This window comes from Rhizobium sp. A37_96 (assembly GCF_053521765.1).
This window is the reverse complement of record NZ_JBNWDS010000010.1, coordinates 1-57,671: the sequence shown is the minus strand read 5'-3', so window position 1 is coordinate 57,671 and position 57,671 is coordinate 1. Positions and strand designations below refer to the sequence as shown.

General features: G+C 62.6%; 47 protein-coding genes (1 of these 47 running past the window's edge). 22 read left to right on the top strand and 25 right to left on the bottom strand.

Annotation, left to right across the window (positions count from 1 at the left end):
* Positions 1–2,288, top strand: the 3' portion of a protein-coding gene (gyrB, locus tag ACQZ6J_RS22450) for a DNA topoisomerase (ATP-hydrolyzing) subunit B (protein ID WP_449085675.1). 148 nt of this gene lie to the left of the window's left edge; the window shows 2,288 of its 2,436 coding nt (coding positions 149–2,436); the start codon falls outside the window, past its left edge; the stop codon is at positions 2,286–2,288.
* 106 nt (positions 2,289–2,394) lie between these two features.
* Here the strand turns inward: gyrB and ACQZ6J_RS22445 are convergent, their stop codons facing one another.
* Together ACQZ6J_RS22445 and ACQZ6J_RS22440 are read right to left on the bottom strand one after the other, a co-directional pair.
* Positions 2,395–2,994, bottom strand: coding sequence for a nitroreductase family protein (locus tag ACQZ6J_RS22445; RefSeq protein ID WP_449085674.1), 600 nt, complete (start codon positions 2,992–2,994; stop codon positions 2,395–2,397).
* A gap of 81 nt (positions 2,995–3,075) precedes the next feature.
* Positions 3,076–3,375 (bottom strand): DUF2218 domain-containing protein, encoded by a 300-nt coding sequence (locus ACQZ6J_RS22440; RefSeq protein ID WP_163993294.1) that lies wholly within the window; start codon positions 3,373–3,375, stop codon positions 3,076–3,078.
* Positions 3,376–3,536: 161 nt separating this feature from the next.
* Here ACQZ6J_RS22440 and ACQZ6J_RS22435 point away from each other — a divergent pair, with 161 nt between their 5' ends.
* The 11 genes from ACQZ6J_RS22435 (at position 3,537) to ACQZ6J_RS22385 (ending at position 15,626) form a co-directional block, all read left to right on the top strand.
* The gene (locus ACQZ6J_RS22435; protein WP_449085673.1) at positions 3,537–4,490 is read left to right on the top strand and encodes a glutathione S-transferase family protein; all 954 of its coding nucleotides are present in this window, start codon (positions 3,537–3,539) and stop codon (positions 4,488–4,490) included.
* A 64-nt stretch (positions 4,491–4,554) separates the two neighbouring features.
* On the top strand, positions 4,555–5,973 hold the full coding sequence (locus tag ACQZ6J_RS22430) for a pyridoxal phosphate-dependent decarboxylase family protein (protein WP_449085672.1): 1,419 nt from the start codon (positions 4,555–4,557) through the stop codon (positions 5,971–5,973).
* A gap of 149 nt (positions 5,974–6,122) precedes the next feature.
* Entirely contained in the window at positions 6,123–6,965 is an 843-nt protein-coding gene (locus ACQZ6J_RS22425; RefSeq protein WP_449085671.1) for a fumarylacetoacetate hydrolase family protein, read from the top strand.
* Between the two features lie 298 nt (positions 6,966–7,263).
* A complete protein-coding gene (locus tag ACQZ6J_RS22420) occupies positions 7,264–8,541 on the top strand; it encodes a polyhydroxyalkanoate depolymerase (protein WP_163993286.1) in 1,278 nt (425 codons plus the stop codon).
* A 354-nt stretch (positions 8,542–8,895) separates the two neighbouring features.
* Entirely contained in the window at positions 8,896–9,336 is a 441-nt protein-coding gene (locus ACQZ6J_RS22415; RefSeq protein WP_163993284.1) for a DUF2852 domain-containing protein, read from the top strand.
* A gap of 90 nt (positions 9,337–9,426) precedes the next feature.
* Positions 9,427–10,188, top strand: coding sequence for a M48 family metallopeptidase (locus tag ACQZ6J_RS22410; protein WP_449085670.1), 762 nt, complete (start codon positions 9,427–9,429; stop codon positions 10,186–10,188).
* Positions 10,189–10,485: 297 nt separating this feature from the next.
* Positions 10,486–11,160, top strand: coding sequence for a phosphoribosylanthranilate isomerase (locus tag ACQZ6J_RS22405; RefSeq protein WP_449085769.1), 675 nt, complete (start codon positions 10,486–10,488; stop codon positions 11,158–11,160).
* A complete protein-coding gene (gene trpB, locus ACQZ6J_RS22400) occupies positions 11,157–12,371 on the top strand; it encodes a tryptophan synthase subunit beta (RefSeq protein WP_163993279.1) in 1,215 nt (404 codons plus the stop codon). Before ACQZ6J_RS22405 ends, trpB begins: the two co-directional genes overlap by 4 nt.
* A 10-nt stretch (positions 12,372–12,381) precedes the next feature.
* Entirely contained in the window at positions 12,382–13,221 is an 840-nt protein-coding gene (trpA, locus tag ACQZ6J_RS22395) for a tryptophan synthase subunit alpha (RefSeq protein ID WP_163993277.1), read from the top strand.
* Between the two features lie 108 nt (positions 13,222–13,329).
* Positions 13,330–14,241, top strand: a complete 912-nt coding sequence (gene accD, locus ACQZ6J_RS22390) for an acetyl-CoA carboxylase, carboxyltransferase subunit beta (RefSeq protein ID WP_449085669.1) — start codon at positions 13,330–13,332, stop codon at positions 14,239–14,241.
* A gap of 56 nt (positions 14,242–14,297) precedes the next feature.
* Positions 14,298–15,626: a bifunctional folylpolyglutamate synthase/dihydrofolate synthase gene (locus ACQZ6J_RS22385; RefSeq protein WP_449085768.1), complete on the top strand. Its 1,329-nt coding sequence runs from the start codon at positions 14,298–14,300 to the stop codon at positions 15,624–15,626.
* Between the two features lie 112 nt (positions 15,627–15,738).
* On the opposite strand, the gene trxA is transcribed toward ACQZ6J_RS22385, so the two are convergent.
* The 12 genes from trxA to ACQZ6J_RS22325 all read right to left on the bottom strand — a co-directional run bounded on the left by trxA (position 15,739) and on the right by ACQZ6J_RS22325 (position 33,723).
* Positions 15,739–16,059 carry a thioredoxin gene (trxA, locus tag ACQZ6J_RS22380; protein WP_004127513.1) on the bottom strand — a complete coding sequence of 107 codons (321 nt, stop codon included), beginning with the start codon at positions 16,057–16,059 and terminating at the stop codon, positions 15,739–15,741.
* A gap of 74 nt (positions 16,060–16,133) precedes the next feature.
* Complete coding sequence (gene addA / locus ACQZ6J_RS22375; RefSeq protein ID WP_449085668.1) at positions 16,134–19,700, bottom strand: double-strand break repair helicase AddA; 3,567 nt, start codon at positions 19,698–19,700, stop codon at positions 16,134–16,136.
* Positions 19,693–22,884 (bottom strand): double-strand break repair protein AddB, encoded by a 3,192-nt coding sequence (gene addB / locus ACQZ6J_RS22370; protein ID WP_449085667.1) that lies wholly within the window; start codon positions 22,882–22,884, stop codon positions 19,693–19,695. The genes addA and addB overlap by 8 nt, the downstream gene beginning before the upstream one ends.
* A gap of 4 nt (positions 22,885–22,888) precedes the next feature.
* A complete protein-coding gene (locus ACQZ6J_RS22365) occupies positions 22,889–23,620 on the bottom strand; it encodes a nucleotidyltransferase family protein (protein ID WP_449085666.1) in 732 nt (243 codons plus the stop codon).
* A 74-nt stretch (positions 23,621–23,694) separates the two neighbouring features.
* A complete protein-coding gene (gene tsaE / locus ACQZ6J_RS22360; protein ID WP_449085665.1) occupies positions 23,695–25,206 on the bottom strand; it encodes a tRNA (adenosine(37)-N6)-threonylcarbamoyltransferase complex ATPase subunit type 1 TsaE in 1,512 nt (503 codons plus the stop codon).
* Entirely contained in the window at positions 25,203–27,788 is a 2,586-nt protein-coding gene (locus ACQZ6J_RS22355) for an ATP-binding protein (RefSeq protein ID WP_449085664.1), read from the bottom strand. Before ACQZ6J_RS22355 ends, tsaE begins: the two co-directional genes overlap by 4 nt.
* A 317-nt stretch (positions 27,789–28,105) precedes the next feature.
* Positions 28,106–29,506 (bottom strand): adenosylhomocysteinase, encoded by a 1,401-nt coding sequence (ahcY, locus tag ACQZ6J_RS22350; RefSeq protein ID WP_163993264.1) that lies wholly within the window; start codon positions 29,504–29,506, stop codon positions 28,106–28,108.
* 181 nt (positions 29,507–29,687) lie between these two features.
* On the bottom strand, positions 29,688–29,963 hold the full coding sequence (locus ACQZ6J_RS22345) for an HPr family phosphocarrier protein (protein ID WP_112795712.1): 276 nt from the start codon (positions 29,961–29,963) through the stop codon (positions 29,688–29,690).
* A gap of 25 nt (positions 29,964–29,988) precedes the next feature.
* The gene (locus tag ACQZ6J_RS22340) at positions 29,989–30,390 is read right to left on the bottom strand and encodes a PTS sugar transporter subunit IIA (RefSeq protein ID WP_015338202.1); all 402 of its coding nucleotides are present in this window, start codon (positions 30,388–30,390) and stop codon (positions 29,989–29,991) included.
* Between the two features lie 151 nt (positions 30,391–30,541).
* A complete protein-coding gene (locus ACQZ6J_RS22335) occupies positions 30,542–30,994 on the bottom strand; it encodes an HPr kinase/phosphorylase (RefSeq protein ID WP_449085767.1) in 453 nt (150 codons plus the stop codon).
* A gap of 8 nt (positions 30,995–31,002) precedes the next feature.
* Positions 31,003–32,796 (bottom strand): stimulus-sensing domain-containing protein, encoded by a 1,794-nt coding sequence (locus ACQZ6J_RS22330; protein WP_449085766.1) that lies wholly within the window; start codon positions 32,794–32,796, stop codon positions 31,003–31,005.
* 195 nt (positions 32,797–32,991) lie between these two features.
* Positions 32,992–33,723, bottom strand: a complete 732-nt coding sequence (locus ACQZ6J_RS22325) for a response regulator transcription factor (RefSeq protein WP_449085765.1) — start codon at positions 33,721–33,723, stop codon at positions 32,992–32,994.
* A 350-nt stretch (positions 33,724–34,073) separates the two neighbouring features.
* Here ACQZ6J_RS22325 and ACQZ6J_RS22320 point away from each other — a divergent pair, with 350 nt between their 5' ends.
* The 3 genes from ACQZ6J_RS22320 (at position 34,074) to ACQZ6J_RS22310 (ending at position 37,264) form a co-directional block, all read left to right on the top strand.
* Entirely contained in the window at positions 34,074–35,684 is a 1,611-nt protein-coding gene (locus ACQZ6J_RS22320) for a phosphoenolpyruvate carboxykinase (RefSeq protein WP_449085663.1), read from the top strand.
* Positions 35,685–35,929: 245 nt separating this feature from the next.
* A complete protein-coding gene (gene arfB / locus ACQZ6J_RS22315) occupies positions 35,930–36,364 on the top strand; it encodes an alternative ribosome rescue aminoacyl-tRNA hydrolase ArfB (RefSeq protein WP_163993255.1) in 435 nt (144 codons plus the stop codon).
* Positions 36,365–36,655: 291 nt separating this feature from the next.
* A complete protein-coding gene (locus tag ACQZ6J_RS22310; protein ID WP_449085662.1) occupies positions 36,656–37,264 on the top strand; it encodes an alpha-ketoglutarate-dependent dioxygenase AlkB family protein in 609 nt (202 codons plus the stop codon).
* Between the two features lie 3 nt (positions 37,265–37,267).
* Here the strand turns inward: ACQZ6J_RS22310 and coaA are convergent, their stop codons facing one another.
* Genes coaA through hisB form a run of 7 tightly spaced genes read right to left on the bottom strand, consistent with a single transcriptional unit; the run spans position 37,268 to position 41,937 of the window.
* Entirely contained in the window at positions 37,268–38,263 is a 996-nt protein-coding gene (gene coaA / locus ACQZ6J_RS22305) for a type I pantothenate kinase (RefSeq protein WP_163993251.1), read from the bottom strand.
* Between the two features lie 7 nt (positions 38,264–38,270).
* Positions 38,271–38,585, bottom strand: coding sequence for a phosphoribosyl-ATP diphosphatase (locus ACQZ6J_RS22300; protein WP_113372150.1), 315 nt, complete (start codon positions 38,583–38,585; stop codon positions 38,271–38,273).
* 14 nt (positions 38,586–38,599) lie between these two features.
* The gene (gene hisF, locus ACQZ6J_RS22295; RefSeq protein ID WP_449085661.1) at positions 38,600–39,388 is read right to left on the bottom strand and encodes an imidazole glycerol phosphate synthase subunit HisF; all 789 of its coding nucleotides are present in this window, start codon (positions 39,386–39,388) and stop codon (positions 38,600–38,602) included.
* Positions 39,385–40,128, bottom strand: coding sequence for a 1-(5-phosphoribosyl)-5-[(5-phosphoribosylamino)methylideneamino]imidazole-4-carboxamide isomerase (gene hisA, locus ACQZ6J_RS22290; protein WP_449085660.1), 744 nt, complete (start codon positions 40,126–40,128; stop codon positions 39,385–39,387). Before hisA ends, hisF begins: the two co-directional genes overlap by 4 nt.
* 25 nt (positions 40,129–40,153) lie before the next feature.
* Positions 40,154–40,804 (bottom strand): imidazole glycerol phosphate synthase subunit HisH, encoded by a 651-nt coding sequence (gene hisH / locus ACQZ6J_RS22285; protein ID WP_449085659.1) that lies wholly within the window; start codon positions 40,802–40,804, stop codon positions 40,154–40,156.
* Positions 40,805–40,806: 2 nt separating this feature from the next.
* Positions 40,807–41,304, bottom strand: a complete 498-nt coding sequence (locus ACQZ6J_RS22280) for a DUF2628 domain-containing protein (RefSeq protein ID WP_449085658.1) — start codon at positions 41,302–41,304, stop codon at positions 40,807–40,809.
* Between the two features lie 24 nt (positions 41,305–41,328).
* On the bottom strand, positions 41,329–41,937 hold the full coding sequence (gene hisB / locus ACQZ6J_RS22275; protein WP_113393055.1) for an imidazoleglycerol-phosphate dehydratase HisB: 609 nt from the start codon (positions 41,935–41,937) through the stop codon (positions 41,329–41,331).
* A 213-nt stretch (positions 41,938–42,150) separates the two neighbouring features.
* Here hisB and hslV point away from each other — a divergent pair, with 213 nt between their 5' ends.
* From hslV to ACQZ6J_RS22245, 6 genes are all read left to right on the top strand, one after another.
* A complete protein-coding gene (gene hslV, locus ACQZ6J_RS22270; protein WP_163993240.1) occupies positions 42,151–42,678 on the top strand; it encodes an ATP-dependent protease subunit HslV in 528 nt (175 codons plus the stop codon).
* 47 nt (positions 42,679–42,725) lie between these two features.
* Positions 42,726–44,036 (top strand): ATP-dependent protease ATPase subunit HslU, encoded by a 1,311-nt coding sequence (gene hslU / locus ACQZ6J_RS22265; RefSeq protein ID WP_163993238.1) that lies wholly within the window; start codon positions 42,726–42,728, stop codon positions 44,034–44,036.
* Positions 44,037–44,198: 162 nt separating this feature from the next.
* Complete coding sequence (locus ACQZ6J_RS22260; protein WP_163993237.1) at positions 44,199–45,152, top strand: DUF1402 family protein; 954 nt, start codon at positions 44,199–44,201, stop codon at positions 45,150–45,152.
* A gap of 120 nt (positions 45,153–45,272) precedes the next feature.
* Complete coding sequence (locus tag ACQZ6J_RS22255) at positions 45,273–46,667, top strand: cytochrome P450 (RefSeq protein WP_449085657.1); 1,395 nt, start codon at positions 45,273–45,275, stop codon at positions 46,665–46,667.
* 87 nt (positions 46,668–46,754) lie between these two features.
* Positions 46,755–48,758, top strand: a complete 2,004-nt coding sequence (locus ACQZ6J_RS22250) for a hydantoinase/oxoprolinase N-terminal domain-containing protein (RefSeq protein WP_449085656.1) — start codon at positions 46,755–46,757, stop codon at positions 48,756–48,758.
* 119 nt (positions 48,759–48,877) lie between these two features.
* Positions 48,878–51,046, top strand: coding sequence for a malate synthase G (locus tag ACQZ6J_RS22245; RefSeq protein WP_449085655.1), 2,169 nt, complete (start codon positions 48,878–48,880; stop codon positions 51,044–51,046).
* A gap of 270 nt (positions 51,047–51,316) precedes the next feature.
* Here the strand turns inward: ACQZ6J_RS22245 and ACQZ6J_RS22240 are convergent, their stop codons facing one another.
* A complete protein-coding gene (locus ACQZ6J_RS22240) occupies positions 51,317–51,991 on the bottom strand; it encodes a L,D-transpeptidase (protein ID WP_112803917.1) in 675 nt (224 codons plus the stop codon).
* 181 nt (positions 51,992–52,172) lie between these two features.
* On the opposite strand from ACQZ6J_RS22240, the gene ACQZ6J_RS22235 reads away from it, so the two are divergent.
* Positions 52,173–52,661 carry an MmcB family DNA repair protein gene (locus ACQZ6J_RS22235; RefSeq protein ID WP_449085654.1) on the top strand — a complete coding sequence of 163 codons (489 nt, stop codon included), beginning with the start codon at positions 52,173–52,175 and terminating at the stop codon, positions 52,659–52,661.
* Between the two features lie 62 nt (positions 52,662–52,723).
* Here ACQZ6J_RS22235 and ACQZ6J_RS22230 read toward each other — a convergent pair whose 3' ends face one another.
* The 3 genes from ACQZ6J_RS22230 to hrpB form a co-directional block, all read right to left on the bottom strand.
* Complete coding sequence (locus ACQZ6J_RS22230) at positions 52,724–53,311, bottom strand: ActR/PrrA/RegA family redox response regulator transcription factor (protein WP_163993226.1); 588 nt, start codon at positions 53,309–53,311, stop codon at positions 52,724–52,726.
* Positions 53,312–53,387: 76 nt separating this feature from the next.
* Positions 53,388–54,680, bottom strand: a complete 1,293-nt coding sequence (locus tag ACQZ6J_RS22225; RefSeq protein ID WP_449085764.1) for an ActS/PrrB/RegB family redox-sensitive histidine kinase — start codon at positions 54,678–54,680, stop codon at positions 53,388–53,390.
* Between the two features lie 47 nt (positions 54,681–54,727).
* On the bottom strand, positions 54,728–57,193 hold the full coding sequence (hrpB, locus tag ACQZ6J_RS22220) for an ATP-dependent helicase HrpB (protein ID WP_449085763.1): 2,466 nt from the start codon (positions 57,191–57,193) through the stop codon (positions 54,728–54,730).
* Positions 57,194–57,671 lie beyond the last annotated feature (478 nt).

Genomic DNA, 57,671 nt, shown 5'->3' with positions numbered 1-57,671 from the left:
TCTATGAAGTCGTCGACAACGCCATTGACGAAGCCTTGGCCGGCCATGCCGACATCGTGACGGTGACGCTCAATCCCGACGGTTCGGTCACGGTCACGGACAATGGTCGCGGCATTCCGACGGACATTCACAGCGGCGAGGGCATTTCGGCGGCCGAGGTTATCATGACCCAGCTGCATGCCGGCGGCAAGTTCGACCAGAATTCCTACAAGGTTTCGGGCGGATTGCACGGCGTCGGCGTCTCGGTGGTCAATGCGCTCTCCGTTTGGCTGCGCCTGAAGATCCGCCGCCAGGGCAAGATCCATGAGATGAGCTTCACCCATGGCGTGGCCGATGCGCCGTTGAAGCAAACGGGCGACGCGGGCGATGCGACCGGCACCGAGGTCAGCTTCATGCCGAGCTCCGATACCTTCACCATGATTGAGTTCGATTACGGCACGCTGGAACATCGCCTGCGCGAACTCGCTTTCCTGAATTCCGGCGTTCGCATCCTCTTGACCGACAAGCGCCATTCCGACGTCAGGCAGGAAGAGCTGCTGTACGACGGCGGCTTGGAGGCCTTCGTTTCCTATCTCGATCGCGCCAAGAAGCCACTCGTGCAGAAGCCGGTGTCGATTCGCAGCGAGAAGGATGGAATTACGGTCGAAGTGGCGATGTGGTGGAACGACAGCTACCACGAAAACGTGCTCTGCTTCACCAACAACATCCCGCAGCGCGACGGCGGCACGCATATGGCCGGCTTCCGTGCGGCTCTGACGCGCCAGATCACCTCCTATGCCGATACCTCCGGGATCACCAAGAGGGAAAAGGTGACGCTGACCGGCGACGACTGCCGCGAAGGCCTGACGGCCGTGCTGTCGGTCAAGGTGCCCGATCCGAAATTCTCGTCGCAGACCAAGGACAAGCTGGTTTCCTCCGAAGTTCGCCCGGTCGTTGAAAGCCTTGTCAACGAGGCGCTCGGTACATGGCTCGAAGAGCATCCGTCCGATGCCAAGGTGCTGGTCGGCAAGGTGGTCGAGGCCGCCGCTGCCCGCGAGGCTGCCCGCAAGGCGCGCGAACTGACCCGCCGCAAGGGCGCGCTCGACATCGCATCGCTACCCGGCAAGCTCGCCGATTGCTCCGAACGCGATCCCGCCAAGTCGGAAGTCTTCCTCGTCGAGGGTGACTCGGCAGGCGGTTCGGCCAAGCAGGGGCGTTCGCGCGAAAACCAGGCCATCCTGCCGCTGCGCGGCAAGATCCTGAACGTCGAGCGTGCGCGCTTCGACAAGATGCTGTCGAGCCAGGAAATCGGCACGCTGATCACCGCGCTCGGCACGGGTATCGGCAAGGACGAGTTCAACGCCGAAAAGCTGCGGTATCACAAGATCATCATCATGACGGACGCAGACGTCGACGGCGCGCATATTCGTACGCTGCTTCTGACCTTCTTCTTCCGGCAGATGCCTGATCTCATCGAGCGCGGTCATCTCTATATCGCCCAGCCGCCGCTCTATAAGGTGACGCGCGGCAAGTCGGTGCAATACGTCAAGGACGAGAAGGCACTGGAAGAATATCTGATCGGCCAGGGCACCGACGATGCAAGCCTGCGTCTCGGCAACGGCGAAGTGCGCGTCGGCCAGGATCTGCGCGAGGCGATCTACGACGCGCTCCGCCTGCGCACGCTGATCGACAATCTGCATTCCCGCTACAATCGCTCCGTCGTCGAGCAGGCGGCCATCGCCGGTGCGCTCAACGCCGAAATGGTCAGCGATCCCGCACGCGCGGAAACGCTGGTGAACGATGTCGCCAAGCGGCTCGATGTCATCGCCGAGGAAACCGAACGCGGTTGGACCGGTGCCGTAACGGGCGAGGGCGGCCTGCGCTTCGAGCGCACGGTGCGCGGCGTCAAGGAAGTCGTCTTCCTCGACATGGCGCTCATCGGCTCGCAGGATGCCCGCCTCATCGACCAGCTTGGCGCACGGCTGAAAGAAGTTTACGTCACGCCGCCGAAGCTTACTCGCCGCGATGGCGAGACGGAAATTTCCGGTCCTCGCCAGCTGCTGGACACGATCTTTGCCGGCGGCCGCAAGGGCCTGACGCTGCAGCGCTATAAAGGTCTTGGCGAGATGAATGCCGAGCAGCTCTGGGAAACGACGCTCGATCCGAACGTCCGCACCCTGCTGCAGGTGAGGGTGACGGACGCGACCGATGCCGACGGCCTGTTTGCCCGGCTCATGGGCGACGAAGTCGAGCCGCGGCGCGAATTCATTCAGGACAACGCATTGAACGTCGCCAATCTCGATATCTGAGGCTGGTTCGACAAGCAAAAAGGCCCGCGGAGAATATCCGGCGGGCCTTATACATCAAGAGGCCGGAGCATTTGTTATGATGCTCCGGCCTTTTCTTATTTGTTGATTACTTGGCGATGAAGGTGCCGTTGAAGGCGAGTTCCGAAAGCGCCACACGCTGGCTCGGGACTTCACGCTCGCGCAGCTTTTCCGGAAGCTGGTTCTTGTCGCCGACTTTGCCGATCGCGACGGCGGCCTCAACGCGGAAGCCGTCGGGAATGCCGAGAACTTCATAGGATTTTTCGACATGGAACCCGGTCATGCCGTGCGCTTCATAGCCGGCTAGATGTGCCTGGACCGCCAGGAAGCCCCAGGCTGCGCCCGCGTCGAAGGAGTGGCTGTAGCTGGGCTTCTGTTCGGCCGAGCCAAGCTCGCCATTATGGGTGCGCGAGATGACGAAGAGCAGCGCGGAGGCGGACTTCACCCAGCCCTGGTTGAATTCCACCAGAACGCTCAGGAACTTTTCCCAGTGTTCCGAGCCGCGCAGGGCATAGAGGAACCGCCACGGCTGCAGGTTGGAGGCCGAGGGTGCCCAGTGCGCTGCTTCCAGAATGGTCAGCAGGTCCGCTTCCGGAATGCTCTCGTTGGAATAGGCGCGCGGCGACCAGCGGTCGAGAAAGAGCTTGTCGATCGGATATTGGGATTCGCGGCTGTTGCTTGATGTCATTGCGGCTTCTTTCGTTGGAGGGACCAGCCGTGGATCGCAGGAAAATAGACCGTTGGCTGGCTATGAACACAGGATGGGAGCTTACGCTTTGCTTGCGTGGGCGCTCCAGGATACGTCGAGTTCTTCGCGGAAAGCGAAGCGCTTGAGGTGATCGGCGACCACATTCTGCATGCGCTCGAGATCTTCGGGATTTCCGACAGTCAGGGTCATGACCAGGCCGCCGGGCTCGGCTGCGAGATCGAGAGAGTTTTCCGGGCTGAAGGGCACCTTGCCGGCGGCCGGGTCGAACTCCACGCTGAATCGATGGCTCCAGTGCTTGCAGAGCTGCTGGAGATAGCGGCTGGCGTGGTCGGTTTTAACGGTGGAAACGGATGTCGCCATGAGATGCTCCAATAAACCTGAGCGCAAAACGCATTTTTCCATACATAGAAGTATCCGCATTCGCGAGGTAGACAGTCTGTTTCAAGTTTACGTTATTCCCGTGAAATTCTGTTCCGCTATGCTGGACTCTCGGAAAAACGCGCGCGAGTGGAGACATAGCCTTGCTGGTAGACGGGAAATGGACTGAAGATTGGCAGCCGGTCCAGGCCAAGGATGAAAAAGGCGGCTTCGTTCGCCAGACGTCGAGCTTCCGTAACTGGGTAACGCCGGATGGCCGCGCAGGACCGACAGGGAATGCCGGCTTCAAGGCGGATGCCGGCCGCTACCATCTTTACGTCGCACTGATCTGCCCCTGGGCATCGCGCACCCTGATCGGTCGCAAGCTGAAGGGCCTGGAAGACGTCATATCCGTTTCTGTCGTCGAACCGGTGCTGTCCAGGCAGGGCTGGCGGTTTGGTGACTATCCGGGCGCCACGAACGACCCGGTCAACGGCGCAACCTACATGCATGAGATCTATACGAAGGCCGATCCTCATATCACCGGCCGCGCCACCGTTCCGGTTCTATGGGATAAGCAGACCGGCACGATCGTCAACAACGAGTCGGCCGATATCCTGCGCATGCTGAATGATGGTTTCGGCGACGTCGCCCGCAACGATATCGACCTTTACCCTGCCGGCAAGCGGGAAGAGATCGACAGTTTCAATGCCCGGATCTATCCCGCTCTCAACAACGGCGTCTATCGCGCCGGCTTTGCCACGACGCAGATCGCCTATGAAGAAGCTTTCAACGATGTGTTCGATTGCCTCGATCGGGTCGAGACGGAGCTGGAGGGCAGGAACTTTCTCTTCGCCGATCATCCGACCGAAAGCGATATCAGGCTGTTCGTTACCCTCGTCCGCTTTGACGTCGCCTACCACGGCTTGTTCAAGTGCAATCTCCGCCGGCTGTCCGACTATGCCAATCTCCAGTCCTTCTGCCGTCGCATGCTCGATTGGCCAGGGATTGCGGGGACGGTCAACTTCGATCATATCAAGCGCGGCTACTACTCGATAGCGACGCTTAATCCGAACGGCATCGTGCCGCTTGGGCCGGCGCTGGACGAGCTGTTCTGATACTCGACCACATACCAAAACCGGTCTAAGGTCCGCCTCGTTCGATAGAGCAGGGAGGATCGTCATGAATTGGGAAGAGTTCCGGCAGTGGTCGGAGAAAGCGGCAAATTGGGGCGCGGACTATCGCGCGTCGCTTCGCGACAGGCCGGTACGGGCGAAGATGGCGCCGGGCGAGATATCGGCGCATATCGCTGATTCCCCGCCGGTAACAGGCGAAGCGATGGAGGATATCTTCAAGGATTTTGAGGATATCCTCGTGCCCGGCATGACGCATTGGCAACATCCACGCTTCTTCGCCTATTTTCCCGCCAATGCCGCTCCCGTCTCGGTGATTGCCGAATATCTGGTCAGCGCCATCGCCGCCCAATGCATGCTCTGGCAGACATCGCCGTCCGCGACCGAGCTTGAAACGAAGGTGGTCGATTGGCTGCGTCAGGCTCTCGGCTTGCCCGAAACCTTCACCGGCGTCATCCAGGATTCAGCCTCGACCGCAACTCTTGCAGCCGTCCTGGTGATGCGCGAGAGAGCGCTGGAGTGGCAGGGCAACAGCCGAGGGCTGGCAGCCAACAAGGCGGTGCGCATCTATTCCACCGACCAGGTCCACACCTCCATCGACCGCGCCATCTGGATTGCCGGTGTCGGCGATGAAAATCTGGTGCGCATTCCCTCGGGCGGTCCCAGCAAGGCCATGGATCCGAAGGCGCTCGCCGCGGCCATCGAGCGTGACCGGGCGGCCGGATTGCTGCCGGCCGGCGTCATCGCTTGCGTTGGCGGCACCAGCGTCGGCGCCTGCGACGATATTGCCGCCGTTGTGGAGGTTGCCCACGCACACGGCCTCTATGTGCATGTCGATGCCGCCTGGGCGGGTTCGGCGATGATCTGCCCGGAATTCCGCTCGCTTTGGCAAGGCGTCGAGCAGGCCGATTCCATCGTCTTCAACCCGCATAAATGGCTTGGCGCGCAGTTCGATTGCTCCGTCCAGTTCGTTCGCGAGCCGGAGACGCTGGTGCGCACGCTGGCGATCCAGCCTGAATATCTGCGCACCCACGGCCATGACGGCATCATCAACTATTCGGAATGGTCCGTGCCGCTCGGCCGCCGCTTCCGTGCGCTGAAGCTCTGGTTCCTGTTGCGTTATCACGGCTTGGAAGGGTTGCGGACGATGATCCGCAACCATGTGTCCTGGTCGCAGAATCTGGCTAAGCGTCTTGCCGCCGAGCCTGATTTCGATATCGTCACCGAGCCGTTCCTGTCGCTGTTCTCCTTCGATCACAAGGCGCCCGCCGGCATTGACCAGGAAGGCCATACCCAGCGCCTGCTGACCGCCATCAACAATGACGGCCGCATCTACCTGACGCAGACCCGCGTCGGCGGGCGGCTGGTCATTCGCTTCCAGGCCGGCCAGTTCGAGTCGACCGCGGAGGATATCGATACGGCTTTCGACGTCATTGTCGAAATCGCCAGATCGTTGCCCGCGAGCTGAACGGGCTGTTTTTTCGGCGTGCGCAGCCAAGCCATGCTAGGCTCTGCGAAATCGATTGATGACACTGGTGAATAATTCGTTCATATATGGTGTCATCAATCTTGTCGTATAGGCAATCTCGTCTTTGAAAATGCAGGGAAGGAAAATCCATGAAACTGTTGCGCGTTGGCGAAGTCGGCAAGGAAAAGCCGGCACTTCTGGATAGCGACGGCAAGATCCGCGATCTCTCCGCTCACGTCGCCGACATCGGCGGCGAGGCCATCTCGCCGGCAGGTCTTGCAAAGATCGCCGCCCTCGATCCCAAGAGCCTGCCCGAACTGGCGGAAGGCCGTCTCGGCGCCTGCGTTGCCGGTACGGGCAAGTTCATCTGCATCGGTCTCAACTTCTCCGACCACGCCGCCGAAACCGGCGCCACCGTGCCGCCCGAGCCGATCATCTTCATGAAGGCCAGCTCCGCGATCGTCGGCCCGAACGACAACGTGCTGATCCCGCGCGGCTCTGAAAAGACCGATTGGGAAGTCGAGCTCGGCGTCGTCATCGGCAAAACGGCAAAATATGTCAGCGAAGCCGATGCGCTGGATTACGTTGCCGGTTACTGCGTCTCGCACGATGTCTCCGAACGCGCCTTCCAGACGGAGCGCTCGGGACAGTGGACCAAGGGCAAGTCCTGCGACACCTTCGGCCCGATCGGCCCCTGGCTTGTTACCAAGGATGAAGTCGCCGATCCGCAGAATCTCGGCATGTGGCTCAAGGTCAACGGTAAGATGATGCAGAATGGCTCGACCAAGACCATGGTCTATGGCGTTGCCTTCCTCGTCTCCTATCTCAGCCAGTTCATGTCGCTGCACCCGGGCGACGTCATCTCCACCGGCACGCCTCCCGGCGTCGGCATGGGCATGAAGCCGCCGCAGTATCTGAAGCCGGGCGATGTCGTCGAGCTTGGCATGGAAGGCCTCGGCACGCAGCGCCAGACCTTCCTGGCCGACGCGTGAGGCGCTTCAGCTCAGGAACTTTAACTTTTTGAGATCATTGTTGATGCCGGAGAAGCGATTCTCCGGCGTTTTTTATAGAAAGAGCCGTTGTACTTATGTTGCTCTGCAGCAAAAGCTGCTAGCTTCGATAGTAAGAGCTTAAAGGATGAGGATCGCGCCCGCGGAGCCGTGATCATCCTGCTGCACAGCGCGACCGGAGGAGCGCCGCAGTGAAAGCAGCGACACGCAAGGCGCGTGCGTTTCCATGATCCAGGTGATGTGCGGGTTTGCAACCCGCGTCACGAAAGGCAAAGCCCCCATGTTTTATCAGTTTTACGAACTCAACCACGCCGCTCTCGCTCCCTTCCGCGCGGCGGCCGACATGATGCGCCTGGCCTATGCCAACCCGCTCAATCCGCTGTCCCATACGGTGTTCGGCCGCACGTTGACGGCCAGCCTCGAGGTCTTCGAGCGCACGACCCGGCGCTACGGCAAGCCGGAATTCGGGTTGCACGAGACGCAGATCGAAGGCAAGCCGGTCTCTGTTCATGAAAAGATCGTCTGGAAGAAGCCCTTCTGCAATCTTATCCATTTCGAGCGTAGCCTGCCCGCAGGCCATGGCACCGATCCGCGCATCCTCATCGTCGCGCCGATGTCGGGCCACTATGCGACGCTGTTGCGTGGCACCGTCGAAGCCCTGCTGCCGGGCGCCGACGTCTATATCACCGACTGGATCGATGCCCGCATGGTGCCGATGACCGAAGGCACATTCGATCTGGAGGACTATATCGATTACGTCATCGAGATGCTGCATCACCTCGGGCCCGACACCCATGTCGTCGCCGTCTGTCAGCCGTCGGTGCCGGTTCTCGCCGCCGCCGCGGTGATGGAAGCGGCCGGCGATCGCCTGGCGCCCTCGTCGATGACGCTGATGGGCGGCCCGATCGACACCCGCATCAATCCGACGGCCGTCAACCAGCTCGCCAAGGAAAAGCCGCTGGAATGGTTTGCCGACAACGTCGTCATGAACGTGCCCTGGCCGCAGCCGGGCTTCATGCGGCCTGTCTATCCCGGTTTCCTGCAGCTTTCCGGCTTCATGTCGATGAACCTCGACCGCCATATGATCGCCCACAAGGATTTCTTCGTCCATCTCGTCAAGAACGACGGCGAGCCTGCCGAAAAGCACCGTGATTTCTATGACGAATATCTGGCCGTCATGGATCTGACGGCGGAGTTCTACCTGCAGACCGTCGATCAGGTGTTCATCAAGCATGCGCTTCCCAAGGGCGAGCTCATGCATCGCGGCCAGCGCGTCGATCCCTCGGCCATCCGCAACGTCGCGCTGCTGACCGTCGAAGGCGAGAACGACGATATTTCCGGCGTCGGCCAGACGCATGCGGCGCAGACCATCTGCACCAGCATTCCCGAGCACATGCGGATGCACTATCTGCAGCCGGATGTCGGCCACTACGGCGTCTTCAACGGCTCGCGCTTCCGCCGCGAGATTGCACCGCGCATTCTGGCCTTCACGCGCCAGCACGCGCGCGCCGGCCGATCGGTCGTCAAGCGGGTCATCAAGGGCGGCAAATCCGCCTGAGCGCGTGTTTGCACCCAGAATCACCGCCCCTTTTGGGGATCCTGCAAAATAAAACGGCGAGGCGCGCGGATGTTCGAAGAATATCGTCGCGCTCCGCCGGTGCAAAATATTAGCTTTTGTTGAATTGTAGGCGCGAATTCAAGCACTTGTCCGATTCCGTCCGGCGATACTATTGAAGGCTCACGAAGAGGTTACCATCTCGATTCCAGCGGTACCGCAGATGATCGGGCCGTTTGCCGCGCCGCGCGTCCTTGGAACGCGCTGAGATGCAGTAGAGCTTTAAAAACCGCGCAGAAGCCTTACCATTGATCAATATCGGTCGAGGGGCGATGCGCCGTGCGAGGATACCTCACGATGAACCAATCTGCATTGCTTCGCCCGGATTGGACTCCGGCTACTATTGCCCTGATGGTACTTGGCTTCGTGGTCTTTTGGCCGCTGGGCTTTGCCATGCTCGCCTATATTCTCTTCGGGGAACGTTTGCGGGATTTCAAACGGGATGTGAATGAAAGGGCCGATGGCGTGTTTGCCGGCTGTGGCCGTCATCGCGGCCGTCACCGTCACTCCTTCTCCACCGGCAACGTCGCTTTCGACGACTGGCGCAAGGCTGAACTCGAGCGTCTCGAGCAGGAGCGCCGCAAGCTGGACGAGATGCGTGCCGAATTCGACAGCTACGTCCGCGAGCTGCGTCGCGCCAAGGACCAGGACGAGTTCGACCGCTTCATGCGCGAGCGCAACAACGTCAAGCGCAGCGACAACAATGGCGGCCCGGTGACGGAGTTCCAGACGCCGTGATCGCGGTCACGCCGCACAATCGAGACCGGCATCCAATGATGCCGGTTTTTCTTTGCCAGATATCAGCCCGAATCGTATAAAACTGCCTCTATGTTTCCGCTTCTGTCCAGATCCCGAAGATCTCCCGCCAAGCCGCCTGCGCCGGAAACGCGCACCCTCGATGTCGCCGGCCGGCTGATGCCGCTGACGATCCGCCAGCACGAGCGGGCGACCCGCATCACGCTCCGGATCGAGCCCGGCGGGCGGGCGCTGAAGATGACCATACCGCGCGGCCTGGCCGCGCGCGAGGTCAATGCCTTTCTCGACCGGCATCAGGGCTGGCTGCTGACGAAGCTCGCGAAATTCTCCGTCGACACCAGCCTGCGCAGCGGCAGCGAAATCCTCCTGCGCGGTGTGCGTCATCGGATCGAGCACACCGGCAGCCTGCGCGGCCTCACCGAGGCCATTACCGTGGACGGCCTGCCGGTGCTGCGCGTCAGCGGCCTGCCGGAACATGCCGGCCGCCGCATCGCCACCTTCCTGAAGAAGGAAGCCCGCGCCGATCTGGAAAGGCTTGTCGCAGTGCACGCGGGCGCCATCCGCGCCACGGTCACCTCCATCACCATGAAGGATACCCGTAGCCGCTGGGGCTCCTGCTCCTCGCAGGGGAACCTCAGCTTCTCCTGGCGCATCGTCATGGCGCCACCGCTGGTCATCGATTACCTCGCCGCCCACGAGGTCGCGCATCTGAAGGAAATGAACCACGGCCCGCGCTTCTGGGCGCTCTGCCGCAAGCTTTGCCCCGACATGGACGAGGCCAAAGCCTGGCTGAAGCGCCACGGCAGCCAGCTGCACGCGATCGATTTTGATTGATCGCATATGCCGATGGAGGAAGTGGAAAGATGTGTTCGGGGCAATTGCATATGGATAGGCGAGCCCCTCATCCGTCCTCTCACAGTTTCGCTTCGCTCAACTGTTCGCGTCCACCTTCTCCCCGCACGCGGGGCGAAGGAGTTTGGCGCTGTCGCTCCCTCTCCCCGTGAAAACGGGGAGAGGGCTGGGGTGAGGGGCACTTTTATTTCATGCGCGGTGGTCCTGGAACCACGCAAAAATCCCGCCAACGTCGCCTTTAGGCTCGACTCTTTTGAAATTTCGTGTCACTCCGCTGCCATGAGCCCCGATATCAAAATTTGTGGTCTGAAGACGCCGGAAGCGGTGGATCGTGCGCTTGAGCGCGGCGCTACCCACATCGGTTTCATCTTCTTTGAAAAGAGCCCGCGCTATATCGAGCCGGATCTCGCCGGCCAGCTGGCGGAGCGCGCGCGCGGCAAGGCGAAGATCGTTGCTGTCACGGTCAATCCCAGCAATGACGATCTCGATGAGATCATGGCGTTGGTGAAGCCGGATATGCTGCAGCTCCACGGCAATGAAAGCCCGGAGCGCGTGCTGACCATCAAAGCCGTCCATAATGTGCCCGTCATGAAGGCCATGTCGGTGCGCGAGGCCGACGATCTGAAGCGGGTGGAATCCTATATCGGCATCGCCGACCGCTTCCTGTTCGATGCCAAGCCGCCTGTCGGCTCGGAGCTGCCGGGCGGAAACGGCGTATCCTTCGATTGGAGCCTGATGAGCTGGGTCGACGATCGCGTGGACTACATGCTGTCGGGCGGCGTCAACAAGGACAATGTCGCCGAGGCGCTGGCTTCCACCAAGGCCAGCGGCATCGATCTTTCCTCGGCGCTGGAAAGTGCGCCGGGCGTGAAGGATCTAGGCAAGATCGACCAGTTTTTCGACGCTTTTGCAGAAGCATGTCTGCCGGAACCGGCAGCAGGGAGTAGAGAGTGAACCAGACGCCCAAACCCAATTCCTTCCGCGCCGGTCCTGATGAGGACGGTCGTTTCGGCATTTACGGCGGTCGTTTCGTAGCCGAAACACTGATGCCGCTGATCCTGGATCTGCAGGAGGAATGGAACAAGGCGAAGGACGATCCGGCCTTCCAGGCGGAACTGAAGTCTCTCGGCACGCACTATATCGGCCGCCCGAGCCCGCTTTATTTCGCCGAGCGCCTGACGGCCGAGCTTGGCGGCGCGAAGATCTATTTCAAGCGCGAGGAGCTGAACCACACCGGCTCGCACAAGATCAACAATTGCATCGGCCAGATCCTGCTCGCCAAGCGCATGGGCAAGACCCGCATCATCGCCGAAACCGGCGCCGGCCAGCATGGCGTGGCATCGGCGACGGTTGCCGCCCGCTTCGGCCTGCCCTGCGTCGTCTACATGGGCGCGACCGATGTCGAGCGCCAGGCGCCGAACGTCTTCCGCATGAAGCTGCTGGGCGCCGAGGTCATTCCGGTGACGGCCGGCAGCGGCACGCTGAAGGATGCGATGAACGAGGCCCTTCGCGACTGGGTCACCAATGTCGACGATACCTATTATCTGATCGGCACGGCAGCCGGCCCGCATCCCTATCCGGAAATGGTTCGCGATTTCCAGGCCGTGATCGGCACCGAAGCCCGCGCGCAGATCCTGGAGGCCGAAGGCCGCCTGCCGGATCTCGTCATCGCCGCCGTTGGCGGCGGTTCGAACGCCATCGGCATCTTCCATCCCTTCCTCGATGACGAAGGCGTCAAGATCGTCGGCGTCGAAGCCGGCGGCAAGGGGCTGCAGGGCGACGAGCATTGTGCCTCGATCACAGCCGGTTCGCCCGGCGTGCTGCATGGCAACCGCACCTACCTGCTGCAGGACGGTGACGGCCAGATCAAGGAAGGCCATTCGATCTCGGCCGGCCTCGATTATCCCGGCATCGGTCCGGAACATTCCTGGCTGAACGATATGGGCCGCGCCGAATACGTGCCGATCATGGATCATGAGGCGCTGGAAGCCTTCCAGACGCTGACGCGCCTTGAAGGCATCATTCCGGCACTGGAGCCGAGCCATGCGCTGGCCGAGGTCATCAAGCGCGCCCCGAAGATGGGCAAGGACGAGATCATCCTGATGAACCTCTCCGGCCGCGGCGACAAGGACATCTTCACCGTCGGCAAGATTCTGGGAATGTGAGTTAGACGCCATGACCGCACGTATGGACAAACGCTTCGCCGCTCTGAAGGCTGAAGGCCGCCCGGCACTCGTCACCTATTTCATGGGCGGCGATCCCGATTACGAGACCTCGCTCGGCATCATGAAGGCGCTGCCGGAAGCCGGCGCCGACGTCATCGAACTCGGCATGCCCTTTTCCGATCCCATGGCCGATGGCCCGGCGATCCAGCTTGCCGGCCAGCGCGCCTTGAAGGCCGGCCAGACGCTGAAGAAGACGCTGCAGCTCGCAGCCGATTTCCGTAAAGTCGATGCCGACACGCCGATCGTGATGATGGGCTACTACAATCCGATCTATATCTACGGCGTCGAAAAGTTCCTCGATGACGCGCTTGCCGCCGGCATCGACGGCCTGATCGTCGTCGACCTGCCGCCGGAAATGGATGACGAGCTTTGCATTCCCGCCATCCGCAAGGGCATCAACTTCATCCGCCTGGCAACGCCGACCACCGATGACAAGCGCTTGCCGACGGTTCTGCAAAACACGTCGGGCTTCGTCTATTACGTCTCGATGAACGGCATCACCGGTTCGGCGCTGCCCGATCCGTCGCTGGTCTCGGGCGCCGTCAAGCGCATCAAGCAGCATACGGAACTGCCGGTTTGCGTCGGCTTCGGCGTCAAGACGGCCGAGCACGCCAAGCTGATCGGCGCGTCTGCCGATGGCGTCGTCGTCGGCACGGCGATCGTCAACCAGATCGCCACCAGCCTCACCAAGGATGGCAAGGCGACGGCCGACACCATCCAGGCGGTGGCGACCCTGGTGCGCGGCCTTTCGACAGGCACCCGTTCCGCCCGCCTTGTTGCCGCCGAATAGTTTCCCCATATAGGCTTCTCAGCAATCCCCTGCGGATTGAGGAAAAGGCCTATGGGCATTTGGTGACGACAGGGATATCGATTAATTCGGTCGATTAGGAGTTTCGAATTGAACTGGATCACGAACTACGTCCGCCCGCGGATCAATTCCATGCTGGGCCGTCGCGAGGTTCCGGAGAATCTCTGGATCAAGTGCCCGGAAACGGGCGAAATGGTCTTTCACAAGGATCTGGAAGAGAACAAGTGGGTCATCCCCGCTTCCGGTTTCCACATGAAGATGCCGGCAAAGGCCCGCCTTGCCGATCTCTTCGACAACGGCGAATACGAAGCCCTGCCGCAGCCCAAGGTCGCGCAGGACCCGTTGAAGTTCCGCGACTCGAAGAAATATACCGATCGCCTGAAGGACAGCCGCATCAAGACCGAGCAGGAAGATACGATCCTCGCCGGCGTCGGCAGGGTCCGTGGCCTGAAGCTGGTGGCCGTCGTGCATGAATTCAACTTCATCGGCGGTTCGCTCGGCATGGCTGCCGGCGAAGCCATCGTGAAGGCTTTCGAGCGCGCCATTGCCGAAAAATGCCCGCTGGTCATGTTCCCGGCTTCGGGCGGCGCACGCATGCAGGAAGGTATCCTGTCGCTGATGCAGCTGCCGCGCACGACCGTTGCCGTCGACATGCTGAAGGAAGCGGGCCAGCCCTACGTCGTGGTTCTGACCAACCCGACGACCGGCGGCGTTACGGCTTCCTACGCCATGCTGGGCGATATCCATCTTGCCGAACCCGGCGCCGAAATCGGCTTTGCCGGCAAGCGTGTGATCGAGCAGACGCTGCGCGAAAAGCTTCCCGAGGGCTTCCAGACGTCGGAATACCTGCTGGAGCATGGCATGGTGGACATGGTCGTCAAGCGTCACGACATTCCGGACACCCTGGCGACTCTCCTGAAGATCCTGACCAAGGCGCCCGCAAACGACGTGTCGGCCAAGAGCAAGAACGGCGCTGCTCTGCCGGTAGCAGCGAGCGCCTGACATCATCGATTGCCGACAGGCGGAGGTGCGGGATGACGGCGATGGATCAATCCGCAATGAGCGAGGCAGCACGGGAGATCGAGAATCTCATGGGGTTGCACCCCAAGGGCTTCGATCTTTCTCTTGAGAGAATAACCCGGCTGCTCGACGCCCTCGGCAACCCCCACAGGAAATTGCCGCCGGTGATCCATGTCGCCGGCACCAACGGCAAGGGATCGGTGACGGCGTTCTGCCGCGCCCTGCTTGAAGCCGGCGGCTACAGCGTTCACGTCCATACCTCGCCGCATCTCGTCAACTGGCACGAGCGCTATCGCATCGGCGTCAAGGGAGATCACGGCAAGCTCGTCGACGATGCCGTGTTCGCCGATGCGCTGCGCCGCATCGCCAAGGCCAATGACGGACAGAAGATCACCGTCTTCGAAATTCTGACGGCCACGACGTTCCTCCTTTTCGCGGAGCATCCGGCCGATGTTGCGGTCATCGAGGTCGGCCTTGGCGGCCGCTTCGATGCCACCAATGTCATTTCCGATCCGGCCGTTTCCGTCATCATGCCGATTTCGCTCGATCATCAGCCCTATCTCGGCGATCAGGTCGAGCTGATTGCGGCCGAGAAGGCCGGTATCATGAAATCGGGCCATCCGGTCGTCATCGGCCATCAGGAATACGATGCCGCGCTCGACGTGCTGATATCGACGGCCGAGCGGCTGCGTTGCCCGACCGCTGTTTTCGGCCAGGATTTTTCCGCCCACGAGGAATACGGCAAGCTGGTTTATCAGGACGAGTTCGGCCTGGCCGACCTGCCTCTGCCCCGCCTGCCGGGCCGCCACCAATATGGCAATGCCGCCGCCGCCATACGCGCCGTCAAGGCCGCCGGCTTCGCCGTCACGGAGGCGATGATGGAAAAGGCGATGACGTCGGTCGAATGGCCGGGCCGCCTGCAGCGGCTGACGGAAGGCCATCTGATGCCGCATGCGCCGGCACATGCTGAGATCTGGGTCGACGGCGGCCACAATCCCGGCGCCGGCGAAGTCATCGCCGAGGCCATGGCGAATTTCGAGGAACGCCGGCCGCGACCGTTGTTCCTGATCATCGGTATGATCAACACCAAGGATCCGGTCGGCTATTTCAAGGCCTTTGCCGGTCTGGCCGAGAAGGTCTACTGCGTGCCGATCCGCGGCAGCGACGCGATGATCGACCCGGTCATCCTGGCGAACGCCGCCTATGATGCCGGGCTCATCGCCGAGCCCATGTCGAGCGTCATCGAGGCGTTGGATGCGATCACGGCCGTCGAAGCGACGGATTTGGCCGCCCCGCGCATTCTGATCGGCGGCTCGCTCTATCTGGTCGGCGATGTCCTTGCCGAAAACGGCACCCTGCCGCGGTAAATCCGGCCGGAGTTGCTATTCACCACCCACCCTCGTGGTTCGAGACGGCCGCTCTCCGACCAACAAAAAACCCCGCCGAAGCGGGGCTTTTGTTTCATGCGACCGATACCGATCAGGATGCGCTGGAGATCCAGTTCTGCAGGGCCGTCTTGGGAGCGGCGCCGACCTTGATGTCGGCGACTTCGCCGGCCTTGAACATGGCAAGCGTCGGGATCGAGCGAACGCCGAACTGGGCGGCCAGTTCCGGGTTTTCGTCGATGTTGAGCTTGGCAACCTTGACCTTGCCTTCGAACTGTACGGCGAGCTCTTCGAGAGCCGGAGCGATCATCTTGCACGGACCGCACCATTCGGCCCAGAAATCAACGACGACAGGCTCTGCGGACTGCAGCACTTCGGTGGCGAAGTTGGAGGTATCGACTTTAACGGTAGCCATAGGCTGCTCCTTACCAGGATTTGCGGTTGCTAGATATGTGATGGTGCGGTGCCCAGATTTCAATATTTGGTATTTCACTTTGTCTTGAGCTCCGCAAGCGCCAATGCAAGTGCCTTGTCGGACAGCGTGTAGATCGCGGCGTTTTCGGTGTAGACCAGCATGCAGTCGACGCGTTTTCCCGGGTAGAGCGGCGCAAGGATTTCGCGGTAGATCGCGAGCTGGGCCCTGTGCGCGAAGGGAATGGTGCTTTCCTCGCCGGGGGGCACGCGGTTCGTCTTGTAGTCGAGAATGACGACACGATCGTCGAGCACGGCCAGGCGGTCGATACGGCCCGACACGGCGTAGGACCGGTTGTCGAGCGCCAGCGTGCCCATGATCGAGACTTCCGCCTGCGCATGGGCGCTGAGGGTGCCCTGCAGATCCGGATGCGCCAGCAGCGCCATGACGGAGTTGACCAGCGCGTCCCGCTCGGCCTGCGGCCAGAAGCGCGCGGCCCGCTCGGCATAGCGCCGGGCGGCATCGGCGCGGTCGTCAGGCGCGATTTCAGGCAATATCTGCAGCATGCGGTGAATGAAGCGGCCCTTCTGCAGGGCGCGGTCGGACTTGCTCTTTTCGCCGAAGAGCGCCGAGGTCACGAGCAGATCATCGGCTTCCTCATCGATGACGATGCCGACACCGGAGGGGCTCAGCGGCCGCGGCAGGCTTCTTTGTGGTGGCAATGGCCGGCTGAGACCCGCCGGCAACTCCAGCCGTTCCGCATGCCTTTCGTGCTCTCTGGCCGTCTCGAAATCGAGCTGGACCTGGGCGACCCGCCAGCTCAAGCCTTCCCAGTCGCCATCGGGTCCGGAAAACGTCTTCTGCGTGCAGTGCTTCTCGTCCTGCCGCAATGCTGCGGAAATCATGGCATGCCAGGTATCGGCATTTTCCCGGATGCCGCGATAGCCGCAGATGATCAGCCGGTCGGCGGCGCGCGTCATGCCGACATAGAGCAGGCGGCGATACTCCTCCTCGGCCAATGCCTGCAGCCGCGCGGTATCGGCCAGCGTCAGCGAATTGGCGAGCGCCGAGACCGGAACCCAGACCGGCAGCGGAATCTCGTCCCTGCCGGTTTCGATCAGACGCATTTTCGGAAGATGGGTATGGGTAAAGGCCTTGCCGCCACCATCGACGAGGAACACGATCGGCGCTTCCAGCCCCTTCGAGGCGTGCACCGTCATGATCCGCACCTCGTTGCGGCCCTTGTCCTGCTCACGCTTGACGGTCGGCGCTTCCAGCTCCAGCGTCGAGATGAAGGATTGCAGGCCGGGCAGGCCGCTCGTCTCGTGGTCGAGCGTGAAGGTCAGGAATTCGTCGAGAATGTCGCTGACCTCGGTGCCGAGGCGCGCCAGGAACTTCCGCCGGCCGCCGAAGCTGCCGAGCACGCGCGCATAGAAATCATGCACGGCCAGGCTTTTCGACAGGGCAAGGAAGGTTCTCAAGTGTTCGACCGCTTGCACGAAGCGCTCGTGACCGTCGCCGGCAAATCTCTGCAAGTGGCTCCAGACGCTTTCCTCGTCATCGCGATAGGCCGCGATTGCGAAGACATCCTCTTCGCTGAGGTCGAACAGCGGGCTCTTGAGCAGGGCGCAAAGCGAGAGATCGTCTTCCGGCAGCAGCAGGAAGCGGCCGAGTGCGAGGAGATCCTGAATGGCGATATGGCTTGTCAGCACCAGCCGGTCGGCACCCGCGACGGGGATATTGCCGCGTCGTTTCAGGGCGCGGGTTAGCGCGTTGACGAAGCTGTCGCGCTTGCGCACCAGCACGAGAATGTCGCCGGCCTCGATAAAGCGGGCCTTGCTCTTCTCGATGATCTTTTCCCGACCGACAAGATTGCCGATCGCCTGCGCCATCCGCCGGGCCAGGATGGCGGCAGGCGCGCTTTCGGGAGTCGAATCGAAAGGCGCCGTCCAGTCTTCTTCCTTGGCCGCCGATTCGGGTGCGATGATTTCCCAGAGATCGACCGCGCCGGGATGGCCGATGCGGCTGGAACGATGCACCACGGGCTCGTTGACGGCGCTCAGTCCCCGGGCATTGTCCGGGCTGGTGAAGACGTGGTCGACGGCGCCGAGCACGTCCGCTGTCGAGCGGAAGGAGAGGGGCAGGCGGATCGATGAAAATTTCCGGCCGCTGACATCCACCCGCCGCCGGGTGCGGTCGCTCTCCTCGGAAAAGCGTTCCGGCCGGGCGCCCTGGAACGAGTAGATGGATTGCTTCTCGTCACCGACGGCGAAGATCGTCCGCAGCGTCGGGCGGGCGCTGTCGCCGGAGAAGAAATCCTCCGCCAGCGACTGGATGACGCTCCACTGGATCGGGCTGGTATCCTGCGCCTCGTCCACCAGAATGTGATCGATGCCCTGATCCAGCTTGTAGTGGATCCAGGGCCCGACATCCTTCTTGGTCAGAAGATCGGCCGTGCGGGTAATGAGGTCTTCGAAATCGAGCTGGCTCCGCCGCTTTTTCAGCTCCTCGTAGTCGCGGTTCAGCCGGTCGGCGAGAACGAGGGCGGCGCTGGTGGCCCGATACATCCGCATCAGCTTCAGCCGGTCACGGCAGGCAACGACATGGGCGCGTGCTTCAGCCACCGCCTCGGCCAGCGCCGGAGCGTCGGCCAGCATGGCCTTGACGAAGAACTGGCTGTCCGACTTCGGCTCGCCCTTGGCGGTGAGCACGGCCTTTTCGAGAATCTCGGCGCGGGCGAGCGGGTTTGCCTCGCGCTTGGCGAGGCGCAGCGCATAAGCGATTTCTTGCGCCTTGGCGCCGCCTCTCTGGTCGGCGAGCGTGAGATAAAGCTCCAGTGTCGCGCCCGAGAGGCCGGGGAGCGGCCAATACTGCTCCGCAATGCTCGTCTCCGTCTCGCCGGGCGAAAGGCCAAGCCGGGCAAGCAGCGCATTGTCGAGACCGCCCCGGCGTTCGGCCGCCTCGGTGAAGCGGCGGATGGCATTGCGATTGGCGACGATATCGCCGAGCAGCGTCTCGAGGCCCGATTCGTCACCGAGATCGAGCACATAGTCGAAGGCCCGCGCCAGTTCGGCATCCCCCTGCGGCGTCGTCGAGGTCAGCAGCGCACGGCGCGCGTCTTCGAGCAGCGTCTCTGCCGCCCGGTCGTCAAGAACGGAGAAATGCCCGGCGACGTTTGCCTCGAGCGGGAATTGATGCAGCAGGGCTTCGCAAAAGGCATGGATGGTCTGGATCTTCAGGCCACCCGGCGTTTCGAGCGCCTTGGCAAAAAGCCGGCGTGCCTCGGCAAGCTTGAAGAGATCGGGCTCCCTGCCTTCTATATCGGCAATGCGTGTTTTCAACTCTTCGTCGGGCATCGTCGCCCAGGCGGCCAGCCGGTCGAAGACGCGGTTCGACATTTCGGACGCTGCCGCCTTCGTATAGGTCAGGCAGAGAATGGCCGAGGGGCGGGCGCCGGCCAGAAGCAGGCGAATGACACGCTGCGTCAGCACATGCGTCTTGCCGGAGCCGGCATTGGCCGAGACCCAGGCCGAGCGTTCGGGATCGGAGGCGATGGATTGCTGGATCGTCGTCCAGCTGATCCAGACGCCGGGATCGTCGCTTTCCGGCAGGGAGGCGATATCGTCGGCGGAAAACTCACTCATCGCCGCCGCCTTCCTGCTCGGTCTCGGCCGTAGACCATTCCGACACGCGGGCGAGGTGGTCGTAATCGCCACCATATTCGAACTGCTGGGCCGGAATCAGCCGCGACGAAAAGCCCTTTTCGCCAGATTGCAGCAGCGAGACGAATCTGACGAGCTGGTCCATCGACTCCTGCGCCAGATCCATAGCCGATTTCGTTTCCGTCTTGCCGCCGCGGGTGGAATGCTCGTTGTTGACCTGATCGACCTTGAAGCGATCGCCGGGCCGGAGACGAACGTAAAGCAGGTTCTCAGGGACCAGCGCGCCGATATTGCGGAACGCGCCTTCCTTGAGCGCATAGGCTTCCAATGCCAGCTGCGGATCGAGCAGCGCGCGGGCCTGCGATGGCGACGGGTTGGAGCCGGTCTTGTAGTCGATGAGGTCGGCTCCCCTGTCGCTCTTGATGTCGATGCGGTCCGCGACCCCCGTCAGCCGGATGCCGATCGGCTCGATCTTGACGCCGGCGGGCACTTCCGTCGCCGTTTCGCGAAGCTGAGGCCGCCGTTCCGCTTCCCAGTCAAGGAAAGCCCGCGCCACTTCGCGAAAGCGCGGCCGCCAGACGCTGTCGATGTGAACGGGCAGCCGTTCGGCATCGAAGAGGTCTGCGATGATGCGATCCATGGCCAGCGTCGCGTCCGGCGTGCCGGCAACATGTCCTTCGCGCACGAAGCGGTCGATGATCTTGTGGTAGAGCGTGCCGCGCTCGGCCGGGCCGGGATCGCGGTTGAACGGATCGACCGGATCGAGCCGCAGCACGCGCCGGGCATAGATGGAGTAGGGGTCGCGGCGCAGCCGCCCGACTTCGCTGAAGGAATAGCTTTTCGGCTGCAGCTCCACGGGTGGCTTCGGTGCCGGTCGCAGCGCCGGGGCCTGGTTTTCGCCCTCGTCGATCATGGCCGCCCAATGGCGATACTGGTCGCCTCGGGCCCTCATGTCTTCTTCCAGCTCCTTGCCGCCGAGCGCGATCAGCCGCTGCAGCCAGCGCGACGCGACTGTCGGCGTCGAGCCCTGACGCAGCGCGCGGGAGTAGATCAGGTCGCGGGTGCCGTTCGCCATCTCGAAGTCGTGCGCGAGCTGACCGATGCGGCGCTCCGGCGGCTCCAGGCCGATCTCCGTCTTCATGCTGCGGGAGATGAAGGGATTGTTTGCCGTTTGCCCCGGCCAGGAACCCTCGTTCAACCCGCCGAGGATCAGCGTATCGACGCTCTGCAAACGCGCTTCCAGCGTACCGAAAATGAAGAGGCGCGGATGGCTGAGCGCGCGCGGCTTCACCGCCTGTCCGACGCAGAGCGCTGCCATGATATCGATCCATTGCACCCCGTCGGCCTCGAGCTGACCATCGGTCTCGATGACATCTCTGAGCAGGCTTGCAAGCGTGTCTCCGGCTTCGCCGGACCAGAGGCCCGCCAAGCTGCCGCGCTCGTCCACTGCCGCGGCTTCCAAAGCCCGGCCGGTGCGCTCGGCCCAATCCGAAAGGGTCGGAAGCCCCTCGGAAGAGGGGAGGGCAAGCACCGATACCAGCGGTTCACATGCCGCAGTCACCCGTCGAGCCAGTCCGCGCGCCTGCTCTATGGCTTCGGGCGGCAGCGATTTGCGCCATTGCGGCGCGTGACGGTCGTTGGCCTGTTCCGCCATCCGCTCGTCGAGCAGGGCTTCCAGCCCGCCGATGTCGACATTGGCGACGCCGCCGCGAAGTGCCAGGATTTCCAGCGCGTCGACGCCCGGCTGACGTATCTCCGCGGGCAGACCGAACAGGGCAAGGGGATGCTTCAGCAACGCGACGACGGCGACGGGATCGCCGGGACGAAGCGCCGCCTCCAGCAGCAATTGCAGCAGCGTGCCTTGCGGCGTGGCGTTCAGCGGCGTGCCGGCCGAGTCGTCGGCGACGATGCCGAAGCGGGCTAGTTCGGCCGTCACCCGCCGGGCCAGATTGCGGTCGGGCGTGATCAGCGCCGCCTGGCTCTCGCCGCCGTCACGCCCCGGCTTGTCCAGGGCCAGCCGCAGCGCAATGGCGATTGCCGTTGCTTCCTCGCGCTCGTTGGCGGCCTCGATGAGGGCCACGTCGGCAAATGCGCCGGCAATTGCATCGGTAGCGAGTGTCTTGCGCCAAGTTCCCCAGCCACTCGTCGCCTTGGCCGGCGCCAGCGCACGGGAGAGGACCTGCGCGCGCATCTGCAGGGTTTCCGCCGCATCCGCAATGGCTTCGACATCGTAACGGGTGACCTGCAGTCGCTTCAGCAGCAGCGAGAGGCCATATTGCGGGTGGCTGCGTGTGGTCGGATCGGCTCTCTCGCCGATGGAGGTTTCCGGCGCTACGAGCTGCCAGTCCTCTTCCGGCATCGCAAGATCGAGGCCGGGAAGCACGATCACGCCTTGCGGCAGGGAGGCCACGGCTGCGATCAGCTCCGCCGTTGCCGGCACGGAGCCGGTCGAACCCGCAATGATGACAGGCCCAGGGTGCCGCATGGTGGACATCCGCTGCACCTCGGCGCGCAGGATGGCGTTGCGGTTGCGGGCTGGCGAAGACTTGCCGAGCTCCTCCAGGCGTGCCGGCCAGAAGGCGCTGGCGATGCGCAGGAACTCGGCCGTCAGCTGCCACCAGAGCGCATGGTCTTCGGCGCTGAGATTGGCAAGCTCGCTCCACTCGCGATCCTCGGTTTCCAGCGAATCGATGAGTTCGGCCAGATTGCGTGCGAGCCATATGGCGTCGGCCGGGCTCGCGGGCGCCACCAGCGGCGAGTCGGAGTGAATGTCGCGCACGATCTGCGGCAGCTTGTTGCGCCAGGCAAGGATCAACCGCGCCAGCTCCAGCAGCCGCGCCGTATTGGCAAGCGGCTGCGCCAGATCGGCCGTTTCAGGCAGGGCTTCCTCGAAATAGCCGCTGTCGTCGTCGGTTTCGCCAAGCGGGCGAATGACGGGCAGGATGGCGGAGCGGCCGCCAAGGAGATCGACGAATTCCGAGCGCAGCACGCGCGCTGCACGTCGCGTCGGCAGGAAGATGCTGACCTTGGCAAGCGACAGCGGGTCGTTCGGATCATGGCGGAAATGCTCCGTCAGCCGGCCATCGCAAAGTGCCGCCGCAAGCGTCTTCAGGAAGGGCAGTCCCGCCGGGATCGTCAGGATGCGTTGCCGGTGTCCGCCCGTCATAGGCTCACGCGAACGCCCGGTAGGTCCGGATCGTTTCCTCCGCCTCGCCGATTGCCTCCGGCGTGCCCACAGTCAGCCAGTGGCCGTCGAGCATGGTGCCATAGAGCCGGCCGCGCGCGATGGCCTTGTCGAAGTAGATGTTGAGGTTGAAGGCGTCATTCGGCGCGTCATCGAAGAAGGACGGGCTCATCGCGATCGCGCCGGCATAGACGACGCCATTGTGCCCGACATCGCGATAGCGGGCGAGGCTTCCGCCGTCAGCCATGCTGAAGTCGTTCTTGCCGTTATGGCCGGTGGTTCGCTCCAGATCGACGCAGAGCATCGCCATATCCATGCGCCGCTCGTCGTAGAATCCGGCTAAACGTTCGAGATTCGTCGGATGGCCGGGCTTTTCGCCGACCCAGAACAGATCGGCGTTCATGACGAAAACCGGATCGCGGCCGAGCAGCTTCAGGCCTTTGACGAGCCCGCCGCCATTGTTCATCAGCGCGTCCCGTTCGTCGGAGATCAGGATGTCGAGGCCGCGATAGCCGCGCAAATGCGCCTCCATCTGGTCGGCGTGGTGGTGGACGTTCACCACGGCCCGCTCGACGCCCGCCTGCGCCAGCGCATCCAGCGCATAATCGATCATCGGCTTGCCGCCGATCTTCACCAGCGGCTTCGGGATGGTGTCGGTGATCGGCCGCATGCGGGTTCCGAGCCCCGCGGCCAATACCATGGCTTGCTTGATGGTCATCTCGTCTCGAACTCGTGATTCGCTATCTGCTTTCCTTTAGCACAAGGCCGGAAAGCCGTCGCCGGGTCTTGGATTTATACCTGGCCAATACCGGCCTTCTCGCACCATTCGCGCAGCGGTGCGAGCGCGTCGTGCTCGAAGGCGATGGCGAGATAGGCGAGCGTGCGCGGCATGTGCTTCAGATATCCGGGCTTGCCGTCGCGCTGCAGCAGCCGCACCCAGAGGCCGGCAAGCTTGCAGTTGCGCTGCGCCGACATGATCGCCCAGCTTTTCAGGAACCTAGCCTCGTCGAAGCCGCCCTGGGCATGCCGTAGCGCGAGATAATCGGCCATCAGCCGGTCATGCAGATCGCGCTCGATCGTCACGCGCGCATCCTGCACCAGCGAGGCAACGTCATAGGAGGTCGGCCCGATCATTGCATCCTGGAAATCGATGAGGCCGATGCGCTGGATGCCCTTTTCCCTCGCCCGCCAGATGATATTCGGCGAATGCATGTCGCGCAGCAGCAGGTTCTTTTCCGTATCTTCGAGCTGATCGATCAGCCCGTCCCAGATCGCCAGATAGTCGGCTCGCTCCTCGTCGCTGGCGGGCGTCCCGCGCTTCCAGGGCAGGTGCCAGTCGAGAAGCAGCCGCGCTTCCATCTTCATCGCGGTCCGGTCGAAGTCGGGAATGTGATGGGTGTGGTCAGGCGTAACCGGAATGTCACGGGGAATGGAGAGGCCGTGCAGATGCGCCAGGCACGCGACGCTGGCGCGATAGCGCTCGGCAATCGGCTTTCCGTGTTCGTCCAGCACGCCATCCGTGCCAAGATCCTCGATCAGCAGGATGCCCCGGTCGTAGTCGGCGGCAAAGATTTCCGGAGCGGCAAAGCCGTTCTCTCTGAGGACATTGGCGATTGCCACGAAGGGATAGGCATCCCAGGCAAGATGGGCGACCTTCGGATAGGGCTTGCCGTCGAGCACGGCCGGCCCTTCCGGCAGACGCGGCCAGTCCATCAGGATCACGCGGCTGCCGCCTTCTTTTGGATAGATCGATTCATAAGCGCGCAGCGAGGCATCGCCCGTCAGGAAGCGCCGATGCGCGCCGCCATAGCCGTGCGAATCGAGAAAGGCGCGAATATCAAGCACGCGCTCGATGCGTGCCGCCTGCCTGGCCGCCGCCGTGATCGTGACTCGCCGTCCCTCGCCCTCATGCGTGAGCTGGAGATCGACGCGCTCTTTCGGCAGCTCGCCTTCGGCCATTTCAGGCCATTCGACAAGGCAGATACCGGCCTGCAGGGCTTCATCGAAGCCGAGTTCCGTCAATTCGCTCGGATCGCCGAGGCGGTAGAGATCGAAATGCGAAACTGGGATGCGCAGCTCGTAGGATTGCACGAGCGTAAAGGTCGGGCTCGGCACATCCAGTTCGGCATCGTCGGCCATGGCGCGCAACAGCGCGCGGGCGAGCGAAGATTTGCCCGCGCCGAGATCGCCTGAGAGCGCCAGACAGTCACCGGTCTTCAATGCCAGCGCCAGATCCTCGCCGAGCTGGGCCGTGGCCGTGTCGTCCGCGAGGAAAAGGGAGATGCTGCTGTCGGAAGCTGTCATTCTGCAGCGACGGAGTGAGGCAATTCAGCGGAGGGAATTCGGCAGGTCACTATCGTCCCCTTGCCCGGCTGGCTTTCGATCGAGACTTCGCCGTCATGCAGGCTGACGAAGCTTTCGACGATGGAAAGGCCGAGGCCCGCGCCGCTGCGCTTGCTGCCCTTGCCTCCGGAGGCGAAGCGGTTGAAGACGCTTTGGATCAGGTCTTCCGGTATGCCAGGACCCTTGTCGGAGACCGAGAAGACAAAATCCGCCCCTTCGCGCCCGCACTTGAGCGAGATCGTCGATCCCTCGGGCGCGAAATTGGCGGCATTGGTCAGAAGCTTCAGCAGGATCTGCTTCAGGCGCTGCTGATCGGCGACCATGGAGCCGAGTTGCGCCGGCACGGTGATTTCGAGCGTCACGCCGCTTTCCTGCAGCCGGTCGGCGATCTGCATCGACACTTCGTCGAGCAGGTCGTTGAGCACGATCTCGGAATAGTTCAGCCGCATGATGCCGGCATCGACCGTCGCCAGGTCGAGAATATCGTTGACCAGCGTCAGAAGCACCGAGGAGGAGGTGGAGATATGGTCGATATATTCCGCCTGCCGCTCGTTCAGCGAGCCGATGCCCGGCGTCTTCAGGAGGTCCGTGAAGCCGATGATGTTGGTCAGCGGCGAGCGCAGCTCGTAGGACACATGCTGGACGAAATCGTTCTTCAGCTCGTCCGCCTTCAGCAGCGCTTCGTTCTTCTCCGTCAGCGCCCGTTCGGCGCGCACGCTGTCCGTCTTGTTGACGAAGGTCAGCATGGTCTGCGCGTTCGGCAGCGGAATGACGGCGTAGTCGAGCACCAGATTGGAATAGAGCTCCAGCGTGCCTTGGGATGACGGGCGCTCGTCGTCGAAGCTGGTGATCTGCTCGGCAAACCGCTTCCAGCCGTCCGGCCGGTCGTAAGAGGGAGCGCAGGCTTCGGCCAAGGCCTGGATATGCGTGTCGGGCTTCGCCTGCGCCTCGGTGATGTTCCAGAGGATACGGAAGGCCGGGTTGGAAAGGCGGATGCGGCCATCAGGCCCGAAAACGGCAACGCCCTCGGAGAGATGGTCGATGGTCTCGCCCTGAACCTTGACCAGCGTATTGTAGCGCGTTTCGAGATCGACCTGCTCGGTCAGGTTCTCGAATACCCAGGTGGCGCCCCCCTGCGGATGGGCGGTGGCGAAAACCCGGAGGATCTGGCCATTGGGCAAGTGCCAGAGATCGGTCTGCGTGTCGAGGGCGCGATAGACCGAAAGGACGCCGTCCTTCCACGTCTTCCAGTTCAGCTGCTCCGGCAGCTTCTTGGCGCCGCGCAGCCGGTCCAGAAGCTCGCTATTGTCGGGTCGCTTCTCGAGGAAGGCGATGTCGAGCTCCCAGAGCTGGACGAAGGCCTGGTTGTAGAACTGCAGCCGCCTGTCGCCATCGAAGATGGCGACAGGGGTTGCGAGATGGTCGAGCGTTTCGGCGTGGCTCTTCAGCGTGCGCGCCAGCTCGGCCCGGACGGCCTCCGCTTCGGACACGTCAATGGCGATGCCGGCGGAACCGTTCGGAGCCTTCACGTCGACGACGTCGAAGAAGGTGCGGTTGCCGTGCACGACGGTCGAAATCTTGTCGTGGAAGGGCGATTCCGGCGTGGTCGCGGCGCGAATGCGCTCGCGGGTCACGGTCGTCAGGAATTCGCGTCCTTCGCGCACGGCCTCATCGGTAGACACCGCTTCCACGGCTTCGCCATAGGCCTGGTTGACCCAGGTGAGCGCACCTTCCGCATCGCGTTGCCAGACCGGCAGGTCGATGGCGTCGAGCAGGTTCTGGAAGGTGGAGATCGACGTCATCAGCCGTTCGCGCTCGATCTTCAGCTCGGCCAGCTCCGCGCGCAGATTGTTGAGCGCGATGAAGCGAACGAAGGCCCGTCCGCCGGAAATGCGCCCTTGCGCTTCCAGGATTTCGTCACGGTTGGTTTCGACCACCATGTCGAAGCTCTGGCCGTTGCCGCGCAGCTTGTCGATTGCCTTGTCGAGTTCGCCGGCCGACCATGATTTCAGCCAGCGCCCGAAGGCGAGGAATTCGTTGTCCTGGGGGGCGCCGGTCTCGACCGGAAGCTGGCCCAGCAGTTCTGGGCGCGCATTCTGGCCGTCCCAGATGACGATCCGGCGGTTCTTGTCGGCGATCAGCGCCTGATATTGCGAAATGCGCTGGTTGGCATCGGAGAGAGCCGTACGGATCTCGCGGCTTTCGCTTTCCATATTGCCGCGCTGCCGGACCATCCACATGGTCGATAGAAGCGCTGCCGAGATGACACCGATGATGACGGAGCAGACAGCCATTTCCGAGGAGGTGAAGAGGCGCATGCCTGTCTGCGTCACAGTGTTGCTCTGCGCGAGAACGGGTCCTGCCAGGCCGGTCGCGAGACCGCCAAAGACGCTGAGCCGCAGCAGGCGGGTCAGCGAGGCCAGCCGGCCACCGTCATTTCCGCGCTTCGCCCGCTCTGGAAGCCGATATGCGCTGCCCTGCCGCAACCGCGCTGCCGCTCGGCGTAGCGCTGGCTGATGCAGGTTGTCTTCCCCTTCAGACATAAGAGGCTTGTCTCCGTCCTTCAGAGCATGATGCCGAAAAGTGCAAGCGGTTTTCGGACGACATCATGTTCTACTTATTTGATTGCAGAGCCGATTCAGATTTCAGGCCGGATCGACCTGGAATCATCCGGCTCTACTGTGCCGCATCCTGACAAGACATCCCATTTTCATGGCTCCGGGCATGCCCGGTTCGTCACGAATCAAGTGTAAAAACAATACTGCCTAAGGGAATCTGCGGGAAGGGAGCTGGCTAAAAAATAAGCCCCGGCATTTGTCAATGCCAGGGCCACAAGATGTTGTGGATAGTGATTTGCTAATCAGTATCTGTAGTGGTCGGACTTGAAAGGACCTTTCGGCGTTACGCCGATATACGAAGCCTGCTCTTCCGAAAGCTCCGTCAGCTTTACGCCGAGCTTGGCCAGATGCAGGCGGGCGACCTTCTCGTCGAGGTGCTTCGGCAGAACGTAGACCTCGTTCTTGTAGTGGCCGGGCTTGGTGAAGAGCTCGATCTGCGCCAACGTCTGGTTGGTGAAGGAAGCCGACATCACGAAGGACGGGTGGCCGGTGGCGTTGCCGAGGTTCAGCAGGCGGCCTTCGGACAGAAGGATGATGCGGTTGCCCTTGGAGAATTCGACCAGGTCGACCTGCGGCTTGATGTTCGTCCACTTCTGGTTCCGCAGAGCGGCAACCTGGATTTCGTTGTCGAAGTGGCCGATGTTGCCGACGATCGCCATGTCCTTCATCGCGCGCATGTGGTCGATGCGGATGACGTCCTTGTTGCCGGTTGTGGTGATGAAGATGTCGGCGCTCGAAACGACGTCTTCGAGCTGAACGACTTCGTAGCCGTCCATGGCAGCCTGAAGGGCGCAGATCGGATCGACTTCGGTGACCTTGACGCGGGCGCCGGCGCCGGAAAGCGAAGCGGCGGAACCCTTGCCGACGTCGCCATAGCCGCAGACGACGGCGACCTTGCCGGCCATCATCACGTCGGTGGCGCGGCGGATGCCGTCGACCAGCGATTCCTTGCAGCCATACTTGTTGTCGAACTTCGACTTGGTGACGCTATCGTTGACGTTGATGGCCGGGAAGGGCAGCAGGCCCTTCTGGCTGAGCTGGTAGAGGCGGTTGACGCCGGTCGTGGTTTCTTCGGTCACGCCCTTGATGGCGTCGCGCTGCTTGGTGAACCAGCCCGGCGAAGCCTGAAGGCGCTTCTTGATCTGCGCGAAGAGGATTTCCTCTTCTTCCGAATGCGGATGGGAGAGCACGTCCTCGCCGGCTTCGGCGCGGGCGCCGAGCAGGATGTACATCGTGGCGTCGCCGCCATCGTCGAGGATCATGTTGGAGAGGCCGCCATCGGTCCACTGGAAGATCTTGTCGGTGTAGATCCAGTAGTCTTCGAGGCTCTCGCCCTTGATCGCGAAGACCGGAACGCCGGAGGCGGCGATCGCTGCGGCGGCATGGTCCTGCGTGGAGAAGATGTTGCAGGAGGCCCAGCGGACCTGAGCGCCGAGCGCGACCAGTGTCTCGATGAGAACGGCGGTCTGGATCGTCATGTGCAGCGAGCCGGTGATGCGTGCGCCCTTCAGCGGCTGCGCTTCGCCGAATTCGGCGCGGCAGGCCATCAGGCCCGGCATTTCGGTTTCGGCGATCGAGATTTCCTTGCGGCCGAAGTCGGCAAGGCCGATATCAGCGACGACGTAGTCCTTTTCAGTGCTCATCAGTGGGTCTCCAGCCTGAACGATGCAGTCGCGCCGCGGGCAAACGCCTCAGCCGAATGCAACAAGAATTGCACGCTATAGCGTGTAGGATGATGCCGTGTAGCAGGCTTCAGGGTGGAAATCAATAATGATATAAAGAAGTCTTTATGTCTTTATATCCCGGCAACGACCGGAGGAAACCTTACATTTCCTCGCCGAACTTGTTGGCCACCAGCTGATCGAGCGCCTCGAGCGCTTCGGCCGCCTGATTGCCGCTCGCCGTCACCAGCACGCTGCAGCCGGGACTGGCGGCCAGCATCATCAGGCCCATGATCGAATTGCCGCCGACCGTGGTGCCGTCCTTCGAAACGGTGATCGCGGCATCGTATGCTTCGACGGTTTGTACGAATTTTGCGGAGGCTCGGGCGTGCAGGCCCCGTTTGTTGATGATGAGGAGTTCCCGGGAAAGCTCGGTCATGGTCATGGGGGCTGTGCTTGCCTCGTTATTTGCCGCTAAGCACGCGGCTGGCCACGTTGATGTATTTGCGACCTGCCTCCGAAGCTTCCACCAGAGCCCTTTCCATGTTGTTGTCGCCGCGCACGCCGGCAAGCTTGATCAGCATCGGCAGATTGACGCCGGCGATGACCTCGGTATGGCCGCTGTTCATGACGGAGATTGCGAGATTGGAAGGAGTGCCGCCGAACATGTCGGTGAGGATGATGACGCCGTGCCCGTCGTCGGCACCCGCGACGGCCTGCAGAATGTCCTGCCGGCGCTTGTCCATATCGTCCTCGGGACCAATGCATACCGTTTCTATGAACTTCTGCGGACCAACGACATGCTCGACAGCATGCCGAAACTCTTCAGCCAGCTTGCCATGAGTGACAAGCACAAGTCCAATCATGATATTACTGCTCCCATTGCATATGCAAACAGGTGGCCCATATCGCAATGCAGCAATGCCGTCCACCGTGGGGGGACATCTTGGCGATGAAAAGACGAAGTGCAAGCTTAAAATATAGGATTTGAACGCCTGTAGGGGCCTAAATGGCCTATTAACCCAAACTTGCGCCGATTTTCGCCACGATTACAGCCAGCGGATTCGCGGAGGTTGCAGACAGACGGATCAGGGGCAACCGAGCGGATACGGTAATATCGATCCATTCGTCCTCAGGTGGCATCCTCTCAGCCGTAGTCGGATCGACGGGGCGGACGGCGAAATGCATTTCGGCCCGCGAAACGTAAGGCATCCGAACAATCCCGGTATAGCGGATTTCCATCAACCCGGCGATCGACGGCGGACATTCCGCGATCAGGGAGCCGTCCTGCTCGGAGATCAGCACGCGATCGTCGGCGATCAGGCTTGCGGCAAGCCCGAGCGGCTTGGCAGCAGCCAGGCACGAGAAGGCGAGGCTGGATTTGCCGCTGCCCGAGGGGCCTAGAAACAGCAGCCCGGTCTTGCCGACGAGGATGGCCGTGGCGTGAATATTGGTCGTTTCGCCGGTCATGCCGCCGGTCACGCCGGCGTCCGGGCGGGCAGCGAGAGAATGAAGCGGGCTCCGTGCAGCGTCACGCCGTCGCTGTCGACGATATTCTCGGCGCGCAGCGATCCGCCATGCGCCTCGGCGATCTGCCGGCTGATGGAAAGACCGAGACCGGAATTCTGCCCGAACCCTTCGGCCTCGGGCCGATCGGTGTAGAAGCGTTCGAAGATGCGGTCGATGTTTTCGGCCTGGATGCCAGGGCCGTTATCTTCGATATAGATGACGCAGCGCGTCCGCGTGCGTGTCAGCCGGACGGTGATCTTGCCGGTGGCGGTCGGAACGAAGGACCGGGCGTTTTCGATGAGGTTGGTTACGATCTGGCCGATACGAAGATCGTGGCCGTCGATCAGGAACTTGGACTTGTTGGCCGGCTTGCGATCGACCGCATATTCGATCTCGACGGCCTTCTTGCTGTGCCCGACCTGCCTCGAGATCTCGATCATGTCGCGCAGCAGCACTTCCAGGTCGATCGATTTGGCATCCGAGCGGGCAAGTTCGGCATCGAGCCGCGATGCATCGGAGATATCGCTGATCAGGCGGTCGAGGCGGCGGACATCGTGCTGGATCACATCCATGAGCCGCTTCTTGGAATCGTCGCTCTTGGCAAGCGGCAGCGTTTCGACGGCGCTGCGCAGCGATGTCAGCGGGTTTTTCAGCTCGTGGCTGACATCGGCCGCGAAGCTTTCGATGGCGTCGATGCGATCGTAGAGCGCCGAGGTCATGTCGCGCAGCGCGATCGACAGGTTGCCGATCTCGTCCTGGCGGGCCGAGAAATCGGGAATTTCCTCGCGCTCCTTCGCCCCACCGCGGCGCACGCGGATGGCGGCGGCCGAAAGCCGGCGCAGCGGATTGGCGATGGTGGACGACAGCAGCAGCGACAGCACGACGTTGACCAGCGTCGCGACGCCGAAGACGCGCATGATCGCCAGGCGTTCGGCATGAACGATCTTGTCGATATCGCCGGCCTGCGTCGACAGCAGCAGGACGCCGAGCACGGCGCGAAAACGCTGGATCGGCACGGCGACCGAAACGATCAGCTCGCCCTTCTCCGTGGTGCGCACGACAGCGCCGCGCACGCCCGTCAGCGCGTTCATGACTTCCGGGTAGATCGAGCCGTCACCGCCGGGCGCTTCCTTGTAGACAGGCAGATTGCCCGGCTGCAGCATCTTGTTGAGCAGGCCGCTGAACCAGTCCGACCAGCTCTGCGCCGCATCGTCGACCGGCGGCAGGTCGTAGCGCAGCACCTGGCCGCGCGAATAGAGATGGCGGCTGTCGAGCAGCAGGTTGGCATCGGCATCGAAGATGCGGGCGCGGGTGCGCGTCGGCGAGATCAGCCGGGTCAGCACCGGCGCCACTTTTTCCGGATCGATCGGGAATTCCAGATCCTCGTCGTTCGGAACGGGGGTGATGCTTTGGCCGGCCTGCAGCTCCAGGAGCTTCTGCGGATCGATGGTGATGGAGTTGGTATCGACCGATGCCGATGCGGAAACGGCGCCGGCGATGATTTCGCCCTGCGTCAGCAGGCTTTCGACGCGCGCATCGATCAGCCCCTCGCGAAACTGGTTGAGATAGAGAATGCCGCCGACAAGGACGACCAGTGCCGCAAGGTTGAAGAACAGGATGCGGCGCGTCAGGCTGGAAAAGACGGCGTTGCCGAAGATGCGGCGGATCAGCACGAACGGATGGGTCCAGCGCCGGCGTGCGATCCGAGCGCCGCTCGGGCCTTCCGAGTCGTCTATATCCCTGTCCTGCACCAGCTGCGCCAAGCCAACGGCCCTTTCGAAGAACGGGATCAGGGATCCCGTCCGCATGCTCTTATTCCATTCTCAGCCGTATGGTCCAGCTAACTGTTCGAGCATGACGCCGGAAAGTATATGCGGTTTTCGGACGGCATCATGCTCACTTTTTAGTTCTGGAGCGGATTCGGATTTCTGGTCGGTTGGACCTGAAATCATCCGGCTCTAGGCAGCTTCGCGGAAACGATAGCCCACGCCATACAGCGTCTCGATCATATCAAAATCGAGATCGACCATCTTGAATTTCTTGCGCAGCCTCTTGATGTGGCTGTCGATGGTGCGGTCGTCGACATAGACCTGCTCGTCATAGGCGGCATCCATCAGCGCATCGCGGCTCTTGACCACGCCGGGGCGCTGCGCCAGCGAATGCAGGATGAGGAATTCGGTGACGGTCAGCGTCACCGGCTCGCCCTTCCAGGTGCATGTATGGCGTTCCTGGTCCATGACCAGCTGGCCGCGTTCGAGCGAGCGGGCCTGCTGGGCGGCGCCGGGCTTGGCGACGGCAGTGCCGCCGGCTGCGTTCGCGGCTTCGCGGGCGGAGGCGCGGCGGAGAACCGCCTTGACGCGCTCGACCAGGAGGCGCTGCGAGAACGGCTTGGTGATGAAGTCGTCGGCGCCCATCTTCAGGCCGAAGAGTTCGTCGATTTCCTCGTCCTTGGAGGTGAGGAAGATGACCGGGATGTCGGACTTCTGGCGTAGGCGGCGCAGCAGCTCCATGCCGTCCATGCGCGGCATCTTGATATCGAAGATCGCCAGTTGCGGCGGCCGGGCAAGCAGGCCGTCCAGCGCCGAGGCCCCGTCGGTGTAGGTCTCTACCTTATATCCCTCTGCTTCCAAGGCAATCGATACGGAAGTCAGGATATTGCGGTCGTCGTCAACGAGCGCGATTGTCAACATGGTGTTCGTCTCCGTCATCAGTGCGCATCTCCCGGATTTGGAATCCAGCCCAGGCGGTCTGCCAGCTCGGTCGGCGGTAACCTGGCGCGCTTATGGGGATAAAGGTGGAACAAATTGTGGCAAAGATAAAGGGGAAGATTGCCGAGGAGAAATGCCCGTGATCGGAGGTTGTGCGACGAAACGTCTCGCCCGCCCTCATTCAAACGATTTAAAATTGCCGAGATTTATTTAAATCGATTAAATATATGATATCATTACAGATTTTTTGTTTTGCGCTCTTGTGCTTTTAAAAAGACACCTCTACGCTTTAGACAATTCTAACGGCCAAGCCCCTTGTAGAGGAAAAAATCATGGAGCAATTCGGCGTCCGCAATCCCGCGACTGAACTGGGATCGATCGGCCTGGGAGCCGCCGCCAGTGTGCGCTATAACCTCATGGAAGCTCACCTTTATGAGGAGGCGATTCGCCGCCGCGAAGCCGATCTGACCGCCGATGGCGCCCTCAGGGCTTTGACCGGCCAGCACACCGGCCGCTCCCCGAAGGACAAGTTCGTCGTGCGCGACGCCACCACCGAAGACCAGATCTGGTGGGACAACAACAAGCCGATGTCGCCGGAACATTTCGCGCTGCTGCATGAGGACATGCTGGCGCATGCCCGCGGCAGGGACCTGTTCGTGCAGGATCTCATCGGCGGCGCCGATGCCGAATATGCCCTGCCGACCCGCGTCATCACCGAGTTCGCCTGGCACTCGCTGTTCATCCGCAATCTGCTGATCCGCCCGGAGCGCTCGGCGCTCGAAAGCTTCGTGCCGAAGCTGACGATCATCGACCTGCCGAGCTTTCGCGCCGATCCCGAGCGCTACGGCTGCCGTACGGAGACGGTGATCGCCTGCGATTTCGTCAACGGCATCGTCCTGATCGGCGGCACGTCCTATGCCGGCGAAATGAAGAAATCGGTGTTCACGGCGCTGAACTACATGCTGCCGGAGCGTGGCGTCATGCCGATGCACTGCTCGGCGAATGTCGGCCCCGAGGGCGATGCCGCGATCTTCTTCGGCCTCTCCGGCACCGGCAAGACGACGCTGTCGGCCGATCCGACGCGCACGCTCATCGGCGACGACGAGCATGGCTGGGGTGAAAACGGCATCTTCAACTTCGAAGGCGGCTGCTACGCCAAGACCATCCGCCTTTCGGCCGAGGCCGAGCCGGAAATCTACGAGACGACGCGCCGCTTCGGCACCGTGCTGGAAAACGTCGTGCTCGACGAGCATGGCAGGCCGGATCTCGACGACGGCTCGCTGACGGAAAACACCCGGAGCGCCTATCCGCTGCATTTCATCCCGAATGCTTCGGAATCCGGCATGACGGGTCATCCCGAGACGATCATCATGCTGACGGCCGATGCCTTCGGCGTCATGCCGCCGATTGCCAAGCTGACGCCGGATCAGGCGATGTACCACTTCCTGTCGGGCTACACCGCCAAGGTCGCCGGCACGGAGAAGGGCGTCGTCGAGCCGGAAGCCACGTTCTCGACCTGCTTCGGCGCTCCCTTCATGCCGCGCCATCCCGCCGAATACGGCAATCTGCTCAAGGAGCTGATCGCCCGCCACGGCGCCCGTTGCTGGCTCGTCAACACCGGCTGGACCGGCGGCGCCTACGGCAAGGGAAGCCGCATGCCGATCAAGGCGACGCGTGCGTTGCTGGCCTCGGCCCTGAAGGGCGATCTCGACAACGTCGAATTCCGCATCGATCAGAATTTCGGCTTTGCGGTTCCGGTTGCGGTCGAAGGCGTCGACAGCGGCATCCTCGACCCGCGCTCCACCTGGGCGGATGGCGATGCCTATGACGCGCAGGCCGCCAAGCTGGTGCAGATGTTCGTGTCGAACTTCGCCAAGTTCGAGGACCATGTCGACGGCAACGTCCGCGACGCGGCCCCGGGTTTGCGGGTTGCAGCGGAATAAATAGCTCACGAGAGCGATGACTCACGTGAAACTCACGACCCGCCCTCGTGGTTCGAGACGGCCCTCCGGGCCTGCTCACCGCGAGGGCGGGTTTTCTGCCCTGGCTGTAGTCGCCCCGCCCTCATCCTGAGGTGCATTTCGGCGCAACGCGTGGAAATGCCTCGAAGGACGAGGCGGCCCCGAACTTGCGATAACCATATTTTCAACCGCGCCTCGATGTGGGATAGACAGGCGCGGAGAAAATCATGGCCAGCGAAGCGCTTTACATCAACGACCGGATCACTGTTGCCGGCTGGGAACTGACGGAACAATTCGTTCTGGCGGGTGGTCCCGGCGGCCAGAACGTCAACAAGGTCGCGACCGCCGTCCAGCTCTTCTTCGGTATCGTGAATTCGCCGTCGCTCAACGATCGCGTCAAGGCCAATGCCATCAGGCTCGCCGGCCGCCGCGTCTCCAAGGACGGCGTGCTGATGATCGAGGCCAGCCGCTTTCGCAGCCAGGATCGCAATCGCGAGGACGCGCGCGAGCGGCTGAAAGAACTGATCCTCGAAGCCGCCGCCCCGCCGCCGCCGCCCCGCAGGAAGACCAAGCCGACCAAGGGCTCCGTCGAGCGCCGGCTGAAGGAGAAATCCGGCCGCTCCGAGGTCAAGAAGATGCGCGGCAAGGTCGGCGGCGACTAGGCTCGCTTTTCGGGCTGCGGTTTCGATTTGATTCGGTCAAGATGATGATAGTCAGGCGAGTTCGATTTCGCAGATGCTATCTGCTTGGCCCCTCATCCTAGCCTTCTCCCCGCAGGCGGGGAGAAGGGACGACAGCGCGAACCAGCGACCTTGGTTTCTCCTGGCGGCAGCTGACTTGAGGCACGAAAACTCCCTCGCCCCGCTATGCGGGGAGAGGGTTGGGGTGAGGGGCCATGCAAAAAGGCGCGGCAATAACAGGCTCACCTGACCAGCCCACCACAGGAAATATCGATGCTGCTCCCCAACGGAATTCGCCATCTGCCCGGATATCTCGACCGCCCTGCCCAGGAAGCGCTGGTCGAGGCGATCCGTGCCGTCGTGGCGGAGGCGCCGCTGTTCACACCGGTCATGCCGGGCACCGGCAAGGAGATGTCGGTGCGCATGACCAATTGCGGCTCGCTCGGCTGGGTGACGGACAAGCAGCACGGCTACCGCTACCAGCCGACGCATCCGGCGACAGGTCGTCCCTGGCCGGCGATCCCGCCACAACTGCTCGATCTCTGGCGCGATATAGCAGGCTATGAAAAGCCGCCCGAAGCCTGCCTCGTCAATTTCTATAGCGACGATGCGCGCATGGGCCTGCATCAGGATCGCGACGAGCAGGATCTCAAGGCGCCCGTGCTGTCGATCTCGCTCGGCAACGCCTGCCTGTTTCGGGTCGGCGGCCTCAACCGCAACGATCGCACGCTATCTTTCAAGCTTTCGAGCGGCGATATCGTCATCCTCGGCGGCGAAGGAAGGTTGTGCTTCCATGGCGTCGACCGCATCTATCCGGCAACCTCGACGCTGTTGAAGAACGGCGGGCGGATAAACCTCACCCTCCGCCGCGTTCAGCCCTGATTTTCAGAGCTTCCTCAGCGCAACCTGCTCGATCAGATGGTTCTTGCCCTTCTGCAGAATGAGGTCGGCGCGTGGGCGCGTCGGCAGAATGTTCTGGCGCAGGTTCTTCAGGTTGATGTTCTTCCAGAGCCCCTCGGCGATCGCCAGCGCTTCCTGCTCGCTGATCGAGGCGTAGCGGTGGAAGAAGGAGTTGGGGTCGCGGAAAGCGGTCTCGCGCAGCCGCATGAAGCGGGCGACATACCAGTTGTGGATGAGCGGCTCGTCGGCATCGATATAGATCGAGAAGTCGAAGAAATCCGAAACCATCGGCACGATCTTGCCGTCCGCTGGCAGATGCCGCGACTGCAGCACGTTGATGCCTTCGAAGATCAGGATATCCGGCCGGTCGACCGTCTTGAATTCGTTCGGCAGCACGTCATAGACGAGGTGCGAGTAGGATGGCGCCTGCACGTTCGGCTGCCCGGCCTTGATCGCCGAGAGGAAACGCAGCAGCGCCGCGGTGTCGTAGCTCTCCGGAAAGCCCTTGCGCTGCATCAGGTTGCGGCGCTGCAGCTCGGCGTTCGGGTAGAGAAAGCCGTCCGTGGTGACGAGATCGACCTTCGGGCTCGACGGCCAGCGGCGCAGCAATTCCTTCAGGATGCGGGCCGTGGTGGATTTGCCGACCGCGACCGAGCCGGCAATGCCGATGACGAAAGGCGTCTTGGCGACATTGGAGAGGCTCAGGAAGCGGTTGCGCTGCTCGAAGAGGATCTGCGAGGATTCCACATGCGAGGACAGCAGCCGCGACAAGGAGAGATAGATGCGCCGGACCTCGTCGAGATCGATGGGGTCGCCCATCGAGCGCAGCCGCGTCACTTCGTCGGCGGTCAGTGTCAGGGGAGTGTCGGCACGGAATTTCGCCCATTCTTCCGAGGAGAAGAAATAATAGGGCGAATAGGCTTTCGCCTCAAAAATATCGAGCGTCTCGGGTGCGGGCGGGGTCTTGGTCGCTATCGTCATCGCGTTTTTACCGGCTGGCCTTCTCTTGGAGGCCGGATTGGACGGTGCGCCTTTCGAGCTCACCCATGACATTCTGCAACGGAATGCCGGCAATCTTCAATACGACCAAAAGATGATATAGCAGATCGGCGGCCTCATAGGTGAGGTTGTCGCGATCGTTTGCAACCGCGGCCATGACGGCCTCGATTGCCTCTTCGCCCAGTTTCTTTGCCGCTTTCGGCTGGCCGGCGGCAAAAAGCTTGGCGGTCCAGGATTCCTCCGGCGAAGCCTTGGAGCGCTCCTCGACGATTCGTTCGAGGTCGGAAAGGGTAAATCCGCTCATCGGTACGCTGCCTCCTAATCCAGCCGCATCGGAATGCCGCGCTCTGCCATGTAGCGCTTTGCTTCGCCCACCGAATAGGTGCCGAAGTGGAAGATCGAGGCGGCAAGCACCGCCGTCGCATGGCCTTCATTGATGCCGGCGACGAGATCGTCGAGATCGCCGACGCCGCCCGAGGCGATGACGGGAACGCGCACCGCATCGGCGATCGCCCGCGTCAGCTCCAGGTCGTAGCCGACCTTGGTGCCGTCGCGGTCCATCGAGGTGACGAGCAGCTCGCCGGCGCCGCGTTCGACCATCTTGCGGGCGAAATCGACGGCATCGATGCCCGTCGCGTTGCGGCCGCCATGGGTATAGATTTCCCAGGCGCTCATATTGTCGCCGCCGAGCGCCTCGGTCCGCCGCCGCTTGGCGTCGATGGAGACGACGATGCACTGGTTGCCGAACTTGTCGGCCGCCTCGGCCACGAAATCCGGATTGTTCACCGCCGCCGAATTGATCGACACCTTGTCGGCGCCGCACAGCAGCAGCTTGCGAATGTCGGCGATGGTGCGCACGCCGCCGCCGACCGTGACCGGCATGAAGCATTGTTCGGCGGTGCGGGCCACCACGTCGAAAATGGTGTCGCGATTGTCGGAAGAGGCGGTGATGTCGAGGAAGCAGAGCTCGTCGGCGCCGGCGGCGTCATAGGCCTTGGCCGCCTCGACCGGATCGCCGGCATCGACGAGATTGAGGAAGTTGACGCCCTTGACGACGCGGCCGTCCTTGACGTCCAGGCAGGGGATGACGCGGGCTTTCAGGGTCATTGCGCTGCCTCCCTGGCCTGCTTGATCAGCGCCAGTGCTTCCTTGGGGTCGATGCGGCCATCATAGAGCGCACGGCCGGAAATCGCACCCTCCAGTTTGCGGGCGTCCGGCTGGATCATGCGCTTGATATCGTCGAGCGAGGCCAGCCCGCCCGAGGCGATGACGGGAATGGAAACGGCCTCGGCCAGTTCCAGCGTCGAGGCCCAGTTGATGCCGGTGAGGATGCCGTCGCGGTCGATATCGGTGTAGATGATCGCGGCGACGCCGGCGCCCTCGAATTGTTTCGCGAGTTCGATGACGCCGAGTTCGGAGGCTTCTGCCCAGCCCTCGACCGCCACCTTGCCGCCCTTGGCGTCGATGCCGACGGCAATGTGCCCCGGATATCTCCGGCAGGCTTCGACGACCAGCGCCGGATCGCGCACCGCGACCGTGCCGAGGATGACGCGGGCAAGCCCGCGCGACAGCCAATTTTCCATATGGTCGAGCGTGCGGATGCCGCCGCCGAGCTGAACCGGGTTCTTCGTCGCCTTGAGGATGGCGTCGACCGCAGCGCCGTTGACCGTCTCGCCGGCGAAGGCGCCGTTGAGATCGACGACATGCAGCCACTCGAAGCCTTGATCTTCAAAGGCCTTCGCCTGGGCGCCGGGATCGGGATTGTAGACGGTCGCCTGCTCCATGTCGCCGAGCTTGAGGCGCACGCATTGGCCGTCTTTTAGGTCGATAGCGGGGAAGAGAATCATGATGTCTGTCCTTGGAGCGCGAGCCTTACGGCTTCCAGCGCAGGAAATTGGCGATCAGGGCGAGGCCGAGTTTCTGGCTCTTTTCCGGATGGAATTGCGCACCGGCGATGTTGTCGCGGCCGACGAAGGCGGTCATCGGGCCGCCATAGCTTGTGGTGGCGATCACATCGTCGCTGTGTTCGGCGGCCAGATGGTAGGAATGGACGAAATAGGCATGAAGCCCGTCCGGCCCTGTGGGTATGCCGTCGAACAGCGCGTGCGGATGGCGGATATCCAGCGTGTTCCAGCCGATCTGCGGGATCTTCAAGCTTGGATCGCTCGGCGTCATCTCCTTGACATCGCCCTTGATCCAGCCAAACCCTTGAGTGATCGTCTTTTCCAGCCCGCGCGAGGACATCAGCTGCATGCCGACGCAGATGCCGAGGAAGGGGCGGCCTTTGTGCTCCACGACATCGATCACCGCTTCTGCCATGCCGGCAACGGCATCGAGCCCGCGGCGGCAATCGGCGTAGGCGCCGACGCCGGGAAGCACGATGCGGTCCGCCGCGGCAACCCGCTCGGCATCGTCAGTCAGGTCGATCTCCGCGGCGATGCCTGCCTCGCGGGCAGCCCGTTCGAAAGCCTTGGTGGCCGAGCGCAGATTGCCGGAACCATAGTCGATAATCGCGACGCGCATCGTCAGCGTCCTCCATCATAGCCGGGCAGGCCGAAGCTCTGGCCTGAGCGGCTGGTATTCGTATCGGTGGCCGAGATATCCCAATTTTTCGAATGGATATTCTGTTGCGGCTCTTGCTCGACTTCGGAGAAGTGGATTTGCTCCGCCGTCGCCAGATCATGCGCCGAGACGAGATTTTCCACTGTCCAGCCACGGTCGATCAGCCGCTGGCTGAGCGCATGCCGTCCCTCGAGCGCCGCAAGAACATGGACAGCGAGCAGGATGGCGGCGCCGGCCGCGAAAAAGCCCGGTTGACGTATCAGTTCCACAGCCAGGCCCTGCAACAGGATGGCAGCTGCCGCGTGGAGCCAGAGGCGGTGGTAAAGCATCCACAGGGCCGGAAACACAAAGGCTTTCCAGGAAAAGCCGTCGCGGATGAAGCGGGTTTCGTCGCGATACCGATCCGATACTGCGGATCGGTTCGGCGCTCCGGGCGGAGTCAAAATCAGATAGCTTGCCATTTCCTCAATTCCCCAGTTCGGGGCTCAGGCGAGCGTGCCTTTCGTCGAGGGCACCCGGCCTGCCTGCCGCGGATCGATCTCGGTTGCGGTGCGCAATGCGCGCGCAACGGCCTTGAAGCATGTCTCGGCTATATGGTGATTGTTGGCGCCATAATGGTTGAGGATATGCAGCGTGATGCCGGCATTCTGCGCGAGCGCCTGGAAGAATTCGCGCACCAGTTCGGTATCGAATGTGCCGATCTTCGGCGCGCTGAAACTGACGTTCCAGACGAGGAACGGCCGACCGGAAAGATCGACGGCCGCCTTGGTCATCGTCTCGTCCATGGCAAGGTCGATAGAAGCATAGCGGGTGATGCCGCGCCGGTCGCCGAGCGCCTTGGCAATGGCCTGGCCGATGGCAATGCCGGTATCTTCGACCGCATGATGGTCGTCGACATGCAGGTCGCCCTTGGTGTCGATCTCCATGTCGATCAGCGAATGTCGCGACAGCTGTTCCAGCATATGGTCGAAGAAGCCGACGCCGGTCGAAATCGTCGACTTGCCGCTGCCGTCGATGTTGACGGAAACGGAGACGGAAGTCTCGTTGGTCTTGCGGGAAACGCTTGCCGTGCGGCTCGCTGTAGTCTCTGCCATGGGCTGCTCCATCGGAATACGGGGGGTTCCTTATCAGGCGTATCGGGAAATATCCAGAAGTTACGCGCAACCGCCCGCCTTTAGCCGGCTGCTCCGCATCGATCCGCCGTAGCTGGCATTTGCAATCGTCAAAAGCCCTCTTACATAGGTGCTGACGGGGCCGAAACGCGGCCCGGCAGAAAGCCCGCCGAAACGGGGGCAAACAGGTGTTAAATGACGACAATCGTGACTATTCGCAAGAACGGCAAGGTCGTGATGGCTGGTGATGGCCAGGTCAGCCTTGGCCAGACCGTAATGAAGGGCAATGCTCGCAAGGTTCGCCGCATCGGCAAGGGCGATGTCATCGCCGGTTTCGCCGGCGCGACCGCCGATGCCTTCACGCTGCTCGAGCGCCTTGAAAAGAAGCTCGAACAATATCCCGGCCAGCTGATGCGCGCAGCCGTCGAGCTCGCCAAGGACTGGCGCACGGACAAATATCTGCGCAACCTCGAAGCCATGATGCTGGTTGCCGATAAGAACGTGACGCTCGCCATCACCGGCAACGGCGATGTGCTCGAGCCCGAACATGGCGCCATGGCGATCGGCTCCGGCGGCAATTTCGCGCTCGCCGCAGCACGCGCGCTGATGGACAGCGACAAATCCGCCGAGGAAGTCGCCCACCGCGCCCTCGATATCGCCGCCGACATCTGCGTCTACACCAATCACAATGTGATTGTGGAAACGCTCGATGCCGAAGCCTGAAACGTTCCTCTCTTGATAGTTTCTAGCCCTGACAGGGAACATGCGAAATGACCACTTTTTCCCCCCGCGAGATCGTTTCCGAGCTCGATCGTTATATTGTCGGCCAGCATGAGGCCAAGCGCGCGGTGGCGATCGCCCTGCGCAATCGCTGGCGCCGGCAGCAGCTCGAACCCGAGCTGCGTGATGAAGTCATGCCCAAGAACATCCTGATGATCGGCCCGACCGGCGTCGGCAAGACGGAAATCTCCCGCCGTCTCGCCAAGCTGGCCGGCGCGCCCTTCATAAAGGTCGAAGCCACGAAGTTCACCGAAGTCGGCTATGTCGGCCGCGACGTCGAGCAGATCGTCCGTGACCTCGTCGAGGTCGGCATCGGCCTGGTGCGCGAAAAGAAGCGCGCCGAGGTGCAGGCAAAGGCGCATATGAGCGCCGAGGAGCGCGTGCTCGATGCGCTGGTCGGCGCGACAGCATCGCCGGCAACGCGCGACAGCTTCCGCAAGAAGCTGCGCGACGGCCAGCTCGACGACAAGGAAATCGATATCGAAGTGGCCGATACCGGTTCCGGCATGCCCGGCGGCTTCGAGATCCCCGGCATGCCCGGTGCCAATATCGGTGTGCTCAACCTCTCCGAAATGTTCGGCAAGGCTATGGGCGGCCGCACGAAGAAGGTGCGCACGACGGTCAAGGAGTCCTACAAGGAGCTGATCCGCGATGAATCCGACAAGCTGATCGACAATGAGGCGATCCAGCGCGAAGCCGTGCGCTCGGCTGAAAACGACGGCATCGTCTTCCTCGACGAGATCGATAAGATCGCCGCCCGCGACGGCGGTGTCGGCGCCGGCGTCTCCCGCGAGGGCGTGCAGCGCGACCTGCTGCCGCTGGTCGAAGGCACCACGGTTTCGACGAAGTACGGCCCGGTCAAGACGGACCACATCCTCTTCATCGCCTCCGGTGCCTTCCATGTCGCCAAGCCCTCGGATCTTCTGCCGGAACTGCAGGGCCGCCTGCCGATCCGTGTCGAGCTCCGTCCGCTGACCAAGGAGGACTTCCGCCGCATCCTGACGGAGCCGGAAGCGAGCCTTATCCGCCAGTACAGGGCGCTCATGGAAACGGAAGACCTGAAGCTCGACTTCACCGACGATGCCATCGACGCTCTCGCCGATGTCGCCGTGCACCTGAACTCCACCGTCGAGAATATCGGCGCCCGTCGCCTGCAGACGGTCATGGAGCGCGTGCTTGACGACATTTCCTACAACGCGTCGGATCGCGCCGGCGCATCGGTGACCATCGATGCCGCCTATGTCCGCGAACATGTCGGCGACCTCGCCAGCAACACCGACCTGTCCCGCTTCATTCTGTAGCAGGCGGTCTCAGGCGATTTAAAACAGTAAACACTCGACAGCGGGCCGTTAACTTTTTAGTTAGGGGCCCGTTTCTTTGTGTCGGATGGCTTTATTCGGCCAAGATTATCCGTCAGGCAGCCGCACGGAAACATCGGTTGAAACTTCGACAGGACAGCCATCTTGCGACGTATACTGATCATTGCTCTTCTGGCGGTCGCCAGCTTCTCCTGGATCCCAGCTCATGCGGACGCGGCAACCGCGGTGCCTCCTGGCAACCGCAATGCCGAGCAGCCGCCGGTTCCCGGCGCCTCCGTCCGGCGCACGCGCGGCACGAATTCGACCTTCGATCGCAAGTACCAGAAGGTCCGCGAGCTGCTGGCAACGGACACGCGACTGATGTCGAAGATCAAATCGACGGCACGCGCTTACGGTATCGATCCGATCCATATCATCGGCGCGCTCGTCGGCGAGCATACCTACAATGTCGATGCCTATGACGGCCTGCAATCCTACTACGTCAAGGCCGCATCCTATGCCGGCCAGAGCTTCCGCTTTGCCTATGACGGCGAAAACGTCGACGATTTCGTCGCGCGGCCGCAATTCGACGCCTGTAAGGGCAAGGGCGATTCCTACGCCCTGTGGACCTGCCGCGAAGATGTCTGGGAAGACGATTTCCGCGGCAAGACGGTCGGCGGCAAATCCTATCCCGACAATCGCTTCAGCGCGGTTTTCTTCCAGCCTTTCTATGCCGGCCAGACCTTCGGTCTCGGTCAGGTCAATCCGCTGACGGCGCTGGAACTTTCCGATCTGGTCAGCCGCACCTCGGGCATTGCGAAGCTGGACGAAAAGGATGCCGGCGGCGTCTACAAGGCGATCATGGATCCCGATCTGTCGCTGGCCTTCGTCGCGGCATCGATCCGCAAGTCGATCGACGACTATCGCTCGATCGCCGGCATGGATATTTCCGGCAACCCCGGTATCACCGCGACGCTCTACAATCTCGGCAATTCCCGCAAGCGCGCCGCCGCCCTTGCCGCCAGGAACAGGGGCGCCTCGCAGCCGGTGTGGCCGGAGGAAAATTACTACGGCTGGCTCATCAACGACAAGCTGAGCGACCTGAAGTCGCTGCTTTAGGCATCTGACGCGACGTTTTATCGTCTGGATTTCGCGCGCGGCGTTCCCCATATCGGATGGGTGCGCCGTTCCGGTCGTGTCGATCGGGCAACGGCCCGGTCTTCGAGGAGAGTTGATCTCATGGACATGATTCCGGAAGCCTTCTCTCCGCCGGCGCCGATTCCGCGCACCATCCCCCCGTCGCGCTGGACGATCATCAAAACCATCCTGCGCAATCCGCTCGAACTCTGGGGCGAGCCTTCCTATACGCTGCCGTGGATCAAGGCGAAGTTCTTCAGCGAACAGACGCTGATCGTCAACGATCCCGGCCTGATCAAGCATGTTCTGGTCGACAACGCCGCCAACTACCGCATGGCCGATATCCGCCAGCTCGTGCTCCGGCCCATCCTGCGCGACGGACTGCTGACGGCGGAAGGCCCCGTCTGGAAGCGCTCGCGCAAGGCGGTCGCACCGGTGTTCACGCCGCGTCATGCCCAGGGCTTTGCCGGCCAGATGCTGAGCCAGAGCCTGGAATATCTGCATAAATACGAGCAGGCCGGCAGCGAAGGCGCGGTGTTCGATATCGCCGCTGACATGACCGAGATGACCTTCGCCATCCTGGCGGAGACGTTGTTCTCAGGCGAGATCGTCACCGAAGGCGAGCATTTCGCCGACGATGTCAACGAGCTGCTGCACCGCATGGGCCGGGTCGATCCCATGGATCTCCTGCGCGCGCCCGCCTGGGTGCCGCGCGTCACCCGCATCGGCGGCCAGCGCATGCTCGACAAATTCCGCGGCATCGTGCGCAATACCATGGACCTGCGCCTGGAAAAGATGCGCAAGGATCGCGCGAGCGCCCCGGACGATTTCCTGACGCTGCTTCTGGAGAAGGCCGGCCCAGATGGGCTGACCATGGAGGAGATCGAGGACAATATCCTCACCTTCATTGGCGCCGGCCATGAGACGACCGCCCGCGCGCTGGCCTGGACGCTTTATTGCGTCGCCAACAGCCCGCATATTCGCCAAGCCATGGAAGAGGAAATCGACCGGGTGCTGGCAAGCGATGCGGAGCCGGTCGCCTGGCTCGACCTGATGCCGCACGTCCGCGCCGCCTTCGAGGAGGCGATGCGCCTTTATCCGCCGGCGCCGTCGATCAATCGCGCCGCGATTGCCGATGACGAATGGACGAGCGCCAAGGGCGAGCGCGTGACGATCCCCAAGGGGATCACCGTCCTCATCATGCCGTGGACGCTGCACCGCCACGAACTCTATTGGGACAAGCCGCGCGCCTTCATGCCGGAGCGCTTTCTTCCGGAGAACCGGGGCAAGATCAACCGCTTCCAGTATCTGCCCTTTGGCGGGGGCCCGCGCGTCTGCATCGGCGCCATTTTCGCGCTTCAGGAAGCTGTCATCGCCCTTGCCGTCATGATGCGTCGCTTCCGCTTCGACCTGACGGACGAAACCGATCCCTGGCCGGTCCAGAAGCTGACGACACAGCCGCGCGGCGGATTGCCGATGCTGGTGACACGGCGGTAAGACTGTTTTTGCCGCTTGCCAGCTAGCGGCTCAGGCCGCAAGGGTGCAATAACGGCATCACATTCCGTTCAAGAGCTGGATATTTTCGTGATCTCTCATTTCCTGCTCGGCATCGATACGGGTGGAACCTATACCGATGCCGTTCTCTTCCATGAAACCGATGGCGTGATCGCCAAGGCGAAATCGCTGACCACGCGGCACGATCTGGCCGTCGGCATTGCCGGTGCCGTCGATGCCGTCATTGCCAAAACTCAAATTCCCGTCTCGGCGATCGGCCTCGTATCGCTGTCGACCACGCTCGCCACGAACGCGCTGGTGGAAGGGCAGGGCGGCCGCGCCGGCTTGATCATGATCGGCTTCGGGCCGGACGATCTCAAGCGTGACGGTCTTGCGGAAGCGCTCGGCTCCGATCCCGTGCTGTTCCTTCCCGGCGGCCACAATGTCCACGGCAACGAAAATCCGCTCGATCTCACGGCGTTGCGCGAGGCGTTGCCGGAACTGGCGAAGACGGTCTCCTCCTTCGCCGTCGCCGGCTATTTTGCCGTGCGGAATCCGGCTCATGAAATCAGGGTGCGCGATTATATCCGCGAACTCTCGCACCTGCCCGTCACCTGCAGCCACGAGCTTTCCTCCAAGCTGGGCGGGCCGCGCCGCGCCTTGACGACGCTGCTCAATGCCCGCCTCGTCTCGATGATCGACCGCCTCGTCGGCGCCTGCGAAGGGTTTCTGGCGGCGCGCGGCATCTCCGCGCCGATGATGGTGGTTCGCGGCGATGGTGCCCTGATTTCCGCCGCCGAGGCCAAGCTTCGGCCGATCGAGACCATTCTGTCGGGCCCGGCCGCAAGTCTTGTCGGCGCGCGCTATCTTACAGGTCTCGACGATGCGGTGGTTTCCGACATTGGCGGCACCACGACCGACGTTGCCGTCATGGAGGATGGCCGGCCGCGGCTGGATGCGGACGGCGCGGTGGTCGGGGGCTATCGAACCATGGTCGAGGCCGTCGCCATGCGCACCTATGGCCTCGGCGGCGATTCCGAGGTGAAGATCAATGATCGCGGCCTTGTCGCCGCTTTCGAGCTCGGACCTCGCCGCCTGTTGCCGCTCAGCCTCGCTGCCCATATGCATGGCGAGGCGGTGCTCGAGGTGCTGGAGCAGCAGTTGCGGGCGTCGCATCTGGCCCGCAATGCCGGCCGTTTCGCCCTGCGCACCGGCGTACCGGACCATCTGGCGAGCGGTCTTACGGCGCCCGAACAGGCACTGTTCGACAGGATCGGCGCGGTTCCCGTGGCGCTCGACAAGCTTCTGACGATGACATCGCAGAAAGCGACGCTGGATCGGCTGGTGGCGCGCGGCCTCGTGCATCTGAGCGGCCTGACGCCCTCCGATGCCATGCATGTGCTTGGCAGGCAGAGCCAGTGGAACGAACCGGCGGCCCGCCTCGGGCTGGCCCTGGCCATGCGGCTGAAGGATGGCTCCGGACGAGCTATCGCCTCATCGGTCGAGGAACTCGCGCAGAAGATCGTCGATCGCCTCACCCGCCAGTCCGCCGATGTCATTCTGGCCGCCTGCCTTGCCGAGGATGGCGTTGCCGATCTGGATCCCGCCCGCTCGACCTCCATCGACCGTGCTCTTCGCCGCGCCCCGGGGATCGCCCGTTTCGCCATTTCGCTCGACCGCCCGCTTGTCGGGCTCGGCGCTTCCGCCCCGGTCTATTATCCCGCGATCGCGGAAATGCTGGCGACCGAAAGCGCCATTCCCACCGATTCGGATGTCGCCAATGCCGTGGGTGCGGTGGTCGGCCAGGTGCGGGCCAGCGCCATCGTCTTCGTCACCATGCCGGAGGACGGCATCTATATCCTGAACGGCGCCGGTGAGAGCCTGCGCTTTACCGACGAGGACCGAAGCTTTGCCGACGCCCGTTCGCGCGCCGTAGAAGCCGCGATGGCGCAGGCGCGGTTGAACGGCGCGGTCGATCTTGTCGTGGCGGTGGACGAGCAGGTGGATGCGCCGGAGGTCGAGGGCAGTCGCAAGCTGATCGAAGCACGGTTCATAGCGACCGCCAGCGGTCGTCCGCGAATCGCTGCGGACTGATTGTTTCCAGGAAGGCATAAATCTTTCGAATTATTTCCAAATTGACGGAAAGCGAAACCGTCAGCAAAGTGGCAGCATATGAAAATTGAGCCGTAACACGGCCTTGAGGAGTATTTGGCATGAGCCGCATTGAGAAAAACGGGCTTCAGATCGAACCGGTACTGTACGATTTCCTCGTCAAGGAGGCCCTTCCGGGTTCGGGTGTCGATCCTGATACCTTCTTTGCCGGTTTTTCCAAGATTGTCCACGACCTTGCACCCAGGAATCGCGAGCTGCTGGCCAAGCGCGACAAGATGCAGGTAGCGCTCGACGACTGGTATCGCAAGAACGGCGCCCCCGTCGATCTCGCCGCCTACGAGGCTTTCCTCCGCGACATCGGCTATATCGTGCCCGAAGGCCCGGCCTTTACGATTTCGACGGCGAATGTCGATCCCGAAATATCGGAGATTGCCGGCCCGCAGCTCGTCGTTCCCGTCATGAACGCCCGCTATGCCCTGAACGCGGCCAATGCCCGCTGGGGATCGCTTTACGACGCCCTCTACGGCACCGATGCCATTCCCGAGACCGATGGCGCCGAGAAGGGCAAGGGATATAATCCCAAGCGCGGCGAAAAGGTCATTGCCTGGGTCCGCGACTTTCTCGATTCCACCGTGCCGCTCGATGGTGCGAGCTGGAAGGATGTCACCGGCCTTGCCGTGAAGGATGGTGCGCTGGCGATTGCCGCCGGGAGCGGTGCCGTCAAGTTGGCGGACGCCAGCCATTTTGCCGGTTATCTGGGCGATGCAGCCGCTCCGACGCACATCCTGCTGAAGCAGAACGGCATCCATATCGAAGTCGTCATCGACGCGAGCACCGCCATCGGCAAGACCGACCCGGCCGGCATTTCCGACGTCCGCCTGGAATCGGCGATCACGACGATCATGGATTGCGAGGATTCCATCGCCGCCGTCGATGCCGAGGACAAGGCCGAGGTCTACCGCAACTGGCTCGGCCTGATGAAGGGCGATCTCACCGAGGAAGTCGCCAAGGGCGGCAAGACCTTCACGCGCCGGCTCAACCCCGATGTCACCTATACCGCGCCGGATGGCGGCACCTTCGATCTGCATTGCCGCTCCCTGATGCTGGTGCGCAATGTCGGTCACCTGATGACCAATCCGGCCATTCTCGATCGGGACGGCAACGAGGTGCCGGAAGGCATCATGGATGCCGCAATCACCGGCCTGATCGCGCTCTACGATATCGGCCCGAACGGCCGCCGGAAAAACTCGCGCACCGGCTCCATGTATGTGGTCAAGCCGAAGATGCACGGTCCCGAAGAGGTCGCCTTCGCGGTCGATATCTTCTCGCGCGTCGAAGACCTGCTCGGCATGCCGCGCAACACCATCAAGATGGGCATCATGGACGAGGAGCGCCGCACGACGGTCAACCTCAAGGAAGCCATCCGCGCCGCCCGCGAGCGCGTCGTCTTCATCAACACCGGCTTCCTCGATCGCACCGGCGACGAGATCCATACCTCGATGGAAGCCGGCCCGATGATCCGTAAGGGCGACATGAAGCAGGCGGCCTGGATCGGGGCTTACGAAAACTGGAATGTCGATATCGGCCTGGAATGCGGCCTGTCCGGCCATGCCCAGATCGGCAAGGGCATGTGGGCCATGCCGGACCTGATGGCGGCCATGCTCGAGCAGAAGATCGCTCACCCCAAGGCCGGCGCCAACACCGCCTGGGTGCCGTCTCCGACGGCGGCAACGCTGCATGCCACGCACTATCACCGCGTCAACGTCGCCGACGTGCAAAAGAGCCTGAAGAGCCGTGGCCGCGCCAGGCTCTCCGATATTCTGTCCGTGCCGGTCGCCTCGCGACCCAACTGGACGCCGGAGGAAATCCAGCGCGAGATCGACAACAACAGCCAGGGCATTCTCGGCTACGTCGTGCGCTGGGTCGATCAGGGCGTTGGCTGCTCCAAGGTGCCCGACATCAACAATGTCGGCCTCATGGAAGATCGCGCCACCTTGCGCATCTCGGCGCAGCACATGGCGAACTGGTTGCACCACAAGGTCATCACCGAAGCGCAGATTATCGAGACGATGAAGCGCATGGCCGCGGTGGTCGATCAGCAGAATGCGGATGATCCCCACTATATCGCCATGTCGGGCGATTTCGACGGCTCGATCGCCTTCCAGGCAGCGCTCGATCTCGTGCTCAAGGGGCGCGAGCAGCCGAACGGCTACACCGAACCGGTCCTCCATCGCCGCCGCATCGAACTGAAGGCAAGGCAGGCGGGCTGAGTCGTCTTCTCCATCTAAGGCCATCTCGATCCTTCGAGGCCTTGTCGTCTGCGCTGACGCTTCGACGGCAAGGCTCCTCAGGATGAGGTGGAGAGAGTCTTGCGGCCAGGGGAAAGATCAGCCCTCATCCTGAGGCGCGCAGCCAAAGGCGGAGCCTCGAAGGACGAGGGCGGGTGGGACAGCATAGGATCGATCCCCAATTCTTCAAAAACAAAAAGGCCGCCGGATCGATATCCGGCGGCCTTTTCGTTCAATTCAAGTAGCCAGCGATTACTGGATCACGATGACCTTGGTGCTGCGGCCCGGAAGAACGCGGCTGTAGAGATCGATCACGTCCTGATTGATCAGGCGGATGCAGCCCGAGGAGGCAGCGGTGCCGATCGAAGCCCATTCCGGCGTACCGTGCAGGCGGAACAGCGTGTCCTGGCCCTTTTCGTTGTAGAGATACATGGCGCGCGCGCCGAGCGGGTTGGAAAGGCCCGGGTTCATGCCGCCATCGACATACTTGGCGATTTCCGGACGGCGGACAGCCATTTCCTTCGGCGGATGCCAATTCGGCCATTCCTGCTTCCAGGCGACATAGGCGGTGCCGGACCAGGAGAAGCCCTGCTTGCCGACGCCGATGCCGTAGCGCATCGCTTCGCCATTGCCGAGGATGTAATAGAGATGACGCTCGCGCGTGTTGACGATGATCGTGCCTTCGGCCTCATCCGTCTTGTATTCGACGATCTGACGGCGGAACTGCGGTTTCACCTTCTGGATCGGAATCGCCGGCAGCTGAAAGCCGTTGTCGCTGGTCACACCGTAGTCGCCATCGAACGTCTTGATGGTCTCGGTGGCCGAATTTGCGGTTGCGGCCGGCGCTGCTGCGGCGGTGGTGGCATAGCCAGCCGATGCGAGCATTGCGACAAGGCCGAGTGCGGTCATAGCATTACGGATGCGCATGGAAGTCTCTTGAATTTTCGTGGCGGGGAACGGATGGCTATCAACCATCTTTGTCTAAAGTTTATTTTCCATTAAACTTGGCTTTGCAAGCTGCTCTGGCCCTACAAAAATAGCGCCGGCGCGCAAATTAGAAGGACATGGTTTTTTTGCAACAACGCCGGGCCTGTCCCCGAGACAATTCATGACGATTTTGAACGTTTACAATAACAATCCGTTAATAGATGGCAGGCAGTCGGAGCGAGCCATGCTTGTGCGCAAGGGCGTGCAGTTGTTACTGCATGAAATGCGTCACGCCGTGCTGCCGGAACTGCCGCTTGCCAGCGGCCGTCGCGCCGACCTCATCACGCTGTCGGAAAAGGGGGAAATCTGGATCATCGAGATCAAGACCTCGATCGAGGATTTCCGCGTCGACCGCAAATGGCCGGAATACCGCCAGCATTGCGACCGGCTGTTCTTCGCGACCCACAAGGATGTGCCGCTCGACATCTTTCCGGAGGAGTGCGGGCTGTTTTTGTCCGATGGCTATGGCGCTCACATGATCCGTGAGGCGCCGGAGCATCGCCTGCCGCCCGCGACGCGCAAATCGGTGACGCTGAATTTCGCGCGCGTCGCCGCCCAGCGGCTGCTTTTGGCCGAGTGGGCGACGGGCAAGTCCTTCGCTTCCGAATAGGTCAGTGAGTCTCCGGCGCAATTCCGGACGGAAAACCGCTGCACACTTTTCCTGGAATTGCTCTATTTCGGCGCGCGCTTGGCGAGGATGCGCTGCAGCGTGCGGCGGTGCATGTTGAGCCGGCGGGCCGTCTCGGAAACGTTGCGCTCGCACATCTCGTAAACACGCTGGATGTGCTCCCAGCGCACGCGATCGGCCGACATCGGGTTTTCCGGCACTTCCGCCTTTTCGCCGGGGCGCTGCGTCAGCGCGGCATAGACGTCGTCGGCGTCGGCGGGCTTCGCGAGATAGTCGAGCGCGCCGAGCTTGACGGCCGTCACCGCCGTCGCGATGTTTCCGTAACCCGTCAGCACCACGATATGCGTGTCGTCGCGCCGCTGGCGGATCGCCTCGATCACATCCAATCCGTTGCCGTCGCCCAGGCGAAGGTCGACCACGGCATATTTCGGCGGGGTCGCCTTGGATTTGGCAACGCCTTCCGCCACCGATTCCGCCGTCTCGACGTCAAAGCCGCGCGTTTCCATGGCGCGCGCCAGCCGGCGCAGAAAGGGGCCGTCGTCATCGACGATCAGCAATGTGGCATCCGGGCCGATATGGGCCGCGTCGTCCTTGGCCCCGGTCTGCGGGGCAATGCTGTCTTTATCCGTCATTTTATCTTCTATCCCGGCGACCATCCGCCTGCATATTCTACCGATTTTTGACGATCGCTGTTTTAAGCCGTGAAAATCATTTTGTCGAATTACTGTCGATCAACACGCGCGGCCATTCGACGCGGACGCGCGCGCCGGGCGTCTCCGGATCGCGATTGCCGAAGGAAAGTGCCGCGCCGGATCGTTCGAGCAGCGTCTTGGCAATGAAGAGGCCGAGCCCGAGGCCGCCTGCCGTGTCGTCACGCTGGCGCGAGGTGACATAGGGCTCGCCGATCCGCGCCAGGATTTCCGGCGAATAGCCGCTCCCATCGTCCTCGATGACTATGGTGAGCGTGTCGGCAGTGTACTCCACGGTGATGGTCACCGTCTTGCGGGCATAGTCCACCGCGTTTTCGATGAGGTTGCCAAGGCCGTACATGATGCCGGCATTGCGGTTCAACACCGGCTCGCCGGCGCGCGGGCTTTTTTCGATCAGCTCCAGCGCGATCCCGAACTCGCGATGCGGCGCGATGATCTCTTCCATCATGGAAGACAGCGTCAGCCGCCGCATATGGGCCTCGTCCTCCGAGGAGAGCGTCGTCAGCCGCCTGAGGATGTCACGGCAGCGCTCGCTCTGGCTGCGCAGCAGCGCCACGTCCTCGCGGAAACGGTCGTCCTCGCGAAGTTCCCGTTCCATTTCCTTGGCGACCACGCTGATGGTGGCAAGCGGCGTGCCGAGTTCGTGCGCGGCCGCCGCCGCCAGCCCGTCCAGCTGCGACAGGTGCTTTTCCCGCTGCAGCACCAGTTCCGTCGCAGACAGGGCGTCCGCAAGCTGCGAAGCCTCCATGGAGACGCGATAGGCGTAGAAGGCGGCAAAGGCCATGGTGGAGGCGATGGAGCACCAGACGCCGAGCTGCATGACGCTATGCACGTTCACGGCGACGCCTTCGTACCAGGGCAAGGGGAACGGCGAGAAGGCCAACCCGGTGATGCAGATCATCGCCAGCAGGATCAGCGGCATGCTGTAGCGGATCGGCTGCGAGGCAAAGGAGATGATGACAGGCACGCAGACCAGCGCCGAAAATGGATTGGCGAGGCCGCCTGTAATCAGCAGCAGCCCGCAGAGCTGCAGCAGGTCCAGGCCGAGCAGGGCAAAGGCCGCCGGAGGTTCCAGCCGATGGGTCGGCGGATAGCGCAGCGTCAGGAAGAAGTTGATCCAGGCAAGGCAGGCGATCAGCACGCAGCAGGGCAGCAGCGGCATGGGGAATTTCAGCCAGAAGGCGACGATCATGACCGTCACCGTCTGGCCGCCGACCGCAAGCCAGCGCAGGCGCACCAATGTCTGCAGCCGCAGCCGCCGGCTGGTATGGTGGTCGTCCTGCGCCTTCATTTCGGCCTCGGACAGTTTTTCCAGTCCTCGGAAGAAGCGTGCCATCGTCAGGTCCCCCTTGGCTTGGCGCGTGTCGTCGGCAGTGCATCGGCCGGGTCTTCCGGCCAGGGATGCCTCGGGTAGCGCCCGCGCATGTCGGCGCGCACATCCTTCCACGATCCTGCCCAGAAGCCGGGCAGGTCGCGCGTCGTCTGGATCGGACGGTGGGCCGGCGATGTCAGCTCCAGCACCAGCGGCAAGCGGCCGCCGCCGACGGCCGGATGCTGCTTCAGCCCGAACAGCTCCTGCACGCGAATGGTCAGCAGGGGTTCCTCGCCGTCATATTGAATGGGATGGCGCTGGCCGGTGGGCGCTTCGAAATGCGTCGGTGCCATCCGCGCGAGATCGCGCTGCAGCTCATGCGGCACCAGGGACATCAGCCCGTTGGAAAGCCCGCCGGCGGAAATGTCGGAAAGGCCGCGCGCGTCGATCTGAAACGGCGTGAACCAGTCGTCGAGCCGGGCAAGCAGGGCCTCGTCGCCCATGTCGGGCCAGGGCTCGCCGATCGTCCTGTATAGGAAGCCGATCCTGTCGCGCAGCTGCGCCGCCTCCTTCGAAAAAGGCAGCACCTCGATCCCGAGTTCGCGGATGCCGTCGGCCAGCGCCTTTGCCGCCTGCGCGCCGGAGGGGCGCGGCAGGGGTGTTTCCTCGAAGATGATGGCGCCGAGCCGCGTCGCCCGCCTTGCGCGCACCTGACCGCTCGCCCTGTCGAAAAAGCTCTGGTCTTCGGTGCGGATCTCGCCCGGCAAATGCTCCTCGACATCGGCGCGGGAAATCTCCGCCGCGGCCAGGATGCGCGCCTGCGCCGCCCGGCCGGTCAGGTCGGCAATGACAAGCATCTGCGAGCCGGCAAGCCGCTCGGTTTCGGCTAGTTCCGCGCCGCGCCCGTTGGCCATGACGAAGCGTCCGCGTCCGCCGCGCTGCAAGGCGATCCGGTCGGGAAAGGCGTGCAGCAGCAGCGAGCCGGCCAGAGAAGGCGGCGCGGCGGCGGCACTTGCTTTACCGCCAGCCGCCGAGGTGAGCCTCCCGGCGAGCCGGCGCGCCGCTTCCGCCCGTTCACCCTTCTCCGTCTTGAAGCGTCGCAGCCGCTCTTCGAGATCGATGCTCTGACCGCCGAGCCCCTGTTCCGTCAAAAGCACGGCCAGCAAGGCGGCCTCGCGCGCCTGGCCGAATTCGGCGGCTGAAATCACCATCGCCGCCAGTCGTGGCGGCAAGGCAAGCTCGCGCATCAGCCGGCCATGCGTCGCCAGCCCGTTTTCCGCGTCGAGCGCTCCCAGCTGACGCAGCAGGGCGCGCGCCTCGGCAAGCGTCGTCGCCGGCGGTTGGTCGACGAAGGCAAGCGTCGCCGGATCCTGCACGCCCCAATGGGCGAGATCGAGCGCGAGGCCCGAAAGGTCGCTGGAAAGGATCTGCGGCGGCGTAAAGGCGGGGAGCGCCGCCGTCTGACCCGAGTGCCACAGGCGGACGGCGATGCCCGGTTCGGTCCGCCCGGCGCGGCCGGCGCGCTGGTCCGCCGAGGCGCGCGATACGCGCACCGTCTCGAGCCGCGTGATACCGGTCGAAGCCTCGAACACCGGCAGGCGCTGCAGGCCGCTGTCGATGACGATCCGCACGCCGTCTATGGTGATGGAGGTTTCGGCGATCGAGGTGGCAAGCACGATCTTGCGGGTGCCCTGCGGCGCGGGCCGGATCGCCGCGTCCTGCTCCTTCTGGCCGAGATTGCCATAAAGCGGCGTGATCATCGTCTTCGGTCCGAACCGGCCGTCCAGCCGTTCCGCTGTCCGGGTGATTTCCGCCTGTCCCGGCAGGAAGGCGAGGATCGAGCCTTCTTCTTTCGCATGTGCATCGAGGATCGCCCGCGTCACCGTATCCTCGATGCGTTCGCCCGCTGGCCGATCCTGATGGCGGATATCGATCGGAAAGCTGCGGCCCATGCTTTCGATGACGGGCGGATGGCCGAGCAGGGCCGCGACCCGCTCCACGTCCAGCGTCGCCGACATGACGAGGATGCGCAGATCCTCCCGCAGCGCCGACTGCACGTCCAGCGCCAGCGCCAGACCGAAATCCGCATCCAGCGAGCGCTCGTGGAATTCGTCGAAGATGACGGTGGAAATGCCGGAGAGTTCGGGGTCGTCGAGGATCATCCGCGCGAACACGCCTTCCGTCACCACCTCGATGCGGGTTTTGGAGGAGATACGGTTGTCGAGGCGCATGCGGTAGCCCACCGTATCGCCCACCTGTTCGCCGAGCAGTGAGGCCATGCGGGCGGCAGCCGCCCTTGCCGCCAGCCGTCGCGGCTCCAGAAGAATGATCCGGCCGTCGCCGCGCCATTCCTGCCCCAGGAGATAAAGCGGCACCAGCGTCGTCTTGCCGGCGCCGGGCGGCGCGGACAGCACCGCACGCCCGTGGCCGGAAAGTGCAGTGCCGATATCGCCAAGCACATGCGAGACCGGAAGCTCCGGCAATGGAGGCACTTTATATGTCACGCCTGCTGGCTCCGTATCGCTTTATATAGAGGGGTGTCGGGCTCGTATGGCAAACCCGTTTGCGCCCGTTCCCTATGAAGAAACAACATGCTTCGCTTCCCCTGTTCGTTTGATCTCTATTAGGTCCTGGGCGTTTTGCTGGCAATGAGAGGCCGGGCACCTGCGCGGGCGACGCGATTTGTGCTGGTTTGGGGAGGCAATCAGGACGATTCCTGCGAAAAGCGTAAAATGAATCCGGAAAACATATCCAATCCGGTACATTTTCCTCTCTTTTCCCTGTTCCTTACAAATAACCTATTAAAACCAGTTAGTTACAAAAATGTCAGAATTTTTACAGAGGCGGTGTTGACTATATCGGGTTGGGGGGTCTATAAGCCCGATCACTGACGAGGGCGGCGGCGCTGCTGGCGACGAAGTCCTTCGCTCTGGTGTTTCCTGGATTGGCTGCGATGCTGATTGCTGGTTC

Bases quoted from the DNA above. Each gene is read 5' to 3' on its own strand.
- ACQZ6J_RS22445 (WP_449085674.1), bottom strand. From the start codon at position 2,994: ATGACATCAAGCAACAGCCGCGAATCCCAATATCCGATCGACAAGCTC.
- ACQZ6J_RS22440 (WP_163993294.1), bottom strand. From the start codon at position 3,375: ATGGCGACATCCGTTTCCACCGTTAAAACCGACCACGCCAGCCGCTAT.
- ACQZ6J_RS22430 (WP_449085672.1), top strand. From the start codon at position 4,555: ATGAATTGGGAAGAGTTCCGGCAGTGGTCGGAGAAAGCGGCAAATTGG.
- ACQZ6J_RS22425 (WP_449085671.1), top strand. From the start codon at position 6,123: ATGAAACTGTTGCGCGTTGGCGAAGTCGGCAAGGAAAAGCCGGCACTT.
- ACQZ6J_RS22420 (WP_163993286.1), top strand. From the start codon at position 7,264: ATGTTTTATCAGTTTTACGAACTCAACCACGCCGCTCTCGCTCCCTTC.
- ACQZ6J_RS22415 (WP_163993284.1), top strand. From the start codon at position 8,896: ATGAACCAATCTGCATTGCTTCGCCCGGATTGGACTCCGGCTACTATT.
- ACQZ6J_RS22410 (WP_449085670.1), top strand. From the start codon at position 9,427: ATGTTTCCGCTTCTGTCCAGATCCCGAAGATCTCCCGCCAAGCCGCCT.
- ACQZ6J_RS22405 (WP_449085769.1), top strand. From the start codon at position 10,486: ATGAGCCCCGATATCAAAATTTGTGGTCTGAAGACGCCGGAAGCGGTG.
- trpA (WP_163993277.1), top strand. From the start codon at position 12,382: ATGACCGCACGTATGGACAAACGCTTCGCCGCTCTGAAGGCTGAAGGC.
- ACQZ6J_RS22385 (WP_449085768.1), top strand. From the start codon at position 14,298: ATGAGCGAGGCAGCACGGGAGATCGAGAATCTCATGGGGTTGCACCCC.
- trxA (WP_004127513.1), bottom strand. From the start codon at position 16,059: ATGGCTACCGTTAAAGTCGATACCTCCAACTTCGCCACCGAAGTGCTG.
- addA (WP_449085668.1), bottom strand. From the start codon at position 19,700: ATGAGTGAGTTTTCCGCCGACGATATCGCCTCCCTGCCGGAAAGCGAC.
- addB (WP_449085667.1), bottom strand. From the start codon at position 22,884: ATGACGGGCGGACACCGGCAACGCATCCTGACGATCCCGGCGGGACTG.
- ACQZ6J_RS22365 (WP_449085666.1), bottom strand. From the start codon at position 23,620: ATGACCATCAAGCAAGCCATGGTATTGGCCGCGGGGCTCGGAACCCGC.
- tsaE (WP_449085665.1), bottom strand. From the start codon at position 25,206: ATGACAGCTTCCGACAGCAGCATCTCCCTTTTCCTCGCGGACGACACG.
- ACQZ6J_RS22355 (WP_449085664.1), bottom strand. From the start codon at position 27,788: ATGTCTGAAGGGGAAGACAACCTGCATCAGCCAGCGCTACGCCGAGCG.
- ahcY (WP_163993264.1), bottom strand. From the start codon at position 29,506: ATGAGCACTGAAAAGGACTACGTCGTCGCTGATATCGGCCTTGCCGAC.
- ACQZ6J_RS22345 (WP_112795712.1), bottom strand. From the start codon at position 29,963: ATGACCGAGCTTTCCCGGGAACTCCTCATCATCAACAAACGGGGCCTG.
- ACQZ6J_RS22340 (WP_015338202.1), bottom strand. From the start codon at position 30,390: ATGATTGGACTTGTGCTTGTCACTCATGGCAAGCTGGCTGAAGAGTTT.
- ACQZ6J_RS22335 (WP_449085767.1), bottom strand. From the start codon at position 30,994: ATGACCGGCGAAACGACCAATATTCACGCCACGGCCATCCTCGTCGGC.
- ACQZ6J_RS22325 (WP_449085765.1), bottom strand. From the start codon at position 33,723: ATGTTGACAATCGCGCTCGTTGACGACGACCGCAATATCCTGACTTCC.
- ACQZ6J_RS22320 (WP_449085663.1), top strand. From the start codon at position 34,074: ATGGAGCAATTCGGCGTCCGCAATCCCGCGACTGAACTGGGATCGATC.
- arfB (WP_163993255.1), top strand. From the start codon at position 35,930: ATGGCCAGCGAAGCGCTTTACATCAACGACCGGATCACTGTTGCCGGC.
- ACQZ6J_RS22310 (WP_449085662.1), top strand. From the start codon at position 36,656: ATGCTGCTCCCCAACGGAATTCGCCATCTGCCCGGATATCTCGACCGC.
- coaA (WP_163993251.1), bottom strand. From the start codon at position 38,263: ATGACGATAGCGACCAAGACCCCGCCCGCACCCGAGACGCTCGATATT.
- ACQZ6J_RS22300 (WP_113372150.1), bottom strand. From the start codon at position 38,585: ATGAGCGGATTTACCCTTTCCGACCTCGAACGAATCGTCGAGGAGCGC.
- hisF (WP_449085661.1), bottom strand. From the start codon at position 39,388: ATGACCCTGAAAGCCCGCGTCATCCCCTGCCTGGACGTCAAGGACGGC.
- hisA (WP_449085660.1), bottom strand. From the start codon at position 40,128: ATGATTCTCTTCCCCGCTATCGACCTAAAAGACGGCCAATGCGTGCGC.
- hisH (WP_449085659.1), bottom strand. From the start codon at position 40,804: ATGCGCGTCGCGATTATCGACTATGGTTCCGGCAATCTGCGCTCGGCC.
- ACQZ6J_RS22280 (WP_449085658.1), bottom strand. From the start codon at position 41,304: ATGGCAAGCTATCTGATTTTGACTCCGCCCGGAGCGCCGAACCGATCC.
- hisB (WP_113393055.1), bottom strand. From the start codon at position 41,937: ATGGCAGAGACTACAGCGAGCCGCACGGCAAGCGTTTCCCGCAAGACC.
- hslV (WP_163993240.1), top strand. From the start codon at position 42,151: ATGACGACAATCGTGACTATTCGCAAGAACGGCAAGGTCGTGATGGCT.
- hslU (WP_163993238.1), top strand. From the start codon at position 42,726: ATGACCACTTTTTCCCCCCGCGAGATCGTTTCCGAGCTCGATCGTTAT.
- ACQZ6J_RS22255 (WP_449085657.1), top strand. From the start codon at position 45,273: ATGGACATGATTCCGGAAGCCTTCTCTCCGCCGGCGCCGATTCCGCGC.
- ACQZ6J_RS22245 (WP_449085655.1), top strand. From the start codon at position 48,878: ATGAGCCGCATTGAGAAAAACGGGCTTCAGATCGAACCGGTACTGTAC.
- ACQZ6J_RS22240 (WP_112803917.1), bottom strand. From the start codon at position 51,991: ATGCGCATCCGTAATGCTATGACCGCACTCGGCCTTGTCGCAATGCTC.
- ACQZ6J_RS22235 (WP_449085654.1), top strand. From the start codon at position 52,173: ATGACGATTTTGAACGTTTACAATAACAATCCGTTAATAGATGGCAGG.
- ACQZ6J_RS22230 (WP_163993226.1), bottom strand. From the start codon at position 53,311: ATGACGGATAAAGACAGCATTGCCCCGCAGACCGGGGCCAAGGACGAC.
- ACQZ6J_RS22225 (WP_449085764.1), bottom strand. From the start codon at position 54,680: ATGAAGGCGCAGGACGACCACCATACCAGCCGGCGGCTGCGGCTGCAG.